Raw genomic sequence first — 56,631 nt, forward strand, 5'->3', positions numbered from 1 at the left:
GCTCGGGCCACGGCTGGGCGGCTCGGGGCGCGGCGGCTCAATGCGCCACTCGGCTCGGCGCGCAATTCGGCGTGAGCGGGCTCTTCGTCGCGGCAGCGTGGACCAGCGGAAGCGACCCTCTTGCCTGCTCCACGACCCCGGCCATGAACCCGGGCAGTGGAGCAGGCGGCGGTTCGGCGGTTCGGGGTGCGGCGCGGCGGCTGGGCGGTTCGGGGCGCGGCGGCTGGGCGGCGTGGCGGCTGGTGGCTCGGGGCGCGGCGGTTCAGTGTGCCATTCGGCTCGGCGCGTCATTCGGCGTGAGCGGGCTCTTCGTCGCGGCAGCGTGGACCAGCGGAAGCGACCCTCTTGCCTGCTCCACGACCCCGGCCGTGAACCCGGGCAGTGGAGCAGGCGGCGACGCGGCAGGTGTGTGCCGGGGAGCGGCCGTTACGCGCCGACGTACTCGGCGAGGTGTTCGCCGGTGAGGGTTGAGCGGGCGGCGACCAGGGCGGCCGGGGTGCCCTCGAAGACGAGCTTGCCGCCGTCGTGGCCGGCGCCGGGGCCGAGGTCGATGATCCAGTCGGCGCGGGCCATCACGGCCAGGTGGTGCTCGATCACGATGACGGACTTGCCGGAGTCGACGAGCCGGTCGAGGAGCTTGAGCAGCTGCTCGACGTCGGCGAGGTGCAGGCCGGTCGTCGGCTCGTCAAGGACGTAGACGCCGCCCTTCTCCGCCATGTGGATCGCCAGCTTGAGCCGTTGCCGCTCGCCGCCGGACAGCGTGGTCAGCGGCTGGCCCAGGGTCAGGTAGCCGAGGCCGACGTCGGCCATGCGGTGCAGGATCGCGTGTGCGCCCGCCGACTTTGCGTGGCCGGCGGCGAAGAACGCCTCCGCCTCCGTGACGGACATCGCGAGCACCTCGCTGATGTTCTTCCCACCGAGCTTGTATTCGAGGACGGCGGCCTGGAACCGCTTGCCCTCGCACTCCTCGCACACGGTCGCGACCCGGCCATCATCGCCAGGTCGGTGTAGATGACGCCGTTGCCGTTGCAGTTGGGGCAGGCGCCCGCGGAGTTGGCGCTGAACAGCGCCGGCTTCACGCCGTTGGCCTTCGCGAACGCGGTGCGGATCGGGTCGAGCAGGCCGGTGTAGGTCGCCGGGTTGCTGCGGCGCGAGCCACGGATCGCGGTCTGGTCGACGGAGACGACGCCGGCGCCTTTCGGCACCGAACCGTGGATGAGGGAGCTCTTGCCGGATCCCGCGACCCCGGTCACCACACACAGCACGCCGAGCGGCACGTCGACGCTGACGTCGCGCAGGTTGTGCCGGGTCGCGTTGCGGATCGGCAGCGTGCCCTTCGACGTGCGGGTCTTCGACTTGAGCTCGGCCCGGTAGTCGAGGTGGCGGCCGGTCAGCGTGCCGCTGGCGCGCAGCCCGTCGACGGTGCCCTCGAAGCACACCGTGCCGCCGGCCCCGCCGGCGCCCGGGCCGAGGTCGACGACGTGGTCGGCGATCGCGATCGTCTCCGGCTTGTGCTCCACGACCAGCACCGTGTTGCCCTTGTCGCGCAGCCGCACGAGCAGCCCGTTCATCCGCTGGATGTCGTGCGGGTGCAGCCCGACCGTCGGCTCGTCGAAGATGTAGGACACGTCGGTGAGGCTCGACCCGAGGTGCCGGATCATCTTGGTGCGCTGCGCCTCGCCGCCGGACAGCGTGCCGGACGGCCGGTCCAGCGACAGATAACCGAGGCCGATCTCCACGAACGAGTCGAGGGTCTGCTGCAGCGTGATCAGCAGCGGTGCCACCGCCGGGTCCTTGATGCCGCGGACCCAGTCGGCGAGGTCGCTGATCTGCATCGCGCACGCGTCGGCGATGTTGACGCCGTCGATGCGGGACTCCAGCGCCGCCTTGTTGAGCCTGGTGCCGCCGCACTCGGGGCACGCCGTGAACGTGACGGCCCGCTCGACGAACGCCCGGATGTGCGGCTGCAGCGCCTCCTTGTCCTTCTGCAGGAACGCTTTCTGGACGCGGGGGACGAGCCCCTCATAGGTCATGTTGATGTTCTCAACCTTGACCTTGACCGGCTCCTTGTAGAGGAAGTCGTGCAGCTCCTGCTCGCTGTAGTCCCGGATCGGCTTGTCGGCGTCGACGAAGCCGGACGCCGCGAAGATGCGCACCAGCCAGCCGTCGACGCTGTAACCCGGGATCGTGATGGCGCCCTCGGCGAGGGACTTGTCCCGGTCGAACAGCTCGTCGAGGTCGATGTCGTTGGCCTTGCCCATGCCCTCGCACGCCGGGCACGCGCCGGCGGGCACGTTGAAGCTGTAGTGGAACGACGGACCGGCGCTCGGCACGCCGAGCCGGCTGAACACGATGCGCAGCATCGCGTTGGCGTCGGTCGCCGTGCCGACCGTGGACCGGGAGTTGGCACCCATCCGCTCCTGGTCGACGATGATCGCCGTGGTCAGCCCCTCGAGCAGGTCGACGTCCGGACGCGACTGGCTAGGCATGAACCCCTGCACGAACGCGCTGTAGGTCTCGTTGATGAGCCGCTGCGACTCGGCGGCGATCGTGCCGAACACGAGCGAGCTCTTACCGGATCCAGACACACCGGTGAACACCGTCAGGCGTCGCTTCGGAATGTCGACGCTGACGTCCTTCAGATTGTTCTCACGGGCCCCGTGGACCTTGATCAGGTCATGACTGTCTGCGACATGCACCGGGCCACTCTAAACGAGGGGTCTGACAGTTTCGGCCGTTCAACGCTCAGCCGGGCATGACCGGGGCGAGCGCGTCGGCGAGCAGGTCGGCCTGCTCGATGCGGGGCTCGAACGGGTCGGCGGAGAGCTCGAACCACCACAGCTCCGGCCGCACCGACCACTGTTCGAGCCGCGCGATCCGGCCGTCGGCAAGCAACCGCCGCAGGTCGCCGACCGCGGCGAGGTGGCCGGGGCCGACCAGGTTGCCCCAGTGCACGCCCCGGGTCATCGCGTCCAGGCGCTGCCCTTGCCACGGTGCGTGCCGGCGCATTTCGAACGGCGAGTTGCGGCCCCAGTTGGTGCCGGCGTGGACGTGCCCGGTGGCCGCCTCCATCATGACCGCGGCGGATCTGGCCAGGCCCAGCACATCGCCGCCCACCCTGCCCAGCAGCGACCGGCCCAGGTGGAACGAGATCGTGGCCGGGTGGCCGGTCGGGTCGCGCAGCTGGACCGTGAGACGGATGCCGCCACGGTACCGCGACTCCCGGCCCTCGCCGTTGAGCGCGCGGACCTCGAGGCAGATGAAGTGCAACTGGCCGGCGCGGAGCCGGGTCAGCGCCTGCTCCCAGGACGCCGCGTCGCCGGGCAGCTGCGACCAGCGGCCCTTCGTGGACATCGCCTCGATCTGGACGGTGACACCGTACGGTGCCCGCTCGCCGAGCGCCGCCACGACCGGGTCGACCAGCGCCCGCCGCGCCTCGGCCAGCCAAGCGGCCACCTCGGGCGACCGCTCGACCAGATCCGCGTACGTGTACAGCTCGCAGGCCAGGACCGGCTCGCCGAGCCGGGTCGTCGGCTCCGGCCGCATCAGGAGCAGCCCCTGCCAGCCCGCGGCTTCTTCGGTGTACGCCGTGTCGCCCGACGGTGACGGCGGCTCCACGTCGGCGGCGACGTTCGCCCGGGCCCACGCCGCGACCGCGGCCGGATCGGTCAGCTCCTGCGGCGCGACGTGCCACCGGCCGAGCACCGGCAGCGACGGCGCGTGGCCGAGCTGGTGCAGGTTCGGCAGGTCGATCGGTGGCTCGCTGCCCAGCAGCACGCTCCAGTACTTGTGGCCGGCCAGACCGCCCGCGTCGACGCGGCCCGACGAGCGCGCGATCAGGCAGCCGGGCCGACCCCAGCACTCCAGCTCGTGCGCCGTCACGAACGCGTCCCACGCCGGACGGGTGTGGTCGAGTGCGGCCGCCAGGTAGACGTACCGCTGCTGCTCCGGTAACACACTCGCGTCACCGTTGGCCAGCGTGAGGGGCAGCGGTTCCGGCCGGACGGGCGGTGCGCTGGGAGCGGGTGCGCCGCTGTCGGGGGCGATGACCGAAGGGAGCCTGGGCGTCTCGATGCGCGTGCCGGGCGGGGTCACCGCGAGCTCGCTCAGCGCCGCGTACAGGCCGTCTTCGGCGTACACGTATCCACGCGACAGGATGTCGTCCAGCCGTCCGCCGTCGCCGCCGCCCACGCCCGCCTCGGCCATCCAGCCGAGCATGGCCGCCACAACCGGTGCGCGCTGCGCGGCCTGCGTCGCCTCGTCGGGCTCCTCGTCGGGGAACGCGAAGCCGTGGTGCACGCCGGACTCCTGGTTGAACAGCCACCGGAACCGTTCCTGACCGTCGTGCCAGCCGACCAACAGCGCCACGTCGCTGTCCATGACCGTTGCCGTCAGCATCGGCCCCGGCACCGCGGACCACGGCGGCGCCGATGCGTCAGCGGTGCGCCGTGCGTGGACGGACCAGCCCTCGGCGGTGCCGCTGCCCACGACCCACCCGCCGAGGTCGTCGGGCAGCGCCGCGGAGCGGGTCAGGGCGTACGCGATCCACAATCCCATGGACACGGACCATAACGATCACACGTCCCGGCGTTGGAAGGCGGCCGCGGCGAGGCCCAGGACGACCGTGACCCACACGCCGGACCAGGCGACATAGGCGACCGTGAGGCCGGTCCGGCTCAGGAACGGGTGGCCCTCGAAGGCCTCGCTGAACTGGGTCAGCAGGGTCGGGTCCTGGAAGGCGTGCATGGCGCCGCGCCACAGGCCGTCGGTCGGCAGCAGCATCCGGGACACGGTGCCGACCTGGGTGAGGCTCGGGTTGTTGAGGGCCTCGCCGACGGCGCCGACGACGCCGGCGATCCAGGTGGCGCCGAACAGGCCGACGGACACGATGCCCGACGCCATCGGCGAGATCACGGTGGACAGCAGCAGGCCGAGGGTCAGCAGCACCACGGCCTGGCCGGCGAGCAGGGCCAGGCCGGTCACCGGCTCCGGCGGCCAGTATCCGACGGTGATGCGGACGATGAGCAGCTGGGTGAGCCCGGCGACGGCGACGAAGCCGCTGCCGAACGTGACCAGGCCGAGCCATTTGCCGATCAGGACGGCGCTGCGGCGCACCGGGCGGGTCAGCACCGCCAGGGCGACGCCGGACTCGATCTCGCCGGCGAGGGTGGGGCCGGCGAGGAACGCGGTGCCGAGCGCGGAGATCAGGCTCAGGCCGAACATCACCAGGTTGAGCACCGCCGCCGCGGTCATGCGGGCCTCGCCGCTGGTCATGCCGCCGAACGTGGCGTCGATGCGGGAGAAGCCCCAGGCGCTGAGCCCGAGCAGCAGCGCCGTCATGACGGCGAGCGAGCGCAGCACCCGCCGGCGGGATGCTTCCTGCAAGGTGAGGGCGGCGATGATGAAGATCGTCATGCGGCGGCTCCGGTACGGAGGATGTCCAGCAGCCGTTCCTCGAGCGTGACCCGCGCGGGTTCGACGGCGTGCACCCGGACGCCCAGGGCGACCAGGTCGGCGATCAGCGCGGGCACGAGGTCGGCGTCCTGTTCGGTGGGCAGGGTGACGGTGTACGCGGACCCGCTGCGGGTCAGTGCCCCGACCGCGGCCAGCCGGGCCGCCGCCGCCTCGCCGACACCGTCGAGCCGCAGCCGCAGTTCGCGACCGCCGAGCAGTTCGGCGAGGGTGCCGGCGGCGGCCACCCGGCCCTTGTCGAGGATGACGACCCGGTCACAGACGCGCTCCACCTCGCCGATGAGGTGGGAGTTGAGCAGCACGGCGACCTTACGGTCCTTCAGGGCCAGCAGCAGGTCCCTGACGTCGGCGCGGCCGAGCGGGTCCAGGGCGCTCGTCGGCTCGTCCAGGATCACCAGCTCGGGGCGGGCGACCAGGGCGACCGCCAGGCCGAGCCGCTGCTGCATGCCCTTGGAGAAGCCGCCGACCCGGTCGTCGGCGCGGTCGGCGAGCCCGACCGTGGCCAGGCACTCGCGCCGCTCCCGGTCCGGCACCGCCGCGCCGGCGAGCTTGACGTGCAGGGAGAGCACCTCGGCCGCGGTCAGCCAGGGCTGGTACCGGAAGAGCTCCGGCAGGTAACCGACGCGGGCCCGCGATGCCGGGTCTCGCCCGGGGCGGCCGAGCAGCAGCACCTCACCGGCGTCGGGACGCACGAGGCCCAGCAGGATTTTGATGGCGCTGGTCTTGCCGGCGCCGTTGGGTCCGAGCAGTCCCAGCACCTCGCCCCGCCGGACGGTGAAGGAGACGTCGTCGACGGCGACCTGCCGGCGGTACCGCTTCCGCAGGCCGGAACACCAGACCGCCGGCGACTCCGCGGTGGGGGCGCTCACCGGTCCCACCGCAGGCCGCGGGCGACCGACAGCACCTCGTCGGCGGTCAGGGAACCGGCCACGGCGGTGACGACCCCGTCGTCGACCCAGACCACACCCGACATCACGCCGTCGCGGGTCGTGAGGACGGTGGCCGGTTTCCCGTCGACGTCGGCGGTGGCGGTCTTCTGCCCGGACCGCACGATCATCGGCAGCGTCGTGCCGTTGCCGGAGAACGCGCGCAGCTGCGACGCGACGGACTCGGGCAGGCCGGGCAGCGTCAGCAGGTAGTCACGGGCGGTCTCGAACGGGATGCCGGAGGAGTACGCGGCCGGTGCGACGACCCGGGCCACCACCATCGCCGGCGCGTTGTGGCCGCCCTGCCAGACCGCGGCGAGCCCCGGCCCGGCGCTGAGCCGGAACTGGCTGCCGTCCAGGCCCGCCGGCGGTGGCGGCAGCGCCTTGCCGGCCGCGGCGGCCGTCTGCGCGGCCTTCCCGGCGGAGAACGTGAACACCGCGTCCGCCCGGTCGCCGACCTGGAACGACGGGGATCCGTTCACGCCGCGCGGCAGCTTGCCGACCCGAGGCACGGACAGCCCGGTGGCCGACTGCGCCGCGGCGGCGTCGGCCACCTGCCGGACGTGCGGGCCGTTGGTGACGGTGAGGTCGCCGTACGCGGACAGGTCCGGCATCGTGACCAGATCGGCCTGGGTGACGGTGACCGGGGCGATCCGGTCGGTGTGGAAGATCTGCAGCCAGTCCGCGGCGGCCGCGGCGCTCGCACCGGTCAGCAGCGCGACGGCGGCGACCGCCGCGACCACCGGGCTGCGCAGCGCCGCCCGCCAGCGCCTGCCCCGGCCGGCCGGGGCGACGGGCCGAGCCGCGCCGGTGACCGCCCCGGTGACCGCCCCGGTGACCGCGCCGGTGACCGCGCCGGTGACTTCGGCGGTGACATTGGCGGACAGCCGGCGCCACCCCGCGTCGACGTCGGTGTCGGTGTCGGCATCGAAGCGCAGCGCCGCACCGGCGAGCGCCGCGTCGTCCCGGGCGGCGGCCAGCCCGGCCAGGCACACCGGGCAGCCGGCGACGTGCTCGCGGTCGGTGTCGGCGACGCCCTCCGGCTCGTCCAGGAGCCGGCGCAGCGTGCCGTCAGTCGGATGGCGCATGACGGTTCAACTCCTCGCGTAGAGCGGACTCGGCGCGCCGCACCGTGGTGCCGACGCTGCCGGGGGAAAGGTCGAGGGCGGCGGCCACCTCGGCGTAGCTGAGGCCGCTGTGCCGCAGCACCAGGGCCACCGCCTGCCGTCGCGGCAGCCGTGCGAGGGCCGCCCGCACCCGGCGCCGCTCGTCGAGGGTGACGACCGCGTCGGCCACGTCGGGGCTGACGGTGTCGCCGCCCGCGGCCTCCTCCCGGGACGCCCGGCGGCGCCCGGACCGCAGGTGGTTCAGCGCCGTGTGCGCCGCGGCGACGGAGAGCCAGCCGAGGGCCTCGGCCGCCGGTACCGACGACCGCCCGAACGTCAGGAACACCTCCTGTGCCACGTCCTCGGCGTGGTCCCTGGACCCGAGCACCCGCGCGGCGACGGCCACGACCCTGGGATACGCGGCGCGGAACACCTGTTCGAGGTCGGCGCGCACGGCCTCCCCACGCCCCGGAGGACTCGACACGGCGACGGCGTCCTTCCGCTTGACCTGCCCGCGGGGCCACATCACCGCCGCGGCGGGTCCGACGAGCTTGACATCTTCCTGCACATCCACTGAGCACCGCCGCGGCCCGGAATGTGACACCGGCGGGACCTCGGGTGTCAGCGCGTGGACGACCACCAGGTCGACTGGGCCGCGGTGGTGAAGCCGAGGGACTCGTACAGCGGCCGGCCCAGTCGCGATGCGGTGAGCGTGACCGGCAGGTCCACCAGGTGCGCGAGGGAGCCGAGCATGACCGCGCGGCCCACGCCACGGGAGCGGAACGCCGACGGGGTGCCGACCCAGTAGTGGCTGCCGAACCCCTGGTCCACGACAGTGACGCACGCCGCGGCGACCGCCCCGTCGAGGCGCGCGACGAACACGTCGACACCCGGCTGCTCGATCAGCGCCGGGGGGAACAGCTCGCCGCCGCGGTGCGGCTCGAACCTGGCCAGCTCGAAGCCGGCGATCACGGCGCGCTCGGCCGCGTGCAGGTCGTCCTCGTCGCGCACCCGGGTCACGGGCATCGCGGGTGCCTCGACCGGGCCGGGCCCGCGCAGCATGACGGGCATCTGCCAGGTGCGCATGCCCAGGTGGTGCAGGTCGGTCGAGCTGAACGGATCCTCGACGTCCACGGGTCCCGCGGCCCGGCCCGCCAGATCGGTGACCTCGGCCACCTCGTCCGCGCCGAGCCCGGGTTCCTGGATCAGGATGCGCAGGCCCGCCCGCTCGTCACCGGCGACGGCGAGGAAACCGGGGCGGCGGATCACCTCGTGGCCGCGGGCCACGCCGGTCGCGGCCCAGAAGGCGGCGGAGTTGCGGGCCTGCCGCAGCGGCGCCCCGGCCAGGCCGGCGGGGTTCGTTCCAGTCGTCATGCCGCCCACCATTCCGTAGGCCGCACCGGTCCCTGGTGGCGGGTTCCGGTCGGAGTGCAGGTGCGCCGACAGCACGAGCGCGGAGGTGGCGGCCAGCGCACGGTCGAGCACGTCGGCCCGGGGGACGAACACCATGGCCTGCCCCTCGCCGAGCACGACGTCCTCCTGCCGGGCGCTGGTGGCGCCACGGAACACGTGGACCGTCACGGTGTGCGGGAAGCCGGCCTCATACGGGCGCGGACCGCTCCACAGCAGGGACAGCTCGCCCGCTGCCAGGCCGGTCTCCTCGAGCAGCTCCCGCCGGGCCGCCGCCTCGGGTGACTCGCCGGGCTCGACGTGGCCGCCCGGCAGGCTCCACTGACCCGGCGAGACGGGCGCGTCCGCGTCGCGGTGCTGCAGCAGCACCGCGCCGGACGGATCGACCAGCAACACGAGCGCGACGGCATAGGTGGCCACGCCGAAATCATGCCCGGACCCGCGGTCGGCCCGCGGGGCGGCGGGCCTGGTTCGCCTCGCGGAGCGCGGCCCAGGCGTCGGCGACGGGACCCAGGTGACCGAGCTTGTCGGGGTTGTTCACGGTGCGGATCAGCTGGATCTGCCCGTCGAGGACGTCGAGGGCCCAGATGCTGAGGACCTTGCCGTCCCGGTCGCGGAAGATCGCGCCCGGCTGGCCGTTCACCCGGTGCGGCGCCACCCGCGCGCCGATCCCGGCGAACAGCGCGGCGAGCGCGGCGAGCACCTGCGCCACGCGCCCCACGCCGGCGTAGCGGTCCGCCCATTGCGGGGCCCTGCCGCCGCCGTCACCGATCATCTGGACGTCGGCCGCGAGCAGCTCGGTCAGCCCGTCGACGTCGCCATCCCGGAAGGCGTCGAGGAACCGCCCGGCGAGCTCCTCGCGCTCGGCCCGGTCGGCGTCGAAGCGGGGGCGGCCCGCATCCATGTGGCGGCGCGCCCGCACCGCGAGCTGGCGGCACGCCGCCTCGGAACGCCCAACGGCCGCGGCGACCTCGGGGAAGCCGAAGGCGAACACCTCCCGCAGGACGAAGACCGCCCGTTCGAGCGGGCTGAGTCGCTCGAGCAGCAGCAGCGCCGCCATCGACACCGAGTCGGCCAGTTCGGCCGACCGCGCCGGGTCCTGGAACGGGTCGGTCAGCAGCGGCTCGGGGAGCCACGGCCCGACGTACTCCTCCCGCCGGACCCGCGCCGAGCGCAGCACGTCGATCGAGATGCGGGTGACCACGGCCGACAGGAACGCCTTGGCCGAGGCGGGCGGGGTCGGGGACGCGGCGTGGCGCAGCCAGGTCTCCTGGACCGCGTCCTCGGCCTCGCTCACGCTGCCCAGGATCCGGTAGGCGATCGAGAACAGCAGCGGCCGCAGCCGCTCGAACTCCTCGGCCCGGGGCGCCGTCACCACGCCACCGGCCCGTCCGCGCCGAAGAACCCGGCCGTCGGCCCGTCCGCGCCGAGCGTGGCCAGGCGCACCACGACCGCGGCGCCCTGTGCGGGCGTCAGGAACCCGGTGTGGTTGTTGCTGTCGGTGTCGACGAAGCCGGGGGCGGCGGCGTTGACGAGGATGCCGTCCTTGCGCAGCTCGTTGGCGTACTGCACGGTCAGCGCGCTCAGCGCGGCCTTCGACGGCGTGTACGCGGCCGACGGCAGCAGCGCCGCGAACGGGCCGTCCGGGGCGCTGGTGAGGGTCAGCGACGCGGCGTGGCTGCTGACGTTGACGATGCGCGCCGCCGGCGACCGCCGCAGCAGCGGCAGCATGGCGTTGGTCACCGCGATCACCCCGAACACGTTGGTCTCGAACACCGCCCGGACCATGCCCAGCTCGACGGAGCTGGGCACCTGGTCGGTGGCGTCCTGGGGCGAGACCTGCCCGGAGCCGGTGATGCCGGCGTTGTTGACCAGCACGTCGAGGCGGCCGAAACGCTCCCCGACCTGCCTCGCGGCCGCCTGGACCGTGGGCAGGTCGGTGACGTCCAGGACGAGCGCGTGCGCGTCGCCACCCTCGCCGCGGACCGCCGCGGCGGCCTCCTCGCCGCGCCGCGGGTCCCTGGCGCCGATCAGGACCGTCATGCCCAGGGCCGCGAGCTGTTCGGCGGCCGCGCGGCCGATCCCCTTGTTCGCCCCGGTGATGAGCGCAATCTGACGCATGCCCGCTCCTTGCTGTTCGTTTCGTTGGACGATCACGAGACGAGACAGCACGGCCGGCTGTGACATGAGGACCGTCACACGATCTCCACGTGCGGGGCACGGGGCCTGCACGGCTCGCCGCTAGCGTTGCCGTGGTGCCGCTGACCTTCCCGACCCACCCCGCTGCCGTGCTGCCGTTGAAGCTGTGGCGGCCGCGCTGGTTCGACGAGATCGCGCTCGTCATCGGGTCGATGGCGCCGGACCTCGCATATGCGCTGGACGGCTCCGGGCTGCCGGTCTGGCCGCTGTCGCACCAGGTGCCCGGGCTGGTCGTGTGGTGCCTGCCGGTCACCCTGGCCGCGACGTGGCTTATCCGCCGCGTCGCGCCGGTGGTCGCGGCGCACCTGCCGGTCTGGGGGCCGCTGGCGCTCGCCGACTACGGCGCGCTCGGGCGGTTCCGGCCCGGGTGGCGGGTCGTGGTGTCCTCGGCGCTGCTCGGCGCGGCCAGCCACCTCGCGCTGGACCGCCTCGAGGCCATCGCGCCCGTGTCGGAGTACGTGATGCACGTCCTGGGCGCCGCCGGCCTGCTCGCGCTCGTCGTGGTGATCGGCAGGCAGCGGCTGGTGCGCCGATGGCACGGCGACCCGCCGGCGGTGCGCCGCCGGCTGGGGCTCTTCTGGACGATCGCCGTCGCCGTCACCCTTGCCGCCGCCGCGGCGGTCCCGTTCCTGCCCGCGGCGACCCTGGTGCACACCAGCCTGGTCCGGCTGATGTGCGCGGTCGCCGCCGGACTGCTCGCCGCGTCGTTCGCCTGTACGGTGCGGTCCTGGTTGCCGCAGTGGCGGCGTCGTCGGTGGACGGGGACTCGACGGTGACGAGCCCGGCGAGGTCGTCGGTCCTGCGGCCGCGGCGGGCGCGGAGCAGGGGGAGTGGCATGCGGTCGGCTCGCTTCCGTCGGCGGCGGCACCGATCGACAGATTGACTAGACAATCTGCGCGTTGAGTATGATGCTGTGGCTGGTGGCGGGCCGGTGTCAAGGGCACAGCGGGAAGGCGGCGCACGGTGGCGGCAGCGGGAAGCGCCGGGACGGCGGCCTACCAGCGCATCGCGGCCACGTTCCGCAACGAGATCCTGTCCGGCGGGCTGCAGGCCGGCGACCGGCTGCCGACCGAGCACGAGATCGCCGACCGGTTCGGCGTCGTGCGCCAGACCGTGCGCGCCGGCCTCGGCGTGCTGGTCACCGAGGGGCTCATCGTCGCCCGCCGCCCGCACGGCTACTTCGTCCGCCAGCGCGAGCACATGATCTACCGGCCGCAGCAGAAGTCGCGCCCGCAGCCGGCCACGCCGCAGATGGACCGCTTCTCGCGGCAGATCGTCGCGGAGGGCCGCACCCCGAGCTACGTCATCGAGGTCGCCCTGATCGAGGCGACCCCCGACCTGGCGACCCGGCTGCGGCTCGACGTCGGCGCGACGGTCGTGGCCCGCCGCCGGATCCGGTCCATCAACGGCGAGCCCACCAACCTCAACGACTCGCACTTCCCGATCGAGCTGGTCAAGGACTCCGAGATCATGCTGCCGGCGTACCTGCCGCGCGGCACCGATCAGGTCCTCGCCGAGCTGGGGTACCGGCAGGATCACGCCATCGACGAGATCTTCGTGCGCATGCCGACGCCCGGCGAGATCCACCGCCTCGACCTCGGCCCGGGCACGCCCGTCGCGGTGCACTACGACACCGGCTACACCGTCACCGACCTGCCGGTGCAGTGCGCGGTGAACGTCCTGCCCGGCGACCGCCACAAGATCGTGTTCGAGCGGCACTGGCCGGACGGGCCCGCGGGTCAGGAAGCCGGCGGCGCGGTGTAGACCAGGATGCCGTTCGCGGCGCCCAGCCGGTGCCAGCCGACGCGGTCGTAGAAGGCGACCGTGGCCTCCGCGTGCTCGGCGGTGAGCAGCCACGCCGGCCGGTCACCGACGACCGCGCCGAGGATGCGCCGGCCGTGCCCGCCGCCCTGCGCCGCCGGGTGCACCGCCAGCTCCAGCACCTCGAACGTGCCGGACAGCGCGCCGGTGTCCGCGGCGCCGAGGGCGAGCCGGACGTCGTCGTAGCTCCTGCCGGTGGGGAACGGGGTGGCGGTGGTGTACCCGTAGGCGAAGCCGGCCAGGGCCCCGGCGGCGTCACGGCCGAATGCGGCGCGGAACCCCGGCCGCGCGGCCTCGCCGGGCAGGGTGTCCCGGAACGCGTCGGTCCGGTCGGGCGGCTCGTGCCATGGCGGCCCGGTGAACACGGCCGCGTAGAGGCGCACCACGGCGTCGCCCGCGGCGAGGAATCCGGCCGCATCGACCACCTCGACGGTGCCTCGGTCGGACTTCCGCGCCGGATCCTCGACCCCCATGGGATGGCAGTATCGCAGGTGCAACCGCGGCGTCAGTCGTTGACCAGCACGACCCGGCCCACCATGCCGCCGACCTCGAACTCGCGCAGCGCCGCCGCGGCCTCGCCCAGCGGGTAGGTCGCGGCGACGTAGGGCCGCAGCCGGCCGCCGGTCGCGGCCTCGAACAGTCCACTGAGGACGGTGCGGCTCCAGGCCGGGTCGGGCGGGCCGGCGGCGAACAGGTCGGCGACGACCGCCCGGCGACCCGTCGACGTCGCGGCCCACGCGTCGAACTGCGCCACCAGCGCGGCGTGCCGCTCGACCGGGTCGCCGGGCACGTCCCGGGTCGCGAAGTGCCCGTAGGACACCAGGATCCCGGCCTTGTTGAGCTGCTCCCACGACTCCGGCAGGGTGGGGCCGCCGATCGTGTCGAAGACCGCGTCGACCCCGTCCGGCGCGAGTTGCCGCACCCGCTCGCTGACGTCCTCGACCCAGTGGTCGACCGGGATGAAGTCCAGGCCGGTGACCCCGGCCAGTTGGCGGGTGCTGGAGACCCCGATGACCTGCGCACCCGCGTGCCCGGCGAGCTGCACGAGCGTCGTGCCGACCCAGCCCGGCGCGCCCGGCACGGCGAGGACCTGCCCCGACCGCACGCCGGCGAGGTCGTGCAGCATGTGCCAGGCCAGCAGCCCGGGGTATGCCAGCGCCACCGCGTCGACCGCGCCGAGGCCGTCCGGCACCGCCGTGAGCGCGGCGGCGGCGACGGTGACGTGCGTGGCCCACCCGCCGCCCGGCACGACCGCGGCGACGCGCCGGCCGACGAGCCCCGGGTCGGCCGCGGCGCCGGCCTCGGTCACCACGCCGACCAGGTCGCGACCCGGCACCATCGGAAACACCCGCCGGTCGAGGCAGGTGCAGCGCCGCATCAGCATGTCGTCGAAGGACATGCCGCTGGCCTCGACGCGGATCAGCGCCTCGTGCGGACCGGGTCGCGGGATCGGCTTCTCCCGCAGGAGCAGGCCTTCCGGTTCGACGGCGTGCGGCAGGACGATCTCCACGGCGGGCACGCCGCCACCGTACGCGACCCGCATCGCCCCGGCCACGCTCTCCAGCGGCACTCCAGCGGTCCTCCAGCCGTGCTCCAGCGGGCCTCCAGCGAGGCGCTACGGTGTCGGACCATGAGCGCGGATGACTGGCTGGCGGACACCCGGACCTCCTACGACACCGTCGCGGAGAGCTACTCCGACTTCGTGCGGGACGCGCTGGCCGGCCTGCCGTACCTGCGCGCCGGCCTGGCACTGTTCGCCGACCTGGTCGGCGGCGACGGGCCGGTCGTGGACGTCGGGTGCGGGCCGGGGCACGTCACCGCGCACCTGCGCGGCCTGGGCGTCGACGTCTTCGGCGTCGACCTGTCCCCGGCGATGATCGACCTCGCCCGGCGTGAGCACCCCGGCATCCGCTTCGAGGTCGGCTCCATGACGGACCTGGACCTGCCGGACGCCTCGGTCGCCGGGCTGCTCGCGTTCTGGTCGCTGATCCACGTCCCGGACGGCGAGGTCCCCAAGGTGTTCGACGGCTTCCGCCGGGTGCTGCGCCCCGGCGCCCCGCTGCTGATCGGCTTCCACGTCGGCGACGGGTCGCGGCTCAAGACGCAGGGGTACGGCGGGCACCCGATGCGGGTCCACGTGCACCGCCGCCGGCCCGACCGGGTCGCGGGCTGGCTGCGCGACGCGGGGCTCACCGTCGAGGCGGAGCTGGTGCTCGACCGTGACCAGGAAGTGCCCGGAGCGATCCTCTTCGCGCGCCGTCCCGCGTGATTCTTTCCCGGATGCGGTTTCCCGCGCGCCGGGTGAGGTAATCCGGTGGGTGTGGAGACGTCCTGATGGGTGACGGGTACGAGTTCGTCGTCGTGGCCAACCGGCTGCCCGTCGACCGTACGACCGACGACGACGGCGAGCAGCACTGGACCCGCAGCCCCGGCGGGCTGGTCAGCGCCCTCGAACCGATCGTGCGCAGCTCCGGCGGGGCGTGGGTCGGCTGGACCGGCGCCCCCGACGACGACACCGGGCCGGAGGAGGTCGACGGGATCCAGCTGCGGCCCGTGCCGCTGAGCGCCGAGGACGTCGACCGGTATTACGAGGGCCAGTCCAACTCGACCGTCTGGCCGCTGTTCCACGACCTCGTCGAGCCACCGGTGCACCGGCGGGAGTGGCGGCAGGCATACGACTCGGTGAACCGCCGCTTCGCCGAGGCGACCGCCGAGGTCGCCGCCGACGGTGCCACCGTGTGGGTCCACGACTACCAGCTGTTGCTGGTGCCGGCGATGCTGCGCGCGCTGCGGCCGGACCTGCGCATCGGCTTCTTCCTGCACATCCCGTTTCCGCCGGTGGAGCTGTTCATGCAGCTGCCCCGGCGGGCCGAGCTGCTGCGCGGGCTGCTCGGCGCCGACCTGGTCGGCTTCCAGCGGCCCCTCGCGGCGCAGAACTTCCTGCAGCTCACCGCCCGGCTGCTCGGCCTGGAACCGGACGACGACCGGGTCGTGCACGACGGCCGCACCGTCGTCGCGAGCGCCTTCCCGATCTCGATCGACGTGGCCGAGATCGACCGCCTCGCCGCCGACCCCGCCGTGCGGCGGGAGGCGGACCGGCTGCAGGCCGAGCTCGGCGGCGCCCGGCGGCTGCTGCTCGGCGTCGACCGCCTCGACTACACCAAGGGCATCGAGCAGCGCGTCGAGGCGTTCGGGGAGCTGCTCGCCGAGGGCGTCGTGTCCAACGACGAGGTCGTCCTCGTGCAGGTCGCCACCCCCAGCCGGATGCGGGTCGCGCAGTACCAGCAGTTGCGGGAACGGGTCGAACGCGAGGTCGGCCGGATCAACGGCGAGTTCGGCGCCGTGGGCAAGGTCCCCGTGCACTACCTGTTCCAGTCGCGCTCGCCCGATGAGCTGGTCGCGCTGTACCTGGCGACCGACGTCATGCTCGTCACCCCGCTGCGCGACGGCATGAACCTGGTGGCCAAGGAGTTCGTCGCGGCCCGCCGGGACGAGCTCGGCGCGCTGGTGCTCAGCGAGTTCACCGGCGCCGCCGCCGAGCTCGACGACGCGTTCCTGGTCAACCCGCACGACGTCGAGGACCTCAAGCGCGCGATCGTCGCCGCCCTCGAGGAGCCGCCGGACGACCGGACGGTGCGGATGCGGCGGATGCGCGCCCGCGTCCAGGCCCACGACGTGGACCGCTGGGCCCGGGAGTTCCTGGAAGCGCTTGCCGGCGGTCAGTGACCCTGGGGGACCCGGTCAGGTTCGCGGTGGCGCAGCTCGCCGGACAGGTCGCTCAGCGTCGCGTTGGCCCACCGGACGGCGGCCAGGTACAGCGACGCGAGGACCGCCGGGTCGTCCGTGGCCGGCGCCGGTAGCGGCGTGTGCGGGTCCGGCACGACGCTCGGCGCCGTGTACGCGCGCACGGCCGTGAGCACCTGGCCGAGCGGGCCGCTGCCGGTGACCAGCGCGTCGGTGAGCGCCTTGTCCAGCGGTACGCCGTTGAGGATCCGCTCGGTGCTCTCGCCGAACAGGTCGGCGACGGCGGACAGCAGCCCGCCGATGTAGGCCGGCTCGCCGGGCAGCCCGGCGGACTCGGCCAGCAGCTGGCAGCACCGGGCCCGGATCAGCAGCTGGCTGAGCTGCTCCGGGTCGGCCTCGGTGATGTCCGCGACCAGCATGAGCGTCACCCACTGGCGCAGCCGGGCCAGGCCGAGCGCCACGACCGCGTCGCGGATCGAGGACACGGTCCGGTTGAGGCCGAACGACGCCGCGTTCGTGGCCCGCAGCAGCCGCAGGCTCAGCCCTGCGTCCTGGCCGACGAGGTCGATGAGCTCGTCGATGTCGACGTCGTCGGCGCTGAGCGCGGCCATGATCCGCAGGCGGGTGAGGCGCGACGGGGCCAGCGCGACGGTCGAGCTGACGTGCGGGCGGCCCAGGACGTGCCCCTGGAAGAACTCGAAGCCCAGCGACATCGCCAGGTCGAGCGCCTCCGGCGTCTCCAGGCGCTCGGCGATGAGCTGCAGGTGGCTGTGCAGCCGGCAGTTGACGACGGTCGCGCGGATGGTGGCCTCGTCCGCGTCCAGCATGTCGATCTTCACGTAGGTGGCGACGTCGAGCAGCTTCTCGTGGCTGGAGCCGAACACGAAGTCGTCGAGGGCGATGGTGAAGCCCTGCTCGTGCAGCGCGGTGACGCCGGCCAGGACCTCCTCGTCCACGTCGGTCGTCTCCAGCACCTCCAGCACCGCCTGGCTGCAGTCGAACGGCAGCGGCAGGTGCCCGATGAGGAAGTCCCGGGTCAGGTTGATGAAGCAGACGCGCCCGGCGGAGACCTCGTCCAGCCCGAACTCGGTGAACGCCGCGACCAGCACGCGGGCAGTGGCGTGCGCGTCGCGGCGGGAGGCGCTCGAGGCGGTCGCTCCGGCCCGGAACAACAGCTCGTGCGCGACCACTGCCCCGTCGCGGTCGTAGATCGGCTGCCGCCCGACGTGGACCACGTGATCGCCGTCAGGCCCACCCGTTTCCTGGCTCACCTCGTCATGATCGCCCGAAAATCCACCGATTACCGCAAAACGGAGGAATACGGACCGACTGGACGGCTCATCCGGTACGCCACACCCGCTCGCCGTCGACCAGCTCGGCCGTCACGGTGAGCCCGGCCCGCGCCGCGACCCCGGCCGAGGCGTGATGGTCGGGGTGGATGCAGGCGGTGACGACCGGCACCCCCTGCTCGCGCAGCCAGCGGACGAGGCCCGTCGCGGCCTCCCCGGCGTAGCCCCGCCCCTGCCACGGCACGCCGACGATCCAGGCGATCTCGGCGGTCCAGCCGCCGTCGAGGCGGGTCAGGGTCGCCTGCACCGTGCCGATCGCCTCCCCGTCCGGCTGGCGGCGCACGATCCAGTTCAGCCAGCACTCGTCGGGGTCGCCCGATCCGGCCTCGAGCCGGTCGTACCGGCGGCGCAGCTCGACGAGGCCGAGCGGGACGCCGCCGGTGAACTCGTGCAGGGCCTCGTCGCGCAGGACGCCGGCCATCGCGTCGGCGTCGGCGCCGCGCAGCGGCGTCAGCAACAGTCGCCCGGTGGTGATCGTCGCCGGGTCCACGCCGCACCTCGTCACATCGTTGGGGGCCCGCTCCGTCAGACACACGGTAGCGGGCCCCCTCGTCTTGTCAGCAGTACAGGTTGCCGCCCGCGGGAACGCCCAGCAGCCCGGTGAACTGGTTGTAGCTGTTCACGCGGCTCTGCACCTGGGCAGGGTTGGCGCCGTTGCACTCGATGCTGTTGATCGCGCGGATCGTGACGCCGAAGCCCTGGCTGCTCACCATCGCGTTGTGCGAGGTGGTGCCGGCGCCGCCGGTGCCGGTCATCCAGTACCACAGGCCGGTCTGCCAGGAGATCGACGAGTTGGTCGCCACGAGGTTGGGGTTGTTGAGCAGGTTGACGCCGAGCGCGTCGCCCGCGGCCTTGTAGTTGAAGTTCCAGCTCAGCTGGATCGGACCGCGGCCGTAGTACGCGGCCTGGCCGGCGGGGCAGCCGTAGGACTGGCTGGTGTCACAGTAGTGCGGGTAGTTGGCGGTGTTGATCTCGTTGATGTACACCAGCCCGCCGGTCTCGTGGCTGACGTTGGCCAGGAACGCGGCGGCCTCCTGGCGTTTGACGGTGTCGCTGCCGGTGGTGGCGAACGAGGGGTACTTCTTCATGGCGTCGGTCAGCCCGGCGTAGGTGTAGAACGAGTTCCGGTTCGGGAACATCTGGTTGAACTGCGCCTCGCTGACCACGAAGCCGCTCCCGCCGCCGCCGCCACCGCCGGTGCTACCGCCCGGGACCGTCCACTTCTGGTTGGCGCCGCCGCCGCAGGTCCAGATCTGCAGCGCCGTGCCGTCGGCCGAGCTCACGCCGGTGGCGTCCAGGCACTTGTTGGCCTGAGGGTTGACGATGTCGCGGGCGGCGTTGGCCACCCACTGCTGGGCGCCGCTGCCGTTGCAGTCCCAGAGCTGGACCTTGGCCCCGTCGGCCGTCGAGCCGGCGGAGACGTCGAGGCACTTGCCGAGGGCCCGGATCGTGCCGTCGGTGCCCACGGTCCAGTTCTGCGCGGCAGTGCCGTTGCACGTCCACAGCTGGACCTTGGTGCCGTTCGCGCTGTTGGCGCCGGCGACGTCGACGCACTTGCCGCCGTAGCCGGTGATCGTGCCGGTGCCCGCCGCGGCGGCGGAGCCCGGGATGAGGACAAAGGTGCCGACGACGACGGCGACCGCCGCGACGAGCACCCGGCGCAGGCGCGCCGATCGTGATCTGTCCATGATGGAGCTCCTGGGGTGAGGGAGAGGCGGGACATGGACCCTGGTCTCTGTGTGACTTGTTTCATATCGCAAAAAAAGCAAACTGTAAAGAGTCTTTCCTTTAAGCCCGCGAGGTGCCGACGATGCCTGCTCATGCCGCCGGGGTGACGCCCGGGCACACCGCGGGATGATGCGCTGGCGGCATGAGCAATGCGGAGCGGGAGCGGGTCGAGTCGTTCGGGCGGCCCGAGGACGGGCTGCTCGACGCCAGCCCGTGGTACCGGTGGGGCCCCTACCTCAGTGAGCGGGCCTGGGGCACGGTGCGGGAGGACTACAGCGGCGACGGCACGGCGTGGGAGGCGTTCCCACACGACCACGCGCGGTCCCGGGCGTACCGGTGGAGCGAGGACGGCCTGGCCGGCATCAGCGACGCCGAGCAGCGGCTGTGCTTCGGGCTCGGCCTGTGGAACGGCCGGGACCCGATTCTCAAGGAGCGCATCTTCGGGCTGACCGGCAATGAGGGCAACCACGGCGAGGACGCCAAGGAGTACTGGTGGTACCTCGACGCGCTGCCCAGCCACGCCTGGCTGCGCTGGCGGTACCACTACCCGCAGCGGGCGTTCCCGTATGAGCAGCTGGCGAGCGAGAACCGCCGCCGGTCGCGGGAGGAGCCGGAGTTCGAGCTGCTGGACACCGGCGTGTTCGACGAGGACCGGTACTGGATCGTCGAGGCCGACTACGCCAAGGCGGACCCGGACGACATGCGCATCCGGATCCGCATCACCAACCCCGGACCGGACGCGGAGACCCTGCACGTGCTGCCGACCGTCTGGTTCCGCAACACGTGGTCCTGGTCCCCGTCCGATGACGGCGGCGCTGCCCGCCCCCGCCTGGCCGCCGCCGGCGACGCCGTGATCGGCATCGAGCACGAGGGCCTCGGGCCGATGGTCCTGCAGGCCGCCGCCGGCCCGGACGGCACGATGCCGCGGCAGGTGTACTGCGAGAACGAGACCAACGCGCAGCGGCTCTACGGCGTCCCGTCCGGCACGCCGTTTCCGAAGGACGGCATCAATGACCACGTGGTGCACGGCGCCGACACCGTCAACCCGGCGCAGGAGGGCACGAAGGCCGCGTTCTGGTATCAGGTGACGGTCCAGCCCGGCGAGACGGTCGCGCTGTCACTGCGGCTGGCGCCTTCCACGAACCGGGCCGCCTTCGGACCCGGGTTCGACAAGGTGCTGAAGCAGCGGCGTACCGAGGCCGACGCCTTCTACGCGGACCTGACGCCACCCGGGACCAGCGACGAGGACGCCATGATCATGCGGCAGGGCTTCGCCGGCATGATCTGGGGCAAGCAGTTCTACAACTACGACGTCGCCAAGTGGCTCAACGGCGACCCGGGGCAGCCGCCGCCCCCGCCCGGCCGGCAGCAGGGGCGCAACGCCGGCTGGCGGCACCTGGACGCCTCCGACATCATGTCGATGCCGGACCCGTGGGAATACCCGTGGTTCGCCGCGTGGGACTCCGCCTTCCACGCCGTCGCCCTCGCCCACCTCGACCCGGCGTTCGCGAAGTATCAGCTGGTCCTGCTGTGCCGCGAATGGTTCCAGCATCCCAACGGCGCCATACCCGCCTACGAGTGGGCGTTCGAGGACCTCAACCCGCCGGTGCAGGCGTGGGCCGCCCTGCAGGTGTACGAGATCGACGGACGGCGCGACCTGCAGTTCCTCACCCGGGTCTTCTCGAAGCTGGTGCTGAACTTCACCTGGTGGGTCAACCGAGAGGACGCCGCCGGAAGGAACCTGTTCGAGGGCGGCTTCCTCGGCCTGGACAACATCGGCCCGATCGACCGGTCCCATCTGCCGCCGGGGTACCGGCTGGAGCAGTCCGACGCGACGGCCTGGATGGCGTTCTACTGCCTGAACCTCCTCGAGATGGCGCGGGAACTGGCGAAGCACAACCCGGCGCTGGACGACCTGGTCGTGAAGTTCCTGGAGCACTTCGCGCTGATCTCTGAGGCGATGCGCACCAACGACCTGTGGGACGAGCAGGACGGCTTCTACTACGACATGCTGCGCGCCCCCGACGGCTCCAGCACGCCGCTGCGGGTGCGGTCGATGGTCGGCGTCATCCCGCTGTTCGCCACGAAGGCGCTGCGGCAGGAGGACTTCACGCGGGTCCGCCGGCTGTCCAAGGGCTTCGCCGACATGCCGTCGCACCAGGTGCTCAGCGACGAGGACGGCGACACCGGCCTCATCGCCGTCGGGGTGGCCGCGCACGGCCGGGCCCGCCGCATCCTGCCGCACCTGTTCGACGAGGAAAGCTTCCTGTCCCCGTTCGGGCTGCGCGCCCTGTCCCGGTGGCACGCCACGCATCCGTTCAGCGTGGAGCTGCCCGGCTGGACCGCCAGCGTCAGCTACGAACCCGCCGAATCCACCACGGGCATGTTCGGCGGCAACTCCAACTGGCGCGGTCCACTGTGGATCCCGTTGAACTACCTCGTGATGCGGACGCTGGAGGACTACCAGGCGAACCTCGGCGACTCGGTGAAGATCGAATACCCGACGGGCTCCGGGCGGCAGTGCACGGCCGGGGAGATCGCCGAGGACCTGCGGCAGCGGATGCTCTCGCTGTACCGGCGTGGCCCCGACGGCCGGCGGCCGGCCTTCGGCTGGGTCGACCGCATGCAACACGACCCGAACTGGCGCGACAACCTGCTGTTCTACGAGTACTTCCACGCCGACAACGGCGCGGGCCTCGGCGCCATGCACCAGACCGGCTGGACCGGGCTCCTCGCGGAGATGGTCGCCCGCCCGACGGGGGTTGCCAAGTGATCACGTTCGGCCGCCAGGTGTGCGGCGACCTCGCCCAGTCCTCCACCCGCGAATGGCTGGTGACCGACGGCCTCGGCGGCTACGCCATGGGCACCGTCGCCGGCCTGCGCACCCGCCGCTACCACGGCCTGCTCGCGGTCGCGACGCCCGGCGCGAGCTCCCGGATGCTCGGCCTCGCCGCCCTCGACCCCATCGTGCGGGCCGGCGACCGGGTGTTCCGGCTCGCCACCGACGAATGGGCCAGCGGCACCGTCGACCCCGCCGGATACGTGCACCTCGCGGAGTTCCGCCTCGAGGACGGCGTACCGTGCTGGCGCTGGGACCTCGGCGACGTGGTCGTGCAGCGGGAGGTCGCGATGGCGCACGGCCGTCCCGCGGTCGGCGTCGTGTTCCGCGTCCTGCGCGCCCCGCGACCGATCACCCTCGAGCTGACCCCGCTGTGCACCTGGCGCGACGTGCACGGCGAACGCCACGGCGAAGGCGAGCCGTGGGTGACCCCGGTCGCCGAAGGCTTCGAGTTCGACGGCGCCTACCGGGTGACCGGCCCGAACTGGCAGCCCGGCGGCGAGTGGTTCCGCGGCGTCCACGCCCGCGAGGAGGCCGCCCGGGGGCTGAACCCGGACGAGGACCTGTGGGCCGCCGGCTGGTTCACCGCCTCGTTGTCACCCGGCGACACCGCGTCGGTGACGGCCGCCGCGGCTCCCTTCGGCGGCGTGCTGCCCGCCGGGCCCGATCTCGTCGCCGCCGCCCGCGACCGCGCCCGCTCGCTCGGCCGGACCTCCGGCGCGACCGACGACGCCGGCCGGCAGCTCGCGATCGCCGCCGACCAGTTCGTCATCGACACCCCGACCGGCCCGTCGGCCGTCGCCGGCTACCCGTGGTTCGGCGAGTGGTCGCGCGACCTGATGACGTCCTTCGAGGGCCTGCTGCTGACCACCAACCGGCCCGACGACGCCCGCCGGGTCCTGCTGCGCGCCGGGGCGACGGTGTCGGAGGGGATGCTGGCCAACACCGCCGACACCGGCACCCTGGAGTACAACACCGCGGACGCGGCGCTGTGGTTCCTGCACGCGATCGACCGGTACTGCGCCGCGACCGGCGACCTGGACACCGTCGCCGCGCTCGCCGACAGCATGCATGCGGTGCTGGAGCACCATCAGCGCGGCACCCGCTACGGCATCGCCGCCGACCCGGCGGATGGCCTGCTCACCCAGGGCAAGCCGGGATTCGCCCTCACCTGGATGGACGCGCGCGTCGGCGGCGACCCGGTCACCGAACGCCAGGGCAAGGCGGTCGAGATCAACGCCCTGTGGATCTCCGGCCTCGCCACCACGGCCGCCCTGTTCGACCGCATCGGCCGCCGCCACGACTGGGCCGCGGCCGCGTCCAGGGCCGCCACGTCGTTCGCACACCGCTTCCCCCGCCCGGACGGCTACGGTCTCTTCGACGTCGTCGACGGCCCGGGCGGCGACGACCCGACCGTGCGCCCGAACCAGCTCCTCGCGGCCGCACTGCCCCATGTCCCGGCCGATGATCCACGGATCGTGGAGGTGTGCCGCACCACGCTGCTCACCTCGCTCGGCCCGCGCTCGCTCGCGCCGGGTTCACCCGGGTTCCAGGGCCACCACCAGGGCGGCCCGGCCGACCGCGACCGCGCCTACCACCAGGGCACCGTCTGGCCGTGGCTGATCGGCCCGTTCGTCGACGCGGCCCAGCGGGTCGGCGCCGACGTCGGCGGCGTCCTGGACGGCCTGGAGCTGCACCTGGGGGAGTGGGGCCTGGGCTCGGTGTCGGAAACCATGGACGGCGACGCCCCGCACACCGCCACCGGCTGCCCCTTCCAGGCCTGGTCGGTCGCGGAGGTGATCCGCGCCCGCGCCGCGGTTGGGTGAGTCAGGGTCGGTTGTGGATGAACCAGGCCTCGCTCTCGGGCACGGCGACGGCCAGCTCCCACTGCTGGATATCGAAGCTGGGTCCGAGGGCGAGGATCTGCCGGGCGGCGGCCCACGCGTCGTCGCCCGGTGCCGGCGGCCGGTGGACCTCGAACTGCAGCATCGTGCGCCAGCCGGCCACCAGCCGCGCGTCCCAGCGCCGCCGCCACTGCCACAGGGCGGCGGCGAGCTCGTACTCCTCGCCCAGCGTGCCGTAGAACCCGATCCACGGCGGGGCGAGCCAGGGGAACGCGGTCGGCAGCAGCATCAGCCACACCTCGCGCGGGGTGAACCAATGGCCCGGGCGCACCACGTGGCTGACCGTTCCCAGGACCCGTGCGGCGAGCGCAGGATCGGACAGTACGTGGTCGTACGCCCGCCGCAGCAGCTCCTGCCGGCCGACGGGCAGCGCCACCCGCGGGAGCACCTCCGCCGTGACGTCGATGCCGTACCGGCCGCTGGTGAAATACTCCAGCGGCACCTGATCGTCCTCGGCCGCGTCGCCGTCGTCCTCTTCCTGGAAGTATGGCCATGGGTCGAACGTGCGGGCCGCCCGGTCGAGCTCCGCCAGGTCGACATCGACCGAGTGCTCGAACGGATCGTCCGCCACCAACACCGGCCACCGCCCCGTGACGGGGAGCACCGCATGCGCGGCCCGCCATGCGTCGTGCAACGTGTCCGGCGCGATTCCCGGCACCACGAGCGCACCGCCGGGACCGTCCCGGACAGGTAGCCCCGCCAGCGACGTCCCCTGCAGCGCGGCAGTCACCTCGGGTAACCCCACCACCATGATCCAATTGTCCCCCGGCCGCATGCCACCGTCAGCAGAATCGCCCCTACTTGCCGTGCCCGGCCACGGCCGGGTGTTCGGGGAGGTTCGCCCGCAGTGGTGCCTTCGCCGCCCTGCCGACAGTGCTTGCTTGACGGTGGGTTGTCGAATTTCGCCGAGTGCCGTTCGTCATCAGGGTGGGGCCCGTCCGGGTCCGCGTCGAGAGCGGGTGGCCTGTATGACCGTCAACGAGCAGTCAAGCGTCGATCAGCCCGTCGTGTCCGGGACGCCGGGGCGGTGGGCCGTGACCGCGGTGTTCTTCCTCAACGGGCTCACGCTGTCGACCTACATCGTGCGGGCGCCCTCGTTCAAGGACGCCTACCAGCTCACCGACGGACAGTTCGGGCTGACCGGCCTGCTGTTCGCGCTGGCCGCGCTGGCCTGCATGCAGGGCGTCGGTCCGCTGACGGCCAGGGTGGGGACCCGCGCGGTGCTGCGCGTGGCTCTTGCGGTCATGCCGCTGCTGCTGGCCGGCATCGCCGTCGCGCCCGGCCCATGGTGGTTCACCGCCCTGGCGCCCGTGCTCGGCGCGGTCCACGGCACCACCGACGCGGCGATGAACACCAGTGCGGTCGCCGTCGAACGCCGGGCCGGGCGTCCGGTCCTCAACGGCTGCCACGCGGCCTGGAGCATCAGCGCGGTCGCCGCCTCGCTGTCCACCGCCGCCCTGACCCACACCGAGGTCTCGCTCGCCGCTCACCTCGTCACCGCCGGCGCCCTGCTGCTGGCCGCCGGCCTCGTGCTCGGTCCCCGGCTGCCGGAAACCGGCCGCGTCGAGGCCGGGGCCGGCGACACCACCGGGCAGGACGGCGCAGCGGGTTTCCGGACCGGCTGGAGCGGCGCCCTGCTCATGCTGGGCCTGACCGCCACCGCACTCATGATCTGCGAGGGTGCGGCGCTCGGCTGGGGCGGCGTCTTCCTGCACGAGGAGCGGCACGCGACCCTCAGCATGGCCGCGGCCGCGATCACCGCCTACACCGGCGGCCAGACCCTGGGCCGGCTCGCCGGCGACCGGCTCACCAGCCGCTGGGGCGGTGACACGCTGTTCCGCCTGGGGGCCGCGATCGCGACCGGCGGCCTCGCCGCCGCCGTGCTGACGCCGCATCCCGCCGCGGCGGTGGCCGGCTTCGCGCTTGCCGGGCTGGGCTCCTCGGTGCTGATACCGCTGACCTTCAGCGCGGTCGGCCGGCTGCCGGGCACCCCCACGGCGACCCTGGTGTCGCGGCTGACCACGTTCACCTACACCGGGATCCTGCTCGGTCCGGCCCTCATCGGCTGGGCCGCCGACCGGATCGGCCTCGCCGTCACCATGGCCGCGCTGATACCACTGCCGCTCATCGTTGCCCTGTTCCCCCGGCCGGGGCTCAGGCGTGATACGCCGGGAGCGTGATGGCGCCGGCGGCGCGGTGGGCCATCTTCGCCGGCAGGTCCCGCAGCCACGGCAGGTAGGGCATCATCCGCATGTTCAGCCGCATGAGCCCGGCGGCGAAGCGACTGCCGGGCACCATGAACCTGACCGAGTCGGCGAGCTTCTGGCAACCCTCCACATGGGACCGCATGGTGCGCTCGTACCGGGCGAACGCCGCGGCGTGGTCGCCGCCCGCGGTGGCGAGCTCCGCCACCGCGGCCTGATGCTCACCCAGCCGCAGCTCCGCCTCGACACGGTCGTCGACGCAGGTCAGCCGCCGCTCCTCCAGCCGGCTCGCCAGTGCCCGTGCGGAGGGGCATGCCCGGCGTCGAACGACGGGCGTTTGCCATACAGCTCCTCCACCAGGCTGTCGACGCCGGCGGCCTCGCCCTCGCGGGCGAGCAGGAGCACCAGCAGCGTGCGCAGCGCCGGCCCGCCGATGATGACCTCACGGCCGTCGGCGCGCCATGCCCGCGTCGTGCCCAGGATGCCGAACCGCACCCGTTCATTGTGCCGTGCGCCGCGCCGGGAGAGGCACAGAGTGCCATCGACCAGGACGTTGATAAACGGTAATCGATGAACCATTGCGGGCTGAGGGCGAGTCTGTTTAACTGGTCGGCACCTCGGTGAGAGAGCGCTCTCTGGAGTGATCACCCGAGGTGGAAGGAGACAAACCGACCCCGCCCCAGGTCCGGTCGCCGCCGCTAACGGTGCCCGGGCCGCCCCGTAACACCCACGGCACCACGCGGCCTTCGGCGAGGCGTGCGCGGTGCGGGTGTGTGCTGCACACATCCGCGTGGCATCGACGCCAGCAAGACATCGACATATCAACCGCCGGAGCGCGGTGGCACTGCCGTGCGCGCTTCGCCGGACCGCTCGCGAGGACCGCTTGCGAGCGACCGCGGTCAGAGATCGGACGTGATCGGCGCACGTCGTTCGCTGCTCCTGCGGAACCGCATAACTGCGTACACCGCGTAAGAGAGGTGCAACCGATCATGTTCCGCAGAGTGCTGCTCTGCGTCGCCATCGTGCTGGCCGGGGCAGGCTTCAACATCGCCCCGGCATTCGCGGCCGACTTCTCGGTGCTGATCTTCAGCAAGACCGCGGGGTTCCGGCATGACGCGATCCCGGCAGGGATCACCGCGATCCAGCAACTGGGCACGCAGAACAACTTCACGGTCGAAGCGACCGAGGACGCCGCGCAGTTCACCGACGCGAACCTCGCCAGGTTCAAGGCGGTCATCTGGCTGTCCACGACCGCCGACGTGCTCGACGCGAACCAGCAGGCCGCGTTCGAGCGCTACATCCGGGCGGGTGGCGGCTACGTCGGCGTCCACGCCGCCGCCGACACCGAATACGACTGGCCCTGGTACGGCAACCTCGTCGGCGCCTATTTCTCCAGCCACCCGGCGATCCAGCCGGTCACGGTCCGCATCGAGGACACCGCGCACCCGTCCAACGCGGGCATCCCGGCGAACTGGAACCGCACCGACGAGCTGTACAACTACCGCACCAACCCGCGCTCGCAGGTGCACGTCCTCGCGAACCTCAACGAGGCCACGTACACCGGCGGCACCATGAACGGCGACCACCCCATCTCGTGGTGCCGGGCGTATGACGGCGGGCGCTCCTGGTACACCGGCCTCGGCCACACCCAGGAGAGCTACACCGAGGCGAACTTCCGCACCCACCTGCTCGGCGGCATCAAGTACGCCGCGCAGAACATCGGCAACTGCTCGGTGGCCGCCGCCGGCACGTTCAGCCAGGTGAACCTGGCCAAGGGCGTGGCGGAGACCGGTGAGCCGATGGGTCTCACCGTGCTGCCCAACCGGGGTGTGCTGCACACCGCGCGGGACGGCGTCATCCGCTACACCGACGTCAACGGCAACACGAAGATCGCCATGACGCTGCAGGTCTACAGCCACGACGAGGAGGGTCTGCAGAGCATCAAGGCCGACCCGAACTTCGCCACCAACCACTGGGTGTACGTCTACTACGCGCCACCGCTGAGCACTCCGGGCGGCGACGCACCGGCCACGGGCACGGCGGCGCAGTTCGCCCCGTTCAACGGCTCCAACAAGCTGGCCCGTTTCACCGTGCGGGACGACAACACGATCGACCCGGCCTCGCAGGTGACGATCCTCGACGTGCCGACCAGCCGCGGGCTGTGCTGCCACGTCGGCGGTGACATCGACTTCGACGCCGCCGGCAACCTGTACCTGTCCACCGGTGACGACACCAACCCGTTCGACTCGGGCGGTTACGCGCCGCTGGACGAGCGGGCCGACCACAACCCTGCCTACGACGCGCAGCGCACCGCGGGCAACAGCAACGACCTGCGCGGCAAGGTGCTGCGCATCAAACCGGGCGCGACCGGCGGCTACACCATCCCGGCCGGCAACATGTTCGCGCCGGGCACCGCGAAGACGAAGCCTGAGATCTACGCGATGGGCTTCCGCAACCCGTTCCGGATGAGCGTCGACAAGGCCACCGGCGTCGTGTACCTCGGCGACTACGGACCCGACGCGGGCTCCGCCGACCCGAACCGGGGCCCCGCCGGCACGGTCTCGTTCGAGCGGATCACGGCGCCGGGCAACTTCGGCTGGCCGTACTGCTCCAACTACAACACCCCCTACAACGAGTACGTGTTCCCGACCGGCCCGTCGCTCGGCACGTACAACTGCGCCGGGGGCCCGACGAACAACTCGCCGAACAACACCGGCATCACCAACCTGCCGCCGTCGCAGGCCGCATGGCTGCCCTACGGCGGTCAGGGCCCCTGGCGGCCCGAGCTGGGCGGCGGCGGCCCCATGGGCGGCCCGGTCTACAACTTCAACCCGAACCTGGTCTCCGACGTGAAGTTCCCGGCCTCCTACAACGGCCAGGTCTTCCTCGGCGAGTTCACCAGCCGCTGGATCAAGGCGGCCGCCATCAACGCCAACGGCACGGCCGGCGCGATCACCCAGATCCCGTGGACCGGAACCGCCATCATGGACATGGAGTTCGGGCCGGACGGCGCCCTGTACGTGCTCGACTACGGCACGACCTGGTTCGGCGGCGACGCCAACTCGGCCCTCTACCGCATCGAGTACAACAGCGGCGGCAACCGGGCACCGATCGCCCAGGTCACCGCGACCCCGTCGTCCGGCGCGGCACCGCTGGCGGTGCAGTTCAGCTCGGCCGGCAGCAACGACCCCGACGGCGACGCGATCACGTACGCCTGGGACTTCACCAGTAACGGCAGCACCGACTCCACGGCGGCGAACCCGACGTTCACCTACCCGTCGAACGGCGAGTACACCGCGACGCTGACGGTACGCGACACCGGCGGCAAGATAGCGACGGCCAGTACCGTCATCGGGGTCGGCCGGGCGTCGGTCCAGTTGATAACCCCGGCCGACGGATCACTGTTCCAGTTCGGCGACCTGGTGCCGTTCGAGGTGAGGGTCACCGATCCGAACGCCGGCACCATCGACTGCAACCGGGTCGTGGTCAACTACGTCCTCGGCCACGACAGTCACGGTCACCCGATCACCAGCAAGAACGGGTGCACCGGGTCGATCCAGACCACAGTGGACGGTGAGCACGACGCGAACGCGAACATCTTCGGGGTGCTCGCCGCGGTGTACACACCGGTCAGCGGGGTCGCGGTCCAGGATCAGCACGTGCTGCAGCCGCGGACCCGGCAGGCCGAGCACTTCGGCACCATGAACGGCGTCCAGCTGGCCGCGAAGGCCAGCGCGCACGGCGGCAACGCGGTCGGGTTCATCGAGAACAACGACTGGATCTCGTTCACGCCGTACAACCTGGCCGGCGCCACCGGTATCAAGGCGCGGGTCGCCTCGGCCGGCGTCGGTGGCACGATCACCGTGCGGGTCGACTCGCCGACCGGCCCGGTGGCCGGCACGGTGCAGGTCGCCCCGACCGGCGGCTGGGAGACGTGGGTCGACGTCACCGGGACGATCAGCCCACCGACCGGCACGCACCAGCTGTACCTGGTGTTCACCGGCGGCGCGGGTTCCCTGTTCGACATCGACGATTTCACGTTCACCTCAGGCACGACGCAACCGCCGTCGGCGAACCTGGCGTTGAACAAGCCGGTGACGGCCTCCAGCGTCGAGAACGCCGGCACCCCGGCGTCCGCCGCCGTGGACGGCGTGGGCACCACCCGCTGGGCGAGCACGTTCTCGGATCCGCAGTGGATCCGGGTCGACCTCGGCCAGTCCTACGCCATTGACCGGGTCAAGCTGACCTGGGAGGCGGCGTACGGTTCGGCGTACCAGATCCAGACGTCCGCGGACGGTACCAACTGGACGACGGTGCGCACGGTGACCGGCGGGGACGGTGGGGTCGACGACAACACGGGCCTCGCCGCGACCGGCCGCTACCTGCGGATCAACGGCACCGCCCGTGGCACCGCATACGGCTATTCGCTGTGGGAGCTCGAGGTGTACGGCGGTGGCACCACCCAGCCGCCGGCGAGCAACCTGGCGCTCAACAAGCCGGCGACGGCGTCGAGCATCGAGAACGCCGGCACCCCGGCGTCGGCGGCCTTCGACGGTTCGCTGACCACCCGGTGGGCGAGCACGTTCTCGGATCCGCAGTGGATCCGGGTCGACCTCGGCCAGTCCTACGCGATCAACCGGGTCAAGCTGACCTGGGAGGCGGCGTACGGTTCGGCGTACCAAATCCAGACGTCCGCGGACGGTACCAACTGGACGACGGTGCGCACGGTGACCGGCGGCAACGGTGGGGTCGACGACAACACGGCGCTCAACGCGACCGGCCGGTACGTGCGGATCAACGGCACGACCCGCGCCACCGCGTGGGGCTACTCGCTGTTCGAGTTCGAGGTCTACAGCTGAGGTACGGGGCGCGGGGATCGTCGGCGGTCCCCGCGCCCCACTCGTTCATTCGAGCGGCTGCCTCGACAGGGCCGGCGGTTCCTTCCCGGCCAGCAGCCAGCCGCCGACATACGCGATCAGCGGCAGGCCGATCAGGATCGCGGCGAGGTTCAGCACCGGCACGTGCCCCAGCCAGTGCGGGTCGCGGTGGTGCCAGGCCAGCAGCGCCAGGTAGGCACCGGCCACGCCGAGCACCGCGCCGAGCAGCGCGAGCGCCGTGGCGGTCGCGGCGGTCAAGGCCCGCCGGGTGCCGCGCCGGGCCCCGGCCGCGGCCAGGGTGCGCAGATCGCGCGCCGTCTCGGTGCGGATCAGCCCGACGGTCATGGCGAGCACACCGAGGGCGACCGCGATGCCGCCGCCGGTCATGTAATTGGCCAGCCGGACCACGTCCGCGCCGGTCGGACGGGTCTCCACGCTGAGCCCACCGGCCTGCGCCCGCTGCTCCACCAGGTCGATCTGCGCCTGGGTCAGGTTTTTCGGCGCCTCGATCAGCCAGCCGGCCGGGACCGCGGTGAGCTGCAGCGCCTCCAGGACCCGCTGGGTGATCAGGGTGCCCGGCAGCGACGTGTACGCCGGCAGCGCCACGTGCTGCACCTTCGGGTGCCATTGGACGTCCCGGCCGACGGGGATCAGGTCGTAGCCGTCGACGCTGGCCCGTGACGTGACCACGTCCGTGTCCGCGGCGATGCTCGCCGGGTCGATCCCGTAGTGCGTGAGCACCTCCGGCGTGGCCAGGAACAGCTTGATCGCCCCGTTGCTGCTGTAACTGACGCCGGTGCGCCCCCCTTCCGTGATCGGGTGCGGCTGGGCCAGCCACATCGCGGGATAGCCACCGTTTTCGTTCGGCCCTGCCGTGTTCACCAGCGTCTGCAGCGGCAGCACCGACGTGGCGTGCAGCTCGGCGGCGATGGCGTCGGCCCGCTGCCGCGCGCTGTCGACCTGGCCTTGCGTCAGCGTCGGCTGCGGCCCATCCAGCGCGTGCTCGGACAGCCACACGATGGCCTGATCGGAGGGCAGGTTGCCGCCCGTCGGCACCTGCGCCTTGGCGACGGACACCCCGGCGCTGAGGGTGACGACGGCGGCGATGCCCACGGCGAGACTGATCGCGGCGAGGGCGGCGCTCGACCTCGCCCGGTACCGGGCCAGATCGCGCAGTGCCAGCCGGGGCGCCAGGGGAACGAGCCGGGCGAGGCGGCCCGCGACGGCGACGCCCACCGGAGCGAGCAGCAGCAACCCGAAGGCGGTGCCCAGGACACCACCGATGATGTACGGCGGCCTGGTCTGCTTCGCCAGGATCAGCGCGCCGAGCCCGGCGGCCAGCAGCACCGCGCCGAGCGCGGCGAACCGGCGCGCGGGCCGCGGCGGCACCGGGCGCGCCGACAGGGCAGCGACGACGGGCACCCGCGCCGCGCCGCGGGCCGGCCACCACGCCGCGCAGACCGCGGTCACGATCGCCAGCAGCACCGCGCCGAGCAGCGGCAGCCACGGCAGCTGGAAGCGGTCGACGCGGTGCCCGAGCAGCGGCTCAAGCTGCGGCCCGAGCGCGAACCAGCCGGCGATCCCGGCCGCGGCGCCGGCGAGCGCGCCGGCCACGCCGATGACGGCGCCGTTGGCCACCAGGACGAGGCGGATGTGCCGGTGGCTCGCGCCGATCGCGCCGAGCATGCCGAGCGAGCGCAGCCGGCGCTGGGCCATGACGGTGAACCCGGCCACCGCGAGCAGGCCGACGAACATCAGCCCGATCGTGGCGAGGATGAGCACCATGATGCTGCCTGCGGCCTCCTGCTCGTAGCCGCGCACGTTGACGTTCATGCCGTCCGGCCGTTTCGCGGCGGAGAACTGCGACTCCGTCGCCCGGATCAGCACGGTCACGCTGTCCGCCGCGCTGAGCTGGCCCGGGGCGACGAGCGCGAATCGGGATCGCAGGTCGAGTGGGTTCTCGACCAGGCCGACCACGGTGCGGCGCCGGCCGCCCTGGTCCCAGGTGCCGCCCAGCTGCAGGTTGAAGAGCTTCGCCACGCGATCGGTGACCGCGATCTCGTCAGGTCCGGTCGGGTACCGGCCGGCGTCGAGCCGCAGCATCGACTGGCCGTACGGGCCGTTCGGGTCCTGGTCGCGCAGGTCGACCGCGTTCGCGGAGCCCGGCACCGGGATCTTCTGGTGCCGGATCACGTCGATCGTGCCGAACGAGGCGCGCAGCGTGGCGATGTCGGCGTCCACCTTCGCGCCCGTGCTGCTGCCCAGCATCGCCAGGTAGTTTGCGGTGCCGAACGTCGAGGCCTGCCCGCCCGCGGTGTTGGCGGCCGCGCCGAGCCCGACCGTGGTGGCCGCGATCGCGACCAGCAGCAGCGCCAGCACCAGCGACTGCTGGCGCCACTCCCGGCGGAACAGCCGCCACGCCCACCGCACCACGGCCCGCCGGGCGGGCATGCCACCGTGCCCCTTCCCGAGGACCAGCGGCCGGTCCTCCACGGCGACGCTCATCGCGCCGGCTCCTCGGCGAGCAGCGAGTCAGGTCCGGGGCGGGGCGAGGTCCGGTCGACCACGCGGCCGTCGCGGATGAACAGCACCCGGTCGGCCCACGACGCGAGCTGCGCGTCGTGCGTGACCACCACCGCGGCCATCCCGCGCTTGCACGCGGCCAGGATCAGCCGCATCACCGCTTCACCGTTGGTCGAGTCGAGGGCGCCGGTCGGCTCGTCGGCGAGCAGCAGCCGGTGATCCCCGACGATGGCCCGGGCGATCGCCACCCGCTGCCGCTCGCCGCCGGAGAGCTGGTCGGGGAAGCGGGTCGCACGGTCGGACAGTCCCAGCTCCTCCAGGGCGCGCATCCCCGCGACGCGCGCCTTGCCGGCCTTCGTCCCGTCCAGCTCCAGCGGCAGCGCCACGTTCTCCACCGCGGTCAGCCCCGGCAGCAGGTTGAAGTCCTGGAACACGTAGCCGATCGCGCGCCGGCGCAGCCGGCTCTTGTCGTCGCGCGACATCGACGACAGCGGCTGACCGGCGACGAGCACCTCGCCGCTGGTCGCCGACTCCAGGGCGCCGGCGATGGTGAGCAGCGTGCTCTTGCCCGAGCCGCTGGGCCCCATCACCGCCACCATCTTGCCGGCCTCGACGACGAGGTCCACGTCACGCAGCGCGTGCACCTCGTCGGAGCCGTCCAGGTAGGTCTTCGAGACCCCACGCAGCTCCAGCACCCCGCTCATCGCCGGACCCCCGCCCTGCGCCGGATCTGCGGCGCGACATCTGATGTTCTGACGGGCGGTGGTTCCAGCGCGGCCCGCTTCAATCGCCCGTCGGCCGTGTCCAGCCATTGCACGACGGCGTCCAGCCGGTACAGCTCGGCGTCGACGACCAGCGCGAGGCCGATGTCGAACTCGGCCTCCTCCTCCTTGAGCCGGGTCCACTGCTGCATCAGCTCCACCAGGTAGCGCCGGTGCGTCTGGATCACGTCGTGCACGTCGACGCCGGGCAGCCGCACCGCGACCAGGACCTTGATGACCAGCTCGTCGCGGGGCGGGGAGGCCATGTCGGGCGGCGTGCGCAGCCACCCGGCCAGCTCGTCGGCGCCGTCGACGGTGATCCGGAACCCCTTCTGCGGCCCCGGGTCGGCGTCGTCGTCGGACTCGACGAGGCCATCACGCTCCAGCCGCTGCAGGGTCGTATACACCTGCCCGACGTTGAGCGGCCACACCTCACCGGTGCGCGCCTCGAACTCCTCGCGCAGCTGCAGCCCATACTTCGGACCCTCACTGAGCAGCGCCAACAGCGCATGCCGGATGCTCATGCCGTCACCGAACTCGATATCATGCTCGGTATGATACTGAGTATAGTGGCTGCCGGGCAACCCCCTGACATCCTGTGCCGATGGCCGAGCCGACGGACGAGGAGCTGGCCTGGCTCGACGAGTGGGAGCTGTGGCGGCGACTGAACGACCGGCTGGCATCGCTGCCCCCGGACGCATACCTGCGCTGCTTCGCCCTGTTCATGACGGATACCAGCGGCTGTTCCATCAGGATGACCTGCCCGAGGCGTACCGCCGCATCGTCGACGACATCGTCGGGCTCACCGTGCGGGCGGCGGCCGGCGAGGATGTCCGGGACGCCGCCGTGGTCCTGGACCGCGAATGGTGGCCCGGGCGTGAGGACGACGCCATCCGACAATATGACGGCCCCCTCGACATCAACATGTTCAAGGCGTGCGGTGACGCACTGTGGGAACTGGCCGACGAGGCGCACCGGTACGACTCGGCCGACAGCATCACCGACGGCGCGCTGAACTACGTCGATCCGGGCGACCAGCTCGCCAACATCCGGCTGACGCTGTGGTTCCTCGACCACGTGGAACGCGAGGCCGCCGGGGACCGGTCGCCGCCGCCGACCCTGACGCCGCGCGTGCGGAGCACAGGGCGGCGTGCCTGGGATCGCCGGCCGCTCCCGGAGGGGCCGCTGACGGTCCGCCGCGCCGGACCCGACGAGGTGCCCGCCGTGCTCGACCTCCTCGACGAGAGCGTCGACTGGCTGCGAGACCGGGGCCTGCAGCAGTGGCTGCTGTGGCCGTCCGAGCGGGACACGGTCGCGCTGACGGTCGCCCGCGGCGACGTGTGGCTGGTGCGCACGCCGACGGGTGAGATCGCCGGGACCGTCACCCTCACCACCGGCGCCGACGCCCGCTCCATGGACCTGTCCCGGCTCGCGGTGCGGCGCGCCCTGGCGGGCCGGCACCTCGGCGCGCAGATCCTCGGCTGGGCCCGCCTGCACGCCGGCCTGTGCGGCAGCGCGTCGCTGCACGTCGCCGCCTGGCCGGGCAACCCGCGGCTGCACGAGTACCTGCGCGGGCGGGGCTTTCTGGAGCTCACGACGATGGCCGGCCCGCTGGCCACGTCACGCACCCTGTTCACCCGCCGGACGGACCACGTCGGCGAGGTCGAACCCGGCGACGAGTACGTGCTCACCCGCGAGGGCGACGGTCAGGTCGTCACCGTGCGGCACTCATGAGCGGGGGGCGGGTCGCCCGCACCGCCCACCACGCCAGCAACAGCACCGTGACAACCTCGGCGACGCCGAGCAGCCGCTCCACGCCGCCGAGCGGGATGGCCCGCCACCAGCGCACCCCGGTCCACGACTCGGACACCAGCGCCCACAGGATCGGCGAGAAGCACAGCAGCGACACCAGGCCGCCGAGCGCGACCAGCCGGGCGGGTTGCGTGGCCCGGACACCCCGCAGCCACGGCGTCGCGGCCAGCAATGCGCCCGCGGGCAGGCTGAGGAACGCGACCAGGCTCGCGACGCGGTGGATGTCGCCGCTCATCGACGGGCCGGCCGCCCAGTTGTGCTTCTCGAACCACACCACGCCGACGAGCCCACCCACCCACAGCAGCAGTGCTGCGACCGCCGCGCCGCGGACCAGCCCGGCCCGCAGCAACGCGACCAGCACGGCGAACGACCCGGCGGCCAGCAGCAGCGTCGCCACGTCGAACACCCAGCCGTTGGACAGCAACGCGTACTGGCTGATCGTGCGGCTGCTCCAGTCCAGCCCGGCCGACGGCGGCACCACGTGCAGCACGCCGTACAGGACCACGGACACCGCCACGCACAGCACACCCAGCCTCGCGAACGCCCCGACCGTTCCAGCCCGACTCCTCATCCCGTCCAGCCTGCCACGGCGTCAGTGGCACACCAGCGCGACATTCATCAGCAGGCAGCACGAGCTGACGACGGCCAGTGCGAGTGCACACACCCCGCGGGCGGCGATCTCGACACGGCCGCGGTGCCGGTGGGTGAGCGGCAGCACCTGTTCCATGGCGATCAGGGCCCACCAGCTCAGCAGTACCAGCGGAAACCAGAGATCCCAGTCGGCGTTGGCGAAGGCGCTCGCGTTGCCGTTGGCGCCGTAGTTGGGGCAGTCCTCCTGGCGCATCACGGGGTCGAGGAACACCAGCAGCAGCGCGATCGCCGCGCCGCCGGTGAGGCAGGCCCAGAAGCCGCTGAGCCGTGACCCACGTCCATCGCCATCGATCATCAGGTGAGCGTAGAGACGTGGGGCGGTGAGATTTGCGAAGATCCTGTGGACGTTGTGCACAGTGTTGCGTATCGAAGGGATGGTCGTGGATGTCGCAGTTGCGGGACCGCCTTGGGGAGGCGCTCGACGCCGGGCAGTTGGACGGTCTGCACGCGGTCGTGGCGGTGCGCGGCGGCCGTACCGTGCTGGAGCACTACGGCGAGGGCGAGGACTTCGCCTGGGAGCGGTCGCTGGGTGTCGTGCGGTTCGGCCCGGACACGCTGCACGACGTGCGGTCGGTGACGAAAAGCGTGACCGCGCTGCTGTACGGCATCGCGCTCGGCGACGGTCGCGTTCCCGGACCGCTGGCGCCGCTGCTGCAACAGTTTCCTCAGTACCCGGACCTGGCCGCCGACGCCGACCGGGCCCGGCTCACGGTCGAGCATGCGCTCACGATGTCGCTCGGGCTCGAATGGCGCGAGGACATCCCGTACGACAGCCCCGCCAACGCCGAGATCGCGATGGAGCTGGCCCCGGACCGGTACCGGTACGTGCTGGAACGGCCGGTCGTCGAGGCGCCCGGCATCCGGTGGGGCTACTGCGGCGGCGCCTCGGCGCTGCTCGGGCAGCTCATCGCCGACGGGACGGGCAAGCCCCTCGCCGAGTACGGGCAGGCCGCGCTGTTCGACCCGCTGGGCATCGAGCACGTCGAGTGGATGGCCGGCACCGACGGGGTCGCGTCGGCGGCGTCCGGGTTGCGGCTCGCGCCGCGTGACCTGGCGCGGATCGGCGAGCTGGTGCTCGCCGAGGGGGAGTGGGACGGCCGGCGGGTGGTCCCGGCCGACTGGATCCGCACGATGGTCCAGCCGCGGCTGAAGACCGACTGGGGCGCCGGCTACGGCTACCACTGGTACCTGGAGACGATCGCCGGCCGCCGGGTGGTGATGGCCGCGGGCAACGGCGGCCAGCGGCTCGCCGTCGTGCCGGACCTCGATCTCGCCGTGGCGATCACCGCCGGCAACTACGACGACGCCGAGCAGTGGCGTACCCCCATCGCCGTGCTGGAGAAGGTCGTCCTGGCGTGAGGTCAGGTCCGGCGGCGGGTGAGCCAGACCGCGGCGGCCAGCAGCACGGCGGCCAGCGTCACGAAGAGCCCGGACTCGATCGCCTGGAACGGCCAGAAGCTGCTGTCCGGGTGGTATTCGGTGCGGTGCAGCAGGCCGTGCTCCAGCAGGTACCGGTCGACCGAACCGCCGGAGCCGGCGAGCTGCCGCACGACGGCCACCCGTTCGTGCTCGGGGACCAGCCGGCCGGTCCGGTCGACCCAGCCGTCGGCCACTGTCCAGTCGGTGCCGGGGGTGTCCACGGCGCCCGGCTCGGTGACGCGGACCAGCGGCGGGCGGTAATGCGGCCGGACGTACTCCTCTAGGGTGAGCCGCACGGCGAGGAACCCGGTCAGAGTGGCGGCCATCGCCACGATGGTGTGCCGCAGCAGCGCCCCGGCGAGCACGCCCAGCGCGAACGCGAACAGCGCCGCCGACGTCAGGCTCGGCCCGGCGATGACGAACGAGGTGGCGTTCAGCCGGCCGTGGATGTCGTCGAGCGGCCCCCGCCACCAGGCGAGCAGCGCGGCGACCGTGGCGGTCATCGCCGCCACGGTCACACCGACCAGGGTCAGCTTGGTGACCGTCCAGCGGGTCCGGGAGACGCTCTGGGTGAAGGCGAGCCGCCAGGTGCCCTGCTCGAACTCCCGGGCCAGCAGCGGCGCGCCGACGAAGACGCCGGCGAGGGCGGGCAGGAACGCGGTCCACATCAGCCGGCGTCCCCATTCGGCGTGCCGGTCGGCGAACGCCTGGATCAGCGGCTCGCAGCCCGGCCGGGTGGACGGGTCGGCGACGCAGCCGGCGACGCCGTCGGCCCGGTACTCCGCGTGCATCGCGAAGCCGGTCCACAGCAGCGGTGCCGCGATCAGGACCAGCAGGACGGCGGCGGCGAACAGTTCGGCGCGGTGCTGGCGCCAGGTGACCCACAGCATCGCTCAGCCCTCCAAGGGTCGTTCGAGATAGGCCAGGACGAGGTCCTCCAGGCTCACCGGGTGCGCCTGCCAGCGCGGGTGCGTCGGCGCCGCCGACTGCCGGACGAGCACGTTGCTGTGCCGCCGGCCGTGGGTCACGGCGATGACCCCAGGCAGGCCCGCGGCCGCGTCGCTGCGCGGGCCGGTCAGCAGCTGGTGCTCGGCGAGCAGGTCCTCGATGTCGCCGGTGAGCCGGACCCGCCCGCGGTGCAGCAGCACCAGGTGGTCGCAGAGCCGCTCCAGCTCGGCGACGACGTGTGAGGACAGCAGCACGGTCAGGTCGCGTTCGGCGACGGCCGTGACCAGCATCCGCATCACGTCGCGGCGGGCGAGCGGGTCGAGGCTGGCCACCGGCTCGTCGAGGACCAGCAGCCGGGGCCGTTTCGCCAGCGCGAGGCTCAGCGCGACCTGCGCCTGCTGCCCGCCGGACAGCGCGCCGGTGCGCCGGTCCAGCGGGATGTCGAGCTCGCCGAGGCGGTGCCGGGCCTCGACCAGGTCGAAGCGCGGGTTCATGGCGGCGCCGTAGCGCAGCATGTCGGCGACGGTGAACCCGCGGTACAGCGGGTGGTCCTGCGCGACGAAGCCGACCTGCGCCAGCCCGTCCGGCCGGTCCATCCGCATCGGCCGGCCGAACATCGACACGCTGCCCTCGGTCGGTCGCAGCAGGCCGATCGCCAGCTGCAGCAGCGTGGTCTTGCCGGCGCCGTTGCCGCCGACCAGCCCGATGATCCGCCCGGCAGGCAGATCCAGGGTGCAGTCGCGCAGACCCCAGGCGCGGCGGCCGTACCGCTTGCCGAGGCCGGTCGCGCGCAGCGCGGGTTCGCCGGTCATGCCGCACCGGCGCCGGTCTGCTCGTCCTGCATGCCCAGGGCGACCATGGCCCGGATCTGGTCCTGGTCGAGCCCGGCCTCGCGGGCCGCTGTGAGCCAGCGGCGCAGGTCACGCGACAGCCGGGCATACGTCGCGGGTGGGACCGGGTCGACGGAGCCGACCACGTAGGTCCCCTGCCCGGCCCGGGGCGCGACGAGCCCGGCGTGTTCGAGCTCCCGATAGGCCTTCGCCACCGTGTTGGCGTTGATGACCAGGGCGGCGGCGACGTCCCGCACCGGCGGCAGCTGGTCGCCGTCCTCGAGGTAGCCCAGGAGCAGGGCACTGCGCACCTGCTCGACGAGCTGCAGATACGTCGGTACCCCGGATCTGGCGTCCAACCGGAATGCGAACATCACACCTCCACCACCCCGCGTCCTCGTGTACTAGGACAGTAATACACGGGGCGGCGCCGTTCCGTCCAGCGGCCGGGTTAGCCTGATGGCATGTCGGAGCGGGAAGTACTCGGGTTCAGCGTTGCCGCGGACCGGTTGTGGGCGCTCGTCGGGTCCGGGCAGGACCCCGACGACCTGCTCGGCAAGGAGCCCGGCGCGGTGGCCGACCTCGACTTCCACCTCGCGCACACCTGGCCGGGCATGACCACGGCGCAGCTCGCCGGTGACGTGCTCGCCGGGCGCCTCGACGAGCAGCACGCCGGTGACGTGACCCGTGTGCTGGTCCCGTTGCTGGGCGCTGTCGGGATTCCGGTGTACGACCAGCAGGCGATCTGGCTGCAGGAAACCATGGCGCTCGCGTGGCGGCCGGTGTTCACGGCGCTCGGCCTCACCACGCTCGCGGGCCTGTGGGAGACGTCGAACGTGGCATGGCCGTGGCCGCGGGGCACTCAGCCGAGGTCGACCTGGCCGGTCGTGACGGAGCTGGCGCCGCCCGCGCTCGCCGCGGTCGCCGCCGAGTTCGGCGCGCTGACCGGGTCCGGCGGACCCGAGTGGCAGGCGGCACTGCCGGACGCGGTGTTCGTCGACACCGACGGCGACCCCCTCGATGACATCGACGACGCCCGCGAGGAGCTGGCCGAGCACCTCGACCTGCTGGCCGCCTGGGTCGCGCGGGTCCCGGCCGGCGACTCCCTGATCCTCGTCATGGACGGCGACCAGTAGGGACGCGGCGGCCGAGGTACGCGGCGAGCCGGTCCGTGGCGGTCGCGTCGGCGGGCACAGGTTGTTCGGGGGCGAACGAGCCGCCGGGGGTCCGGGGCAGCGCGCCGTACATCGCCTGGACGGCCGGCAGGGTGGCCGCGGCGACGTCCGGGGCGAGGTCCGTCGACCGGCCGGTCGCGGTCGCCAGGTCCCAGCCGTGCACGAGCATCTCGATGACGACCTGTTCGACCAGCCGCCAGCCGGGCGCGTCGCCGTACCGCTGCCGGAGCATGCCGGGCCGGCCGAACGCGGCCAGGGTCGCCGCGGCGGCCGTGCGGAACGCGGCCACGTGGTCGTCGCCGAGGTGGTCGGCGGCGAAGTCGGCGCGCGGGGCACCCTCGGCGAGGCTGGTCCACAGCAGGTTCTCCCACACCAGGTGGTTCAGCACGGTCCGCACGTCCCACCCGGCGCACGGGGTCGGGTCGCCGAACCGGTCCGGGTGCACGCCGGCGACGAGCCGCTCCACCTCGGCCAGGACGCGGGTACAGCCGTCGAGCAGGCGCGCCGGGTCGGTTGCGTCGTCGTCCAGCATCGCGGCGATGCCGGCGGCGCGGGCGCCCGGGGCGGGGTTCGCGCGCAACGCCGTCATCAGCCACTCCCCGGCGGTCGCCAGGCTCGGGCGGACCGGCCAGCCGTTGATGACGCACAGCAGCTGCCAGTACCGCTCGACGCCGGGATCCGCGGCGACCTCCAGCTGCTCCAGCAGCCGCCGCCGGGCCTGCGCGCCGTCACCGTCGAGGCGCAGGTCGGTGCGGGCCTGGGTCGGGATCCACGCCTCGACGATGCCGGCCACGACCGGGTCCGCGGCCGGCGAGTCCGGCATGATCCCGCCGTCGACGGCCGCCGTGACCCGCTCCACCCACAGGTCGGTGAGGTCCCGGACTGCCGCGAGCTCCCGCTCGTCGTGCTCGCCGGGCGCGTGTTCGGCGGCGTACGCGGCCATCCGCGCGAACCCGGCGCGCAGCTGCGGGGTCCGCACCAGGCCGGCCAGCTCGACCCACGCGTCGAGCTGCTCGGTGCTCGGCTGCTCGGGCAGGTCCGGGGTGGCGGCGAGGAGCCCGTCGCGGTACGCGGGGACGTCGAGGTCGCCGAGCGCCTCCGTCACGAAGTCGTGGATGACGGCGGTGCGTTCGGCGGCGGTCAGGCGGGCCAGGCGGGTCATGTCGGCGAGCTCCTCGGCGGTGGACGTCTTGCGCGAGACCGACCGCAGCACGGCCTGCTGCAGCCGGAGCGTGCGGATCTGCGCCTCGATCGCGTCGGCGTGGACCGCCGCGGCCTCGGCCAGGCTCCGCTCGCGGTCGACGACGCCGCGGATCGCGGCCATGCCCAGCCCGAGGTCGCGCAGCGTCCGCGCCAGTTCGAGGCGGGCGACGGCCCGCGCGTCGTAGCGGCGGTAGCCGGTCGGGGTGCGCTGCGTCGGCGGCACCACCCCGATGTCGGACCAGTGCCGGATCAGCTTCACCGACAGCCCGGTCTGTTTCGCCAGGTCGCCGATGCTCCACAGGGTCGTATCGTCCGCGTGCACACGGTCCACCCTCGGGTCTCCCATAGTGGGAGAGTCAACCGCACCCGGTCAGCTTTCGACCGCGACGCCGTGAATTCGTCCGGTGCCGTCGAAGGTCACGGCGACGACGTGGTCGGTCAGGTCCCGGCCCAGCGTGTAGTCGAAGACCGCGGCGGCACCGGGATCCTGCGGATACAGGCCGACGCGGACCAGGCGCATCGCGGCGAGGAACGTCGCGGTGTCGACATCGCCCGTGCCGAACACCGCCCGCAGCATGTCCTCGGCGCCGTCGAAGTCGAGGTAGTCACCCATCAGGTCGGCGCCGTCGTCCCGCATCGCCTGCCGCGCGAGGGCGTCGAACCCCGCCATATCCAGGTCTGCCGGGGCGCCGTCCACCTCGACGGTGTGCCCGGCCCACTCGATGCTCACGGGACGACGATACTGGGGCGGTGATCGTGTCCACCGATCTGGCGTGGCCGGCCGTGGTCGAGCTGCTCGACGCGCTCAGTCCGGGCCGGCGCGAGCCGTGGCGGCTCGACGGCCGCGTCGAGGTCGACCGGTTTCGGCGCTGGCGGCTCGGGCCCGATGAGGTGAAGCTCGACGTGCAGGCTCCCGAAGGCGTCGGGGAGCAGGCGATCGGGTTGCTGCGGACGCTGCTGGAGCACGGCGGCAGCGGCTCGGCGGGGCTGCGGCGCTGGACGCTGCCGGTGTTCGAGCAGGCGGTGCGGGCCGGCGGGCAGCGGTGCGCGGAGCTGCTGGCGGAGCCGGCCCTCGACACGGCGATCGACGCGGTGCCGTCGGGGGAGCTGCTCGGCTGGGGTGTGGTCGCCAACGTGGTGCGGGAGCGGCTGCACGGCGAGGACCTCGAGGTGCGCAGCGGGCTCAAACAGTTCACCGGTGGCACGAAGGTGTGGGTGTCGCGGCCGTGGAGCGGCGACGGCGGCGAACGGCTGTGGGTCGTCGGTCCGGCTCGGCGCACCCGCAGGCCCGTCCGGGTCATCGTGCCGCGGATCCATCTGGAGCATCCGCGGGCCAGGGCGGTCTACAGCCCGGCACTGCTGCGGCGGCTCGATGGCATGACCAGGATGTTGCACGACACGCTCGGCTCGTCGCAGCGGTGGGCGGAGGCGCTGGCGACCAGGGTCCTGGAGGCCGAGGTGGACAGCCCGCGGCGGTGGCTGCGGGTCTCCGATCCGCCGCCGATGGAGCTCGACGTCGACGGCACCACCGTGCACCTGGCGCACTTCAACCATCGCCGGGCCCGGTATTCGGCGCTGGAGCCGCCGACCGAGCCGTAGTTCGGGGTTACGCCTGCGGGCCGGTGCCGGGCTGGTCGGTGATGTAGCCCATCTGCGGGGTGGCCTCGTCGCGGCAGGCGGCGGGCAGGATCGGCTCGGAGGCGGTGCCGCCGTCGGTGCCGACGCGGAAGGTGCCCGGAGCGCCGGTGCAGGACTGCGCCGTGTACGTGATCGAGGTGCCGTCCGGTGACCACACGGGTGCGGTTCCGGTGCGGTCGCTGACCTGGTGCTTGCCGGCGCCGTCGGCGGCCATGACCCACACGGTGCCGTTGTGCACGTAGGTGATGCTGGTGCCGTCGGGGGAGAGGCGGGGCTGCGAGCTGACCTCGTCCTCGGTGAGCCGCACCGTGCGGGTGCCGTCCTTGATGTAGATGACACCGTGGCGGGCGTACACGCCGTGGTCGGTGACGGTGGCGTGCGCGGCCGCCGACCCGATCATCGTGCTGATGCCGGCGATGGCGGTGAAACCGGCGAGCGTGAGCGCCTTCGTGATCGCGGTGCTGTTCATCCGTGCCCCCTGTGGTCCGTCGCGTCCGTGTGACGCTGAGACCATCGGCGCAACCTCGTGGCACCTGAACGGTTCCCCGCGGGCAATTGTCGCGGCCGGTCAGGGCAGGTAGAACGTCAGCAGGTCGGCGGTCACCGGCGGGAACAGCGCCCGCATCAGCTCGGCGTTCGGACCCGGGTAGACGTCGGCGTGCCGGGCGGCGAGCCCGGCGATGCCGTGCGGGCCGAACAGCAGCGGCCCGATCTGGTCCGGTGCCACGCCCGCGCCGCCGTGCGAGGCGGGACCCTGCATCGGGCCGCCCGCAACGACCTCGGTCGCCGCGCCGGCGGCGCGACGGAGCCGCACGTGCTGGCGGAAGAACGACACGACGACGTCATCGGCGCTGTCGTCGTGCGCCAGCCGCGCCGAGAGCACGGGACGCAGGTGCTCCAGCAGCGCCACCACGTCAGGGATCCGCACGTAGTGGTCGTGGGCCTGGGGGTCCGGCGCCGCGAGGTGGTCCGTGAGGAGCCCGTCGCGGTCCTTCGCCTCGAACGGCTTGCCACCGGCGAGGTCCGCCGCGTGGGCGAGCAGCGCCGCGACCGCATCCGGCTGCGACCCGGCGACCTCGCCGAGGACCACGCCCTCCTCGGGTGGGGTGACCCGGCCGGTGCCGATCACCCGCCCGTCCCGCTCCACCACCACCTGCGTGCTGCCGGACCGGGCGACCAGCGCCCGCCAGCACACCGGCGAGTGCGGCATGCGCAGGTCGAACCGCTGTTGGAGCGCGTCCTGCAGCTGTGCCATCGCCGCGATGTCGTCCGGCCCGGCGGCGCGCACCGTGCAGCCGTCGGGCATGGCCGGCACGGACAGCACCGCCCGGCCCTGCGGGATCGGGATCGAGTACTGGTACCCGAACTGCCGGTAAAAGTAGGGGATGCCGATCATCACCTGCATCAGGTGCCCGCGGCGGGCCGACCGTTCGTGCGCCCAGCCCATCAGCGCGCGGACCAGCCCACGACCCTCGTAGGCGCGGTCGGTCGCGACCAGCTCGACCTGGCCCGCGGGGATCGGCAGGCCGCCAAGGACGACGGTCTCGTCCAGCAGCGTCGCGGTGGACACGACCCGGTCACCGTCGACCACGACCCCGCAGGCGTCGAACCCGCCGCCGGGATCCTCGACCACCAGCCGGTGGTCCTCCGGGTCGGCGGCGTCCCCGCGGTCGGCGAGCAGCCCGCCGATCTGGTCGAGGTCGGCCGGCCGGGCCGCACGCAGCTGAAGTCCACCGGGCAGGTCCACCACCCGATCCTCACGCCCCCTACGCCGGATGTCCACGGATTTGCCCGGCCGGCGCACGTCGAACCGGGCATCCCGCGGCCCCGTGATGTGTGGCAGCACGGTCGACCGCGCGGGTGATCCGACCCATCCACCGTGGTGACCGCTGCGAATTGCTGGATGTCACGCGATGTCCATCGTTGTCGATCATTCACGAGAGGGAGTGGCATGACGGAAGCGATCCGAGCGTTCAACTGGCGGCTGATGTGGGCGCTGCCGGCGGGGCTGATGCTCGCCGGGGCGGCGGACCTCCGCTGGATCAACTGACCCCGACGGGGAGCTGAGCGGCGGACCGGCCGGGGGCGCGTGATGCGGCCGGTCCGTCGGTAGCGTGTGCGCCGTGACGGGATTCGACTGGGCCACGCTGTCGGCGGCGCGCAACGCGAGGCTCGACGCGGTGCCGGACATGGTCCGCCACGCGCTGCGGGTCCTCGAGGACGTCGTCGAAGAAGCCGACCACGCCTGCACGTTCACCCTCGACGCGGCACCGCTGGCGGCCGACGGCGTGACCGCGACCGTCAACACCCTGCTGCCGCTGCGCTGCGAGGTCGCGGCGCTGGCGCCGGTGGCGGACTGGTCCACGGTGGTGGGTGCGGCGCTGCCCGGGTTCTTCGTCCCCACGCGGCAGCCGCAGGCCTGGGCGGCGCAGGCGGCGCCGCGGGTGCTCGCCGACGCGCTCGCCGCCTGGGTCGTGGCGCTGCTGTCGCGGCTGTGGCCCGCCGAGGCGGAGGCGTGGGAGCTCACGGTCCAGTCACGCGACTGGTACGAGGCCGCCTACGTCGACGTGGTCGTCCGCGTCGACGCGACCGTGTGGCTGCTCCACCTCGGCGTCAGCGACTAGACGATCCGCTCGCCCGCCGCACGTGGTGCGCGGAGGTCACGGGCGGGCCTCGCGTCGCGGACGCCGGCGCATGCGGTGCCGTGCCGCGGCGGCGTCCGGCGGGGCGGGTCATTCGGGCACCGTGGCCCGTGGGGTGCGCGCCGTGGTGTGCCGGCGGCCGGTGCGGATCTGCTCGATGTGGCCGCAGTAGCACTCGACGTCCAGCAGGACGCCGGCGTCGGTGTTGCGGAGGTTGCGGATGCGCCGCTCGGAGAGCAGGACGCGGGAGCCGTGGGCGGGGCAGTCGATGACGAACATGCTTTCAGCGTGGTCCGGCCGGGGAGAAATCAACAGTGGCAGACCTGCATAGGATCGCAGGTTTTCTGCCATCATGGGTTGATGAGCCACCACCCCTTCCGGAAGGTCGCCGCATACCTGCACGACGGCACCGGCGCGTTCGGTGCCGGCGTGGTCAGCGAGATCTTCGGCTATGACCGCCGGCATCGTGGCCTGCCGGGGTTCGACTTCGCCGCCTGCACCGACCGGCCGGGCCCGGTCGCCACCGACGGCGGGCTGACGCTGCTGGTCGAGCACGGCCTCGACCGGCTCGCCGAGGCCGACCTGGTGCTGGTGACGTCGTGGGAGCAGTTCGACCTGGAGCCGTCGCCGGAGGTCCTCGCCGCGATCAGGACGGCGTATGAGCGCGGCGCGACCATCGCCGCGCACTGCACCGGCACCTACGTGCTCGCCGCGTCCGGGCTCCTCGACGGCCTGCGGGCGACCACCCACTGGCGCTGGGCGGACGCCTTCGCGGCCCGCTTCCCGGACGTGAAGCTGCTGCCGGAGGTGCTGTATGTGGACGAGGGTCGCATCGTCACCGGCGCCGGCGCGGCTGCCGGCGTCGACATGTGCCTGCATCTGATCCGCCGCGAATACGGTGCCGCCGTGGCGAACGGGATCGCCCGGGACATGGTCGTGCCACCGCACCGCGACGGCGGGCAGGCGCAATACGTGGCGGCGCCCGTGGCGGCCGACTGCGACGACGAGCGGCTGGCCGAGGTGCTCGGCTGGGCCCGCGAGCACCTGGACCTGCCGCTGACGGTGGAGGTGCTGGCTGGCCGGGCGCTGATGAGCCAGCGTTCGTTCGCCCGCCGGTTCTCCGCCGCGACCGGCTCGACGCCGCACGCGTGGGTGCTGTCGCAGCGGCTGCACCGGGCGGAGGAGCTGCTGGAGACGGCGGGCGTGTCGATCGAGGAGGTCGCCCGGCAGGTCGGCTTCGGCACCGCGGCCACGCTGCGGGAGCAGTTCGTCCGCCGGCGGGGCGTCCCACCGCGGGACTACCGCAAGACGTTCGCCACCTGACATGACCCGGCCACCGGACGCGACCAGCCGCCAGCGGATCACCTGGGCCGAGGTTCCGGATGCGGTGCGGGCGTCCATCGAGCGCCTGCTCGGCGACCGGGTCGTCGAGGCGGTGAGCCAGCCGGGCGGCTTCTCCGAGGGCCTGGCCGCGCGGCTGCGCCTGGCCGGCGGCGGGCGGGTGTTCGTCAAGGCCGCGAGCGCGGCCACGGTGGTGGAGTTCCACCGCAGGGAGATCGCGGTCACCGGGCGGCTGCCGGCAGCGGCCCCGGTCCCGCGCCTGCTGGCGACCCACGACGACGGTGCCTGGGTGGCCCTCGTCTTCGAGGAGATCGACGGGGGGCTGCCCGCGCAGCCGTGGCGGCCCGACGAGTTCGACCTGGTGCTCTCGGCCGTCACCGAGCTGACCGGGATCATGACCCCGACGCCGATCGCCAGCCTGACCACCCCACCGCGGCTCGGCGGCTGGGCGCACGTTGCCGTCGACCGGCTCGCAACGCTCTCGCCCTGGGCCGTCACCCACCTCGACGCGCTGCTGGCACTGGAGGAACACGCACCGCAGGTGCTCGCCGGCCGCACGCTGCTGCACGGGGACCTGTACCCGTTCAACCTGATGCTGGCCGGGCGCCGGGTCTTCGTCATCGACTGGCCGCACGCGTGGGTCGGCGCGGCGCACTGCGACCTCGTGACGCTGCTGTCCAGCGCCTCGCTCAGCGGTGTCGACCCGCAGCCGTTCGCCGAGCGGCACCCGCTGACCCGCGACCTCGACCCGCTCCAGCTCGACGTGGTGCTGGCGCTGCACGCGGGGTTCCTGCTGCACCGCGCCACGTCGGCCGGGCCGTCGGCGGATCGCAACCTGGTGAACATGATGACCGCCCTGGGGCTCGCGTCGGTGCGGTGGCTGCGGCAGCGAGGTGAATCCGGGCGTTTCGGTTGACGGTGGAAATGAAAACCGATACCACTAAGGCGTGAAGACTGCTTTCGTGGGCAAGGGCGGCAGCGGCAAGACGACGCTGGCCGCGCTCTTCGCCCGACATCTCGCCTCGGACGGGACGCCGCCCGACCTCCTGGCCATCGACGCGGACATCAACCAGCACCTGGCGGTCGCACTCGGCGCCGAACCGGACGCGGCCGCGACGCTGCCGGCGCTCGGCGATCACCTCGACGTCATCAAGGACCACCTGCGCGGGGACAACCCGCGCATCGCCTCCGCGGCGGCGATGCTGAAGACGACCCCGCCCGGCGCCGGGTCACGCCTGCTCCAGGTGGGCGTGGACAACCCGGTCTACGACCGCCTGGTGCGCCGGGTCGGCGGGGTGCGGCTCGCCGTCACCGGGCCGTTCGCGGAGGACGACCTCGGCGTCGCCTGCTACCACTCCAAGGTCGGCGCGGTCGAGCTGCTGCTCAACCACCTGGTCGACGGTCCCGGCGAATACGTGGTGGTCGACATGACCGCCGGCGCCGACTCGTTCGCCTCCGGCCTGTTCACCAGGTTCGACCTGACGTTCCTGGTCTGCGAGCCGACCGTGCGCAGCGTCGGGGTCTACCGGCAGTACACCGGCTACGCCCGCGAGCACGGGGTGCGGGTCGCGGTCGTCGGCAACAAGGTCGAGGACGCCGGGGACGTGGCGTTCCTGCGCGAGCAGGTCGGCGAGGACCTGCTGTGCTGCTTCGGCCGGTCCGGGTTCGTGAAGGCCGCCGAACGCGGCAGGCACCTGCCGATCGGTGCGCTCGAGGCGGACAACGTCGCGGCACTGCGCACGATGCGCGCGGCGCTGGACGGCTGCGAGAAGGACTGGATCCGGTACGCGGCGCAGGCCGCCGACTTCCACGCCCGCAACGCGGCCGCCTGGGGCAACGCCCGCGCCGGCACGGACCTCACCACCCAGATCGACCCCGACTTCGTCCTGCGCCCCGCGGCGACCGCCGCCGCCCGCTGAAGTCTGCGTCCTGCGGCGACCGCCGCCGCCCGCTGAAACCTGCGCCCGGCGGCGACCGCCGCCTGAGGAAGCCTGCGTCCCGCGGCGACCGCCGCCGCGTCACGAACCGAACCCAACCGGAGGAGCATCATGTCTCTCGACGTACCCACCGCACTGCTGGAACGGGCCGAGGCCGGCCCCGTCGACGACGCCGAGTTCGTCGCCTGCGTGCGCGACTCGCTGCCATATGCCTGGACCGTGATCAGCGGCGTCGCCGGCGACCTGCACGCCGGCGACGCGGACTTCGCCGACCACGAGATGCCGCCGCCGGGCGAGGCCGAGCGGGGGCAGCTGCTGCGGGCCCTGGCCAGCGACGCCATCCGCGGCGGCCTCGAACGGCACTTCGGGGTGCGGCTGGCGTTCCAGAACTGCCACCGGGTCGCCGCGTTCACCCCGGCCGCCGTCGGCGGCGAGCGCTACCAGGCGTTCATCTCACCCCGCGGACAGCTGCTCAACCAGTCACCGGAGCTGCGTGACTGCTGACCCGCCGCGCGGCGCGGGCCGGCCGGCACCCCCGGCGGGCCCGCGCCCGATGCGCACATTGCGATACGACGTCTCGTTATTGAAAATGAAAACCAGTACAGTCGGGGCTCCGAACGAGATCGAGGAGCAACCGACATGAAGCTGCGAACCCTCGCAGTCGCCGCCGCCCTGCTGAGCCTGGCCGCGTGCGGCGAGGCGAGCACCGCGCAACCGGCGACCGGCGACCGGCTCGCCGTGGTGGCGACCACGACCCAGGTCGCCGACTTCGCCCGCAACATCGGCGGCGACCGGGTCACCGTCACGCAGATCCTCAAGCCCAACATCGACCCGCACGACTACGAGCCGACCCCGGCGGACCTCACCGCGATCGGCGCCGCCACCGTGCTCGTCAAGAGCGGCGTCGGCGTGGAGGCGTGGCTCGACGGGACCGTCGCGTCCGCCGGGTTCAAGGGCACGCTCGTCGACGCCAGCACCGGCGTGCAGGTCCGCCAGGGCGAGGGCGACGAGGAGAAGACCGGCGACCCGCACATCTGGCACGACCCGCGCAACGCGAAGCTCATGGCGCAGAACATCGAGAAGGCGTTCGCGGCGGCCGCCGCCAAGGACGCCGCCACCTTCGAGCGGAACCTCGCCGACTACAGCGCGAAACTCGACGCGCTCGACGCCGACATCGCCGCGAAGATCGCCAAGCTGCCCGCCGGCGACCGCAAGCTGGTGACCAACCACGACGCGTTCGGCTACTACATCGACCGCTACCAGCTGGAGTTCGTCGGCTCGATCATCCCCAGCTTCGACACGTCCGCCGAGCTGTCCGCGAAGGACGTCGACGACATCGTCGCGAAGATCAAGCAGACCGGCGCGAAGGCCGTGTTCTCCGAGAGCTCGCTGCCGCCGAAGACGGCCGAGGCGATCGCGCGGCAGGCCGGGGTGAAGGTCGTCGCGGGCGAGGACGCCCTGTATGGCGACACACTCGGGCCGGAGGGCTCCGCCGGCGACACGTACCTCAAGATGATGGAACACAACACCGACACGATCGTGAAGGCCCTCGGTGGCTGACGTCGCGCTGCGCATCGAGCGGGCCGCCGTCGCATATGACGGCGACCCGGTCCTGCAGGACATCGACGGGCAGGTGGCCGCCGGCGAGACCGTGGCGCTCGTCGGCCCCAACGGCGCCGGCAAGTCCACCCTGATCAAGGCGGCCCTCGGCCTGGTGCCGGTCGTGTCCGGCGCGATCACCGTGCTCGGCCGCCGGCCCGCCGACGCCCGCCGCGACGTCGCCTACGTCCCGCAGGCCGACACCCTGGACCCGCAGTTCCCGATCTCCGTGGCGCAGGTCGTGCTCATGGGCCGCTACCGCAGGACCGGCTGGCTGCGCCGCCCCGGCCGCGCCGACCGGCACATCGCCGCGGAGGCCCTCGACCGGGTCGGTCTCGCCGGCCGGGCCCGCGCCCGGTTCGGCACCCTGTCCGGCGGGCAGCGCCAGCGGGTGCTGCTCGCCCGCGCGATCGCCCAGCAGCCGCGGCTGCTCCTGCTGGACGAGCCGTTCAACGGCGTCGACGTGGTCAGCCAGGACGCGCTGCTGGACGCGATCGGCGCCCTCAAGCGGCAGGGTGCGGCCGTGCTCATCAGCACCCACGACCTGACCCTGGCGCACCTGGCCTGCGACACCGCCTGCCTGCTCAACCGGCACATGTACGGCTTCGGCCCGGTCGACCAGATCCTCACCCCCGCACTGCTGCGCGCCACGTACGGCAGCCAGGCCCTCGAGCTGCGCGGCGACCGCGTCATCGTCACCCGACCGTGAGCACCGCCCGGTATCAGAAAAAGGAGACGCCGTGCGGGAAGTCCTGATCGACCCGTTCACCGCGCCGTTCATGGGCCGCGCCCTCGCCGAACTGCTGCTCCTGGCGGTGCTCGCCGGTGCCGTCAGCACGTTCGTGCTGATCCGCCGGCTCGGGTTCGTCGCGGACACGATGACCCACACCGTCTTCCCCGGCGTGGTCATCGGCTACGTCGCCGGCGGCACCGGGGGAGTGTTCCCCGGTGCGCTCGTCGCGGCGGCGGTGACCGCGGTCCTGCTGACTCTGCTCACCCGGTCCCGGCGGGTCACCGACGACACCGCCATGGCGGTCCTGCTCGCCGCCATGTTCGCCGTCGGTGTCGTGCTGGTGTCCCGGCGGACGTCGTACCGGGCGGACCTCACCGCCTTCCTGTTCGGCCGGCTGCTGGCCGTCACGCCCGCACAGCTGGCGCAGACCGCCGCGGTCGCGGTGCTCGTGCTCGCCGTCCTCGGGCTGCTGGCCAAGGAGCTGCGGCTGCGCGCGTTCGACCCGCAGACCGCGGCCGCGATGGGCTACCGCGTCTGGCTGCTCGATCTGCTGCTCAACCTGTGCGTCGCCCTCGTCGTGGTCGCGGCCGCGCAGTCCGTCGGCACCGTGCTCGTCATCGCGCTGCTGGTCGTGCCCGCGGCGACCGGCCGGCTGGTGTCGGACCGCCTCGCCGTGATCTGCGCCGTCGGGGTCCTCGCCGCGGCGGTCGCCGGCTACGTCGGCCTCGCCGTCAGCTACCGGGCGTCCGTCACCCACGGGCTGCGGCTGGCCGGCGGCGCCACCGTCGTGCTGACCCTCGTCGCGCTGTACCTGCTGGCGCTGCTGGCCCCACCGGCCCGACGAACGCTGGCAAGGCTGGCGAGGCTGCTGCTGCGGAGGCGGTCCGATGCTGTCGCTTGACGTGGCCTTCAACCGTGCGCTTGTCGAGGCCGTGCTCGTCGGTACCGCCGCCGGCCTGCTCGGCGTCCAGGTCGTGCTGCGGCGCCTGTCGTTCTTCACCATGGCCATGACCCACGCCACGTTCCCCGGCGTCGTCGTGGCGGCGGTCGTCGGCGTGAACCTGTATCTCGGCGGCGCCGCGGCAGGGGCGATCGCCGCCCTCGCCGTCGTCGCCCTGTCCCGCCGCCGCGGCCACGACCCGAGCACCGCGACCGCCGTGGCGCTCGCCGCCGGGTTCGCCCTCGGCGTCGCGCTGCTGTCGGCGCAGGAGGGCTTCACCAGGGACCTCACCGCGTACCTCACCGGCTCGATCCTCACCGTCACCCGGCAGGACCTGGGCGTCGCCGCGGCCGTCACCGCCCTGGTGGCCGTCGCGCTGGTCGCCGGCGGCAAGGCGTTGACCTACACGGCGTTCGACCGCGACGGCGCCCGGGCTGCGGGCTACCCCACGGCGGCGATCGACTTCGGCGTCCTGCTGCTGATCTCGGTGGTCGTCGCGGCCGCGGTGCCGGCCGTCGGCACCATCCTCACCCTGGCCCTCGTCGTCGCCCCGGCCGGCGCGGCCCGGCTGTGGACCGACCGGATCGGTGCGATGACCGCCGTCGCCGTCGCTGTCGCGGCCACCAGCGCCGTCGCCGGTCTGCTGCTGTCCCGCAGCTGGGACGTCGCCGCCGGCGGCGCGATCAGCCTCACCGCCGCCGCGGTCTTCGCCGCCTCCCTGCTGATCGGCCCGCGGGACGGGGTGCTCGCCCGGTGGCGCGCCCGGCGGCACGGCCGCAGCTGAGCCGCCCGGCCGGCGCGACGATGCCGCCCGCGGGGCCGCTCACCCGCCGGGGATGTTTGCGGGCACCCGTCGCGGTCAGAGACCGGCCATGGCAAAGCCGTTCCTCGTCACCGGCGCGGCCGGCAAGACCGGCAGGTACGCCGTCCGTCAGCTGCTGGAGCGCGACGCGCCGGTGCGGGCCCTGGTGCACCGGGCCGACGCGAGATCGGACGAGCTGGCCGCGGCGGGCGCGGAGGTCGTGGTGGCGAACATGCTGGACCTGGCCGCGGTGAGCGCCGCGACCCGCGACGTCACCGCCGCGTACTTCGCCTACCCGATCATTCCGGGACTGCTGGAGGCCACCGCGATCTTCGCCGAGGCGGCGGCCGAGTCCGGGGTGGGTGCGATCGTGAACATGTCGCAGATCTCCGCGCGGCGGGACGCGGTCAGCAACGCGGCGCGGCAGCACTGGCTGGCGGAGCGGGTGCTGGACTGGTCGCCGGTCGCAGTCACGCACCTGCGTCCGACGTTCTTCGCCGAATGGCTGATCTCGTTCTACCAGCCCGACGGGACGCTGCAGCTGCCATTCGGCGACGGGCGGCACGCCCCGATCGCCGCCGAGGACCAGGCCCGCGTGATCACGGCGATCCTGCGGGACCCGGCGCGGCACGCCGGCCAGGTGTACCGGCTGTTCGGCGCGGAGGAGCTGAACCACCAGCAGATCGCGGCGGAGATGTCCGCGGCGCTCGGCCGGGAGGTCCGCTACGTCCCGGTCAGCCTCGACACGTTCAGCGAACAACTGCGCGACAAGGGATTCGGCGAGCACATCATCCAGCACCTGCGCGCCGTCGCGATCGACTATCGCAACGGGGTCTTCGCCGGCACCAACGACGTGGTGCGCTCGATCGGCGGGAGCGAGCCGATGACCGTGCGGGAGTTCGTCACCCGCAACAAGCAGTTCTACGACGACCGGTCCACCATCGCCTACTGGTGACGCGTGCGCCGTTGACGTGCACAACCCGGTGGATCACCGTTCGATCCACCGGGTTGCCGCGTGCGTCCGGCGCGTTACACCGAGCCGGTGAGGGAGCGGGCCACCTCGTCGACCGGGGCGAGCAGGACCGTCTCGACCGGCAGCTTGGCCAGGGACTCGACGTCGAAGCGGCTGTCCAGCTCGGTCACCGTGGCCCGGATCTCGTCGAGGCGGGTGCCGGTGGCGTCGAGGATCTCGCTCAGGTGCGCCGCCTCCGCGGTGTCGTGCAGCCCGACGTGCAGCAGCGTCAGGGCGTTGATGCGGGCGCCGGTCAGCTCGGGAATCAGCAGGACCAGGCGGCCGTCGCGGGCGCCGCGGACCAGGCGCACCATCCGGGACTGCACCGCCAGCCACTTCGAGCCGCTCAGGTCGGCCCCGTCGCCGGCCCGGCTGGGCAGGCCCTCGGACACCCCGGACCGGCGCACGACGCGGATGGTGGTGCGCTGCGGCGACCAGCCCAGCTGATACCGGGTGGCGCCGTCGACGTGGTCGACCACCCGGGCGAACGCCCGCAGCGCGACCAGCACCGAGTAGCTCATCGTCGACGGGTCGGCGCCGACGTCGGCGATCGCCCGGGTCAGCGGGTTGTCGACCAGGTCCGAGTCGCCGCGGGAGGTGCCGACGGTCACCGTCTTGGCCTGGTGCTTGACCGAGTCGATCGAACGGGTCAGCTCGTCGACGGCGGCGGTGAGCCGGGCCCGGGTGAAGTCGACCGGGTCGCCGTCGACCCGTGGCGCGGTGAGCATCGAACCGCCGTGCCGCAGCAGCAGCGCCGCGTCGGACAGCCGCAGCGCGGTGTCGCTGGACAGCACCCCGCGCATCGTGCCGTCGGCGGCGTCGGCGAGGAACGGGTGCAGGTCCGTGGTGGCCCGCTCGATGTCCTGCAGGCCGACCTGTCCACTGTCGACGGACAGCTCCAGGGCCGCGAGCGCGCCGCGCAACGGATCGGCCTTCGCGTCGATCGCCCGCGCCGTGTGATACGAGAAGAGGTGGCCGGCCGCGGTGCTGAGGATCCAGGCGAACACCGGGTGCGCGGGTGGCACCCGCACGACCCACTCGGTGGCCCACGGCACGTCCATGCCCTCGTCGACGATGATCACCGGC

Annotated in this window: 51 protein-coding genes and 2 pseudogenes (1 of these 53 only partly in view); 22 read left to right on the plus strand and 31 right to left on the minus strand. The window is 72.9% G+C overall.

The genetic code is table 11. The features are described from left to right. Positions 1 to 426 precede the first annotated feature (426 nt). The 9 genes and pseudogenes from AB0K00_RS15415 to AB0K00_RS15455 all read right to left on the minus strand — a co-directional run bounded on the left by AB0K00_RS15415 (position 427) and on the right by AB0K00_RS15455 (position 11,035). Positions 427 to 2,699, minus strand: a pseudogene (locus tag AB0K00_RS15415) (excinuclease ABC subunit UvrA). A gap of 46 nt (positions 2,700 to 2,745) precedes the next feature. Beyond that, positions 2,746 to 4,557 carry a hypothetical protein gene (locus tag AB0K00_RS15420; RefSeq protein WP_363520813.1) on the minus strand — a complete coding sequence of 604 codons (1,812 nt, stop codon included), beginning with the start codon at positions 4,555 to 4,557 and terminating at the stop codon, positions 2,746 to 2,748. A gap of 18 nt (positions 4,558 to 4,575) precedes the next feature. Further along, a complete protein-coding gene (locus tag AB0K00_RS15425) occupies positions 4,576 to 5,415 on the minus strand; it encodes an ABC transporter permease (protein ID WP_363520816.1) in 840 nt (279 codons plus the stop codon). After that, entirely contained in the window at positions 5,412 to 6,341 is a 930-nt protein-coding gene (locus AB0K00_RS15430) for an ABC transporter ATP-binding protein (RefSeq protein ID WP_363520820.1), read from the minus strand. Before AB0K00_RS15430 ends, AB0K00_RS15425 begins: the two co-directional genes overlap by 4 nt. After that, complete coding sequence (locus AB0K00_RS15435) at positions 6,338 to 7,486, minus strand: hypothetical protein (RefSeq protein WP_363520822.1); 1,149 nt, start codon at positions 7,484 to 7,486, stop codon at positions 6,338 to 6,340. The genes AB0K00_RS15430 and AB0K00_RS15435 overlap by 4 nt, the downstream gene beginning before the upstream one ends. Continuing rightward, a complete protein-coding gene (locus tag AB0K00_RS15440; protein ID WP_363520825.1) occupies positions 7,470 to 8,072 on the minus strand; it encodes a sigma-70 family RNA polymerase sigma factor in 603 nt (200 codons plus the stop codon). The genes AB0K00_RS15435 and AB0K00_RS15440 overlap by 17 nt, the downstream gene beginning before the upstream one ends. A gap of 53 nt (positions 8,073 to 8,125) precedes the next feature. Next, positions 8,126 to 9,334, minus strand: a complete 1,209-nt coding sequence (locus AB0K00_RS15445; protein ID WP_363520828.1) for a bifunctional NUDIX hydrolase family protein/GNAT family N-acetyltransferase — start codon at positions 9,332 to 9,334, stop codon at positions 8,126 to 8,128. A gap of 7 nt (positions 9,335 to 9,341) precedes the next feature. Further along, positions 9,342 to 10,289, minus strand: coding sequence for an RNA polymerase sigma-70 factor (locus AB0K00_RS15450; protein WP_363520830.1), 948 nt, complete (start codon positions 10,287 to 10,289; stop codon positions 9,342 to 9,344). Beyond that, on the minus strand, positions 10,286 to 11,035 hold the full coding sequence (locus tag AB0K00_RS15455; protein WP_363520833.1) for an SDR family oxidoreductase: 750 nt from the start codon (positions 11,033 to 11,035) through the stop codon (positions 10,286 to 10,288). The genes AB0K00_RS15450 and AB0K00_RS15455 overlap by 4 nt, the downstream gene beginning before the upstream one ends. Positions 11,036 to 11,169: 134 nt before the next feature. Between AB0K00_RS15455 and AB0K00_RS15460 the strand changes: the two genes are divergently transcribed. Next, complete coding sequence (locus AB0K00_RS15460; RefSeq protein WP_363520836.1) at positions 11,170 to 11,889, plus strand: DUF4184 family protein; 720 nt, start codon at positions 11,170 to 11,172, stop codon at positions 11,887 to 11,889. Positions 11,890 to 12,076: 187 nt separating this feature from the next. Beyond that, positions 12,077 to 12,877 (plus strand): GntR family transcriptional regulator, encoded by an 801-nt coding sequence (locus AB0K00_RS15465; RefSeq protein WP_363520838.1) that lies wholly within the window; start codon positions 12,077 to 12,079, stop codon positions 12,875 to 12,877. Here AB0K00_RS15465 and AB0K00_RS15470 read toward each other — a convergent pair. Continuing rightward, positions 12,853 to 13,407: a hypothetical protein gene (locus AB0K00_RS15470; protein WP_363520841.1), complete on the minus strand. Its 555-nt coding sequence runs from the start codon at positions 13,405 to 13,407 to the stop codon at positions 12,853 to 12,855. The two genes, AB0K00_RS15465 and AB0K00_RS15470, sit on opposite strands and share 25 nt — an antisense overlap. A gap of 32 nt (positions 13,408 to 13,439) precedes the next feature. Continuing rightward, positions 13,440 to 14,504, minus strand: coding sequence for a zinc-binding dehydrogenase (locus AB0K00_RS15475; RefSeq protein WP_363520844.1), 1,065 nt, complete (start codon positions 14,502 to 14,504; stop codon positions 13,440 to 13,442). Between the two features lie 60 nt (positions 14,505 to 14,564). On the opposite strand from AB0K00_RS15475, the gene AB0K00_RS15480 reads away from it, so the two are divergent. Both AB0K00_RS15480 and AB0K00_RS15485 read left to right on the plus strand, forming a co-directional pair. Beyond that, complete coding sequence (locus AB0K00_RS15480) at positions 14,565 to 15,203, plus strand: class I SAM-dependent methyltransferase (protein WP_363520847.1); 639 nt, start codon at positions 14,565 to 14,567, stop codon at positions 15,201 to 15,203. 65 nt (positions 15,204 to 15,268) lie between these two features. Continuing rightward, positions 15,269 to 16,660 (plus strand): trehalose-6-phosphate synthase, encoded by a 1,392-nt coding sequence (locus tag AB0K00_RS15485; RefSeq protein ID WP_363520850.1) that lies wholly within the window; start codon positions 15,269 to 15,271, stop codon positions 16,658 to 16,660. Here AB0K00_RS15485 and AB0K00_RS15490 read toward each other — a convergent pair. From AB0K00_RS15490 to AB0K00_RS15500, 3 genes are all read right to left on the minus strand, one after another. Beyond that, positions 16,654 to 17,949: an HDOD domain-containing protein gene (locus AB0K00_RS15490; RefSeq protein ID WP_363520852.1), complete on the minus strand. Its 1,296-nt coding sequence runs from the start codon at positions 17,947 to 17,949 to the stop codon at positions 16,654 to 16,656. The two genes, AB0K00_RS15485 and AB0K00_RS15490, sit on opposite strands and share 7 nt — an antisense overlap. Positions 17,950 to 18,016: 67 nt before the next feature. Beyond that, positions 18,017 to 18,517 (minus strand): GNAT family N-acetyltransferase, encoded by a 501-nt coding sequence (locus AB0K00_RS15495; protein ID WP_363520855.1) that lies wholly within the window; start codon positions 18,515 to 18,517, stop codon positions 18,017 to 18,019. A 67-nt stretch (positions 18,518 to 18,584) separates the two neighbouring features. Further along, positions 18,585 to 19,715, minus strand: coding sequence for a glycoside hydrolase family 19 protein (locus AB0K00_RS15500; RefSeq protein ID WP_363520858.1), 1,131 nt, complete (start codon positions 19,713 to 19,715; stop codon positions 18,585 to 18,587). Positions 19,716 to 19,897: 182 nt separating this feature from the next. Between AB0K00_RS15500 and AB0K00_RS15505 the strand changes: the two genes are divergently transcribed. Together AB0K00_RS15505 and AB0K00_RS15510 are read left to right on the plus strand one after the other, a co-directional pair. Next, positions 19,898 to 22,528, plus strand: coding sequence for a glucosidase (locus tag AB0K00_RS15505; protein WP_363520860.1), 2,631 nt, complete (start codon positions 19,898 to 19,900; stop codon positions 22,526 to 22,528). After that, positions 22,525 to 24,420 (plus strand): amylo-alpha-1,6-glucosidase, encoded by a 1,896-nt coding sequence (locus AB0K00_RS15510; RefSeq protein ID WP_363520863.1) that lies wholly within the window; start codon positions 22,525 to 22,527, stop codon positions 24,418 to 24,420. Before AB0K00_RS15505 ends, AB0K00_RS15510 begins: the two co-directional genes overlap by 4 nt. 1 nt (position 24,421) lies before the next feature. On the opposite strand, the gene AB0K00_RS15515 is transcribed toward AB0K00_RS15510, so the two are convergent. Further along, on the minus strand, positions 24,422 to 25,249 hold the full coding sequence (locus tag AB0K00_RS15515) for a DUF4253 domain-containing protein (protein WP_363520866.1): 828 nt from the start codon (positions 25,247 to 25,249) through the stop codon (positions 24,422 to 24,424). A gap of 217 nt (positions 25,250 to 25,466) precedes the next feature. Here AB0K00_RS15515 and AB0K00_RS15520 point away from each other — a divergent pair, with 217 nt between their 5' ends. Then, positions 25,467 to 26,678: an MFS transporter gene (locus AB0K00_RS15520; protein WP_363520869.1), complete on the plus strand. Its 1,212-nt coding sequence runs from the start codon at positions 25,467 to 25,469 to the stop codon at positions 26,676 to 26,678. Here the strand turns inward: AB0K00_RS15520 and AB0K00_RS15525 are convergent. Further along, positions 26,653 to 26,910 (minus strand): hypothetical protein, encoded by a 258-nt coding sequence (locus AB0K00_RS15525; RefSeq protein ID WP_363520871.1) that lies wholly within the window; start codon positions 26,908 to 26,910, stop codon positions 26,653 to 26,655. The genes AB0K00_RS15520 and AB0K00_RS15525 overlap by 26 nt on opposite strands. Positions 26,911 to 26,943: 33 nt before the next feature. Further along, positions 26,944 to 27,069: pseudogene (locus AB0K00_RS15530) on the minus strand (hypothetical protein); the annotation flags it as partial. A 622-nt stretch (positions 27,070 to 27,691) separates the two neighbouring features. On the opposite strand from AB0K00_RS15530, the gene AB0K00_RS15535 reads away from it, so the two are divergent. Continuing rightward, positions 27,692 to 31,561, plus strand: coding sequence for a ThuA domain-containing protein (locus AB0K00_RS15535; protein ID WP_363520873.1), 3,870 nt, complete (start codon positions 27,692 to 27,694; stop codon positions 31,559 to 31,561). 45 nt (positions 31,562 to 31,606) lie between these two features. Here AB0K00_RS15535 and AB0K00_RS15540 read toward each other — a convergent pair whose 3' ends face one another. Genes AB0K00_RS15540 through AB0K00_RS15550 form a run of 3 tightly spaced genes read right to left on the minus strand, consistent with a single transcriptional unit; the run spans position 31,607 to position 35,387 of the window. Further along, the gene (locus tag AB0K00_RS15540) at positions 31,607 to 34,084 is read right to left on the minus strand and encodes an FtsX-like permease family protein (protein WP_363520875.1); all 2,478 of its coding nucleotides are present in this window, start codon (positions 34,082 to 34,084) and stop codon (positions 31,607 to 31,609) included. After that, the gene (locus AB0K00_RS15545; RefSeq protein WP_363520878.1) at positions 34,081 to 34,806 is read right to left on the minus strand and encodes an ABC transporter ATP-binding protein; all 726 of its coding nucleotides are present in this window, start codon (positions 34,804 to 34,806) and stop codon (positions 34,081 to 34,083) included. Before AB0K00_RS15545 ends, AB0K00_RS15540 begins: the two co-directional genes overlap by 4 nt. Then, positions 34,803 to 35,387: a PadR family transcriptional regulator gene (locus tag AB0K00_RS15550; RefSeq protein WP_363520881.1), complete on the minus strand. Its 585-nt coding sequence runs from the start codon at positions 35,385 to 35,387 to the stop codon at positions 34,803 to 34,805. Before AB0K00_RS15550 ends, AB0K00_RS15545 begins: the two co-directional genes overlap by 4 nt. Before the next feature lie 130 nt (positions 35,388 to 35,517). On the opposite strand from AB0K00_RS15550, the gene AB0K00_RS15555 reads away from it, so the two are divergent. Continuing rightward, the gene (locus AB0K00_RS15555) at positions 35,518 to 36,597 is read left to right on the plus strand and encodes a hypothetical protein (RefSeq protein WP_363520884.1); all 1,080 of its coding nucleotides are present in this window, start codon (positions 35,518 to 35,520) and stop codon (positions 36,595 to 36,597) included. Here AB0K00_RS15555 and AB0K00_RS15560 read toward each other — a convergent pair. After that, positions 36,578 to 37,246 carry a DUF998 domain-containing protein gene (locus tag AB0K00_RS15560; protein WP_363520887.1) on the minus strand — a complete coding sequence of 223 codons (669 nt, stop codon included), beginning with the start codon at positions 37,244 to 37,246 and terminating at the stop codon, positions 36,578 to 36,580. The genes AB0K00_RS15555 and AB0K00_RS15560 overlap by 20 nt on opposite strands. A gap of 21 nt (positions 37,247 to 37,267) precedes the next feature. Continuing rightward, positions 37,268 to 37,621, minus strand: a complete 354-nt coding sequence (locus AB0K00_RS15565; RefSeq protein ID WP_363520889.1) for a hypothetical protein — start codon at positions 37,619 to 37,621, stop codon at positions 37,268 to 37,270. An 89-nt stretch (positions 37,622 to 37,710) separates the two neighbouring features. On the opposite strand from AB0K00_RS15565, the gene AB0K00_RS15570 reads away from it, so the two are divergent. Continuing rightward, a complete protein-coding gene (locus AB0K00_RS15570) occupies positions 37,711 to 38,685 on the plus strand; it encodes a serine hydrolase (RefSeq protein WP_363520891.1) in 975 nt (324 codons plus the stop codon). 2 nt (positions 38,686 to 38,687) lie between these two features. Here the strand turns inward: AB0K00_RS15570 and AB0K00_RS15575 are convergent, their stop codons facing one another. The 3 genes from AB0K00_RS15575 to AB0K00_RS15585 are packed head-to-tail and all read right to left on the minus strand — an operon-like array spanning position 38,688 to position 40,897. Then, positions 38,688 to 39,635, minus strand: a complete 948-nt coding sequence (locus tag AB0K00_RS15575; RefSeq protein ID WP_363520894.1) for a transporter — start codon at positions 39,633 to 39,635, stop codon at positions 38,688 to 38,690. Between the two features lie 3 nt (positions 39,636 to 39,638). Then, positions 39,639 to 40,505 (minus strand): ABC transporter ATP-binding protein, encoded by an 867-nt coding sequence (locus tag AB0K00_RS15580; protein WP_363520897.1) that lies wholly within the window; start codon positions 40,503 to 40,505, stop codon positions 39,639 to 39,641. Continuing rightward, positions 40,502 to 40,897: a GntR family transcriptional regulator gene (locus AB0K00_RS15585; RefSeq protein ID WP_363520900.1), complete on the minus strand. Its 396-nt coding sequence runs from the start codon at positions 40,895 to 40,897 to the stop codon at positions 40,502 to 40,504. Before AB0K00_RS15585 ends, AB0K00_RS15580 begins: the two co-directional genes overlap by 4 nt. A gap of 90 nt (positions 40,898 to 40,987) precedes the next feature. Between AB0K00_RS15585 and AB0K00_RS15590 the strand changes: the two genes are divergently transcribed. Next, positions 40,988 to 41,659: a hypothetical protein gene (locus AB0K00_RS15590; protein WP_363520903.1), complete on the plus strand. Its 672-nt coding sequence runs from the start codon at positions 40,988 to 40,990 to the stop codon at positions 41,657 to 41,659. Here AB0K00_RS15590 and AB0K00_RS15595 read toward each other — a convergent pair. Then, a complete protein-coding gene (locus tag AB0K00_RS15595) occupies positions 41,640 to 43,223 on the minus strand; it encodes a TIGR03086 family metal-binding protein (protein WP_363520906.1) in 1,584 nt (527 codons plus the stop codon). The two genes, AB0K00_RS15590 and AB0K00_RS15595, sit on opposite strands and share 20 nt — an antisense overlap. Before the next feature lie 48 nt (positions 43,224 to 43,271). Continuing rightward, positions 43,272 to 43,631: a DUF2004 domain-containing protein gene (locus AB0K00_RS15600; protein ID WP_363520909.1), complete on the minus strand. Its 360-nt coding sequence runs from the start codon at positions 43,629 to 43,631 to the stop codon at positions 43,272 to 43,274. 20 nt (positions 43,632 to 43,651) lie between these two features. Between AB0K00_RS15600 and AB0K00_RS15605 the strand changes: the two genes are divergently transcribed. Then, complete coding sequence (locus AB0K00_RS15605) at positions 43,652 to 44,500, plus strand: hypothetical protein (protein WP_363520912.1); 849 nt, start codon at positions 43,652 to 43,654, stop codon at positions 44,498 to 44,500. Positions 44,501 to 44,507: 7 nt separating this feature from the next. On the opposite strand, the gene AB0K00_RS15610 is transcribed toward AB0K00_RS15605, so the two are convergent. After that, positions 44,508 to 45,008: a hypothetical protein gene (locus tag AB0K00_RS15610; RefSeq protein WP_363520915.1), complete on the minus strand. Its 501-nt coding sequence runs from the start codon at positions 45,006 to 45,008 to the stop codon at positions 44,508 to 44,510. Between the two features lie 99 nt (positions 45,009 to 45,107). Beyond that, positions 45,108 to 46,286: a GNAT family N-acetyltransferase gene (locus AB0K00_RS15615; RefSeq protein ID WP_363520918.1), complete on the minus strand. Its 1,179-nt coding sequence runs from the start codon at positions 46,284 to 46,286 to the stop codon at positions 45,108 to 45,110. Positions 46,287 to 46,662: 376 nt separating this feature from the next. On the opposite strand from AB0K00_RS15615, the gene AB0K00_RS15620 reads away from it, so the two are divergent. After that, entirely contained in the window at positions 46,663 to 47,163 is a 501-nt protein-coding gene (locus AB0K00_RS15620; RefSeq protein WP_363520921.1) for a hypothetical protein, read from the plus strand. A gap of 108 nt (positions 47,164 to 47,271) precedes the next feature. Here the strand turns inward: AB0K00_RS15620 and AB0K00_RS15625 are convergent, their stop codons facing one another. Beyond that, positions 47,272 to 47,460 carry a hypothetical protein gene (locus AB0K00_RS15625; RefSeq protein WP_363520924.1) on the minus strand — a complete coding sequence of 63 codons (189 nt, stop codon included), beginning with the start codon at positions 47,458 to 47,460 and terminating at the stop codon, positions 47,272 to 47,274. Positions 47,461 to 47,541: 81 nt separating this feature from the next. Here AB0K00_RS15625 and AB0K00_RS15630 point away from each other — a divergent pair, with 81 nt between their 5' ends. The 9 genes from AB0K00_RS15630 to AB0K00_RS15670 all read left to right on the plus strand — a co-directional run bounded on the left by AB0K00_RS15630 (position 47,542) and on the right by AB0K00_RS15670 (position 55,488). After that, complete coding sequence (locus AB0K00_RS15630; protein ID WP_363520927.1) at positions 47,542 to 48,504, plus strand: helix-turn-helix domain-containing protein; 963 nt, start codon at positions 47,542 to 47,544, stop codon at positions 48,502 to 48,504. A gap of 1 nt (position 48,505) precedes the next feature. Beyond that, positions 48,506 to 49,438, plus strand: coding sequence for an aminoglycoside phosphotransferase family protein (locus tag AB0K00_RS15635; RefSeq protein WP_363520930.1), 933 nt, complete (start codon positions 48,506 to 48,508; stop codon positions 49,436 to 49,438). A 31-nt stretch (positions 49,439 to 49,469) separates the two neighbouring features. Beyond that, positions 49,470 to 50,441, plus strand: coding sequence for an ATP-binding protein (locus AB0K00_RS15640; protein ID WP_363520932.1), 972 nt, complete (start codon positions 49,470 to 49,472; stop codon positions 50,439 to 50,441). A gap of 129 nt (positions 50,442 to 50,570) precedes the next feature. Beyond that, positions 50,571 to 50,963 (plus strand): SCO5389 family protein, encoded by a 393-nt coding sequence (locus AB0K00_RS15645; RefSeq protein WP_363520935.1) that lies wholly within the window; start codon positions 50,571 to 50,573, stop codon positions 50,961 to 50,963. A 135-nt stretch (positions 50,964 to 51,098) separates the two neighbouring features. After that, on the plus strand, positions 51,099 to 52,019 hold the full coding sequence (locus AB0K00_RS15650) for a metal ABC transporter substrate-binding protein (protein ID WP_363520938.1): 921 nt from the start codon (positions 51,099 to 51,101) through the stop codon (positions 52,017 to 52,019). Beyond that, the gene (locus AB0K00_RS15655; RefSeq protein ID WP_363520941.1) at positions 52,012 to 52,767 is read left to right on the plus strand and encodes an ABC transporter ATP-binding protein; all 756 of its coding nucleotides are present in this window, start codon (positions 52,012 to 52,014) and stop codon (positions 52,765 to 52,767) included. Before AB0K00_RS15650 ends, AB0K00_RS15655 begins: the two co-directional genes overlap by 8 nt. Positions 52,768 to 52,798: 31 nt before the next feature. Then, positions 52,799 to 53,692 (plus strand): metal ABC transporter permease, encoded by an 894-nt coding sequence (locus AB0K00_RS15660; RefSeq protein WP_363520943.1) that lies wholly within the window; start codon positions 52,799 to 52,801, stop codon positions 53,690 to 53,692. After that, the gene (locus AB0K00_RS15665; protein WP_363520946.1) at positions 53,679 to 54,515 is read left to right on the plus strand and encodes a metal ABC transporter permease; all 837 of its coding nucleotides are present in this window, start codon (positions 53,679 to 53,681) and stop codon (positions 54,513 to 54,515) included. Before AB0K00_RS15660 ends, AB0K00_RS15665 begins: the two co-directional genes overlap by 14 nt. 88 nt (positions 54,516 to 54,603) lie before the next feature. After that, positions 54,604 to 55,488, plus strand: a complete 885-nt coding sequence (locus AB0K00_RS15670; RefSeq protein ID WP_363520948.1) for an NmrA family NAD(P)-binding protein — start codon at positions 54,604 to 54,606, stop codon at positions 55,486 to 55,488. 74 nt (positions 55,489 to 55,562) lie between these two features. Here AB0K00_RS15670 and AB0K00_RS15675 read toward each other — a convergent pair whose 3' ends face one another. Beyond that, positions 55,563 to 56,631 carry the 3' end of an SIS domain-containing protein gene (locus AB0K00_RS15675; RefSeq protein ID WP_363520951.1) on the minus strand. It continues 2,300 nt past the right edge of the window, so only the last 1,069 of its 3,369 coding nucleotides appear in the window; its start codon lies off the right edge, out of view; it ends in the stop codon at positions 55,563 to 55,565.

This window comes from Dactylosporangium sp. NPDC049525 (assembly GCF_040676755.1).
In the GTDB taxonomy this organism is placed as follows: Bacteria; Actinomycetota; Actinomycetes; order Mycobacteriales; family Micromonosporaceae; genus Dactylosporangium.

Excerpts from the sequence above, each read along its gene's own strand:
- AB0K00_RS15425 (WP_363520816.1), bottom strand. The coding sequence starts at position 5,415 with ATGACGATCTTCATCATCGCCGCCCTCACCTTGCAGGAAGCATCCCGC.
- AB0K00_RS15585 (WP_363520900.1), bottom strand. The coding sequence starts at position 40,897 with ATGTTCGCATTCCGGTTGGACGCCAGATCCGGGGTACCGACGTATCTG.
- AB0K00_RS15455 (WP_363520833.1), bottom strand. The coding sequence starts at position 11,035 with ATGCGTCAGATTGCGCTCATCACCGGGGCGAACAAGGGGATCGGCCGC.
- AB0K00_RS15540 (WP_363520875.1), bottom strand. The coding sequence starts at position 34,084 with ATGAGCGTCGCCGTGGAGGACCGGCCGCTGGTCCTCGGGAAGGGGCAC.
- AB0K00_RS15625 (WP_363520924.1), bottom strand. The coding sequence starts at position 47,460 with ATGTTCGTCATCGACTGCCCCGCCCACGGCTCCCGCGTCCTGCTCTCC.
- AB0K00_RS15545 (WP_363520878.1), bottom strand. The coding sequence starts at position 34,806 with ATGAGCGGGGTGCTGGAGCTGCGTGGGGTCTCGAAGACCTACCTGGAC.
- AB0K00_RS15565 (WP_363520889.1), bottom strand. The coding sequence starts at position 37,621 with ATGATCGATGGCGATGGACGTGGGTCACGGCTCAGCGGCTTCTGGGCC.
- AB0K00_RS15650 (WP_363520938.1), top strand. The coding sequence starts at position 51,099 with ATGAAGCTGCGAACCCTCGCAGTCGCCGCCGCCCTGCTGAGCCTGGCC.
- AB0K00_RS15520 (WP_363520869.1), top strand. The coding sequence starts at position 25,467 with ATGACCGTCAACGAGCAGTCAAGCGTCGATCAGCCCGTCGTGTCCGGG.
- AB0K00_RS15470 (WP_363520841.1), bottom strand. The coding sequence starts at position 13,407 with ATGGGGGTCGAGGATCCGGCGCGGAAGTCCGACCGAGGCACCGTCGAG.
- AB0K00_RS15535 (WP_363520873.1), top strand. The coding sequence starts at position 27,692 with ATGTTCCGCAGAGTGCTGCTCTGCGTCGCCATCGTGCTGGCCGGGGCA.
- AB0K00_RS15485 (WP_363520850.1), top strand. The coding sequence starts at position 15,269 with ATGGGTGACGGGTACGAGTTCGTCGTCGTGGCCAACCGGCTGCCCGTC.
- AB0K00_RS15480 (WP_363520847.1), top strand. The coding sequence starts at position 14,565 with ATGAGCGCGGATGACTGGCTGGCGGACACCCGGACCTCCTACGACACC.
- AB0K00_RS15515 (WP_363520866.1), bottom strand. The coding sequence starts at position 25,249 with ATGGTGGTGGGGTTACCCGAGGTGACTGCCGCGCTGCAGGGGACGTCG.
- AB0K00_RS15635 (WP_363520930.1), top strand. The coding sequence starts at position 48,506 with ATGACCCGGCCACCGGACGCGACCAGCCGCCAGCGGATCACCTGGGCC.
- AB0K00_RS15560 (WP_363520887.1), bottom strand. The coding sequence starts at position 37,246 with ATGAGGAGTCGGGCTGGAACGGTCGGGGCGTTCGCGAGGCTGGGTGTG.
- AB0K00_RS15570 (WP_363520891.1), top strand. The coding sequence starts at position 37,711 with ATGTCGCAGTTGCGGGACCGCCTTGGGGAGGCGCTCGACGCCGGGCAG.
- AB0K00_RS15610 (WP_363520915.1), bottom strand. The coding sequence starts at position 45,008 with ATGAACAGCACCGCGATCACGAAGGCGCTCACGCTCGCCGGTTTCACC.
- AB0K00_RS15575 (WP_363520894.1), bottom strand. The coding sequence starts at position 39,635 with ATGCTGTGGGTCACCTGGCGCCAGCACCGCGCCGAACTGTTCGCCGCC.
- AB0K00_RS15645 (WP_363520935.1), top strand. The coding sequence starts at position 50,571 with ATGTCTCTCGACGTACCCACCGCACTGCTGGAACGGGCCGAGGCCGGC.
- AB0K00_RS15505 (WP_363520860.1), top strand. The coding sequence starts at position 19,898 with ATGAGCAATGCGGAGCGGGAGCGGGTCGAGTCGTTCGGGCGGCCCGAG.
- AB0K00_RS15580 (WP_363520897.1), bottom strand. The coding sequence starts at position 40,505 with ATGACCGGCGAACCCGCGCTGCGCGCGACCGGCCTCGGCAAGCGGTAC.
- AB0K00_RS15420 (WP_363520813.1), bottom strand. The coding sequence starts at position 4,557 with ATGGGATTGTGGATCGCGTACGCCCTGACCCGCTCCGCGGCGCTGCCC.
- AB0K00_RS15435 (WP_363520822.1), bottom strand. The coding sequence starts at position 7,486 with ATGCGCCATCCGACTGACGGCACGCTGCGCCGGCTCCTGGACGAGCCG.
- AB0K00_RS15665 (WP_363520946.1), top strand. The coding sequence starts at position 53,679 with ATGCTGTCGCTTGACGTGGCCTTCAACCGTGCGCTTGTCGAGGCCGTG.
- AB0K00_RS15590 (WP_363520903.1), top strand. The coding sequence starts at position 40,988 with ATGTCGGAGCGGGAAGTACTCGGGTTCAGCGTTGCCGCGGACCGGTTG.
- AB0K00_RS15630 (WP_363520927.1), top strand. The coding sequence starts at position 47,542 with ATGAGCCACCACCCCTTCCGGAAGGTCGCCGCATACCTGCACGACGGC.
- AB0K00_RS15550 (WP_363520881.1), bottom strand. The coding sequence starts at position 35,387 with ATGAGCATCCGGCATGCGCTGTTGGCGCTGCTCAGTGAGGGTCCGAAG.
- AB0K00_RS15670 (WP_363520948.1), top strand. The coding sequence starts at position 54,604 with ATGGCAAAGCCGTTCCTCGTCACCGGCGCGGCCGGCAAGACCGGCAGG.
- AB0K00_RS15500 (WP_363520858.1), bottom strand. The coding sequence starts at position 19,715 with ATGGACAGATCACGATCGGCGCGCCTGCGCCGGGTGCTCGTCGCGGCG.